The 56069-nt window shown below is 69.1% G+C and carries 57 protein-coding genes and 2 tRNA genes (2 of these 59 cut by a window edge); 37 read left to right on the forward strand and 22 right to left on the reverse strand.

What is annotated here, in order from left to right:
• A protein-coding gene (locus tag ACXJ3V_RS01095) for a tyrosine recombinase XerC (protein ID WP_457098410.1) crosses the window boundary here: on the forward strand, positions 1-460 show its 3' portion. 446 nt of this gene lie to the left of the window's left edge; the window shows 460 of its 906 coding nt (coding positions 447-906); its start codon lies beyond the left edge, outside the window; its stop codon occupies positions 458-460.
• Positions 461-475: 15 nt separating this feature from the next.
• Here ACXJ3V_RS01095 and ACXJ3V_RS01100 read toward each other — a convergent pair whose 3' ends face one another.
• Complete coding sequence (locus tag ACXJ3V_RS01100) at positions 476-1015, reverse strand: murein hydrolase activator EnvC family protein (protein WP_457098411.1); 540 nt, start codon at positions 1013-1015, stop codon at positions 476-478.
• A 328-nt stretch (positions 1016-1343) separates the two neighbouring features.
• Between ACXJ3V_RS01100 and rpsB the strand changes: the two genes are divergently transcribed.
• From rpsB to ACXJ3V_RS01145, 9 genes are all read left to right on the forward strand, one after another.
• The gene (gene rpsB / locus ACXJ3V_RS01105) at positions 1344-2312 is read left to right on the forward strand and encodes a 30S ribosomal protein S2 (protein ID WP_457098412.1); all 969 of its coding nucleotides are present in this window, start codon (positions 1344-1346) and stop codon (positions 2310-2312) included.
• A 114-nt stretch (positions 2313-2426) separates the two neighbouring features.
• Entirely contained in the window at positions 2427-3254 is an 828-nt protein-coding gene (gene tsf, locus ACXJ3V_RS01110) for a translation elongation factor Ts (protein ID WP_457098413.1), read from the forward strand.
• 85 nt (positions 3255-3339) lie between these two features.
• Positions 3340-4059, forward strand: coding sequence for a UMP kinase (gene pyrH / locus ACXJ3V_RS01115; protein ID WP_457098414.1), 720 nt, complete (start codon positions 3340-3342; stop codon positions 4057-4059).
• Positions 4060-4111: 52 nt separating this feature from the next.
• A complete protein-coding gene (gene frr, locus ACXJ3V_RS01120) occupies positions 4112-4666 on the forward strand; it encodes a ribosome recycling factor (RefSeq protein ID WP_457098415.1) in 555 nt (184 codons plus the stop codon).
• Between the two features lie 8 nt (positions 4667-4674).
• Positions 4675-5724 (forward strand): phosphatidate cytidylyltransferase, encoded by a 1050-nt coding sequence (locus tag ACXJ3V_RS01125; RefSeq protein WP_457098416.1) that lies wholly within the window; start codon positions 4675-4677, stop codon positions 5722-5724.
• A complete protein-coding gene (locus ACXJ3V_RS01130) occupies positions 5724-6308 on the forward strand; it encodes a DivIVA domain-containing protein (protein WP_457098417.1) in 585 nt (194 codons plus the stop codon). Before ACXJ3V_RS01125 ends, ACXJ3V_RS01130 begins: the two co-directional genes overlap by 1 nt.
• 206 nt (positions 6309-6514) lie before the next feature.
• The gene (locus tag ACXJ3V_RS01135) at positions 6515-7123 is read left to right on the forward strand and encodes an aggregation-promoting factor C-terminal-like domain-containing protein (protein ID WP_457098418.1); all 609 of its coding nucleotides are present in this window, start codon (positions 6515-6517) and stop codon (positions 7121-7123) included.
• Between the two features lie 4 nt (positions 7124-7127).
• Positions 7128-7412 carry a hypothetical protein gene (locus tag ACXJ3V_RS01140; protein WP_457098419.1) on the forward strand — a complete coding sequence of 95 codons (285 nt, stop codon included), beginning with the start codon at positions 7128-7130 and terminating at the stop codon, positions 7410-7412.
• Between the two features lies 1 nt (position 7413).
• Positions 7414-8139, forward strand: a complete 726-nt coding sequence (locus ACXJ3V_RS01145) for an alpha/beta hydrolase (RefSeq protein ID WP_457098420.1) — start codon at positions 7414-7416, stop codon at positions 8137-8139.
• Positions 8140-8175: 36 nt separating this feature from the next.
• On the opposite strand, the gene ACXJ3V_RS01150 is transcribed toward ACXJ3V_RS01145, so the two are convergent.
• Positions 8176-9222 (reverse strand): AI-2E family transporter, encoded by a 1047-nt coding sequence (locus ACXJ3V_RS01150; RefSeq protein WP_457098421.1) that lies wholly within the window; start codon positions 9220-9222, stop codon positions 8176-8178.
• Between the two features lie 166 nt (positions 9223-9388).
• On the opposite strand from ACXJ3V_RS01150, the gene ACXJ3V_RS01155 reads away from it, so the two are divergent.
• Entirely contained in the window at positions 9389-11227 is a 1839-nt protein-coding gene (locus tag ACXJ3V_RS01155) for a glycosyl transferase (protein WP_457098422.1), read from the forward strand.
• The gene (locus tag ACXJ3V_RS01160) at positions 11224-12168 is read left to right on the forward strand and encodes a tetratricopeptide repeat protein (protein ID WP_457098423.1); all 945 of its coding nucleotides are present in this window, start codon (positions 11224-11226) and stop codon (positions 12166-12168) included. Before ACXJ3V_RS01155 ends, ACXJ3V_RS01160 begins: the two co-directional genes overlap by 4 nt.
• A gap of 56 nt (positions 12169-12224) precedes the next feature.
• Here ACXJ3V_RS01160 and glgB read toward each other — a convergent pair whose 3' ends face one another.
• From glgB to glgX, 3 genes are read right to left on the reverse strand one after another with little or no spacing between them, the layout of a single operon-like run.
• Positions 12225-14405 carry a 1,4-alpha-glucan branching protein GlgB gene (glgB, locus tag ACXJ3V_RS01165; RefSeq protein ID WP_457098424.1) on the reverse strand — a complete coding sequence of 727 codons (2181 nt, stop codon included), beginning with the start codon at positions 14403-14405 and terminating at the stop codon, positions 12225-12227.
• Positions 14402-16486 (reverse strand): alpha-1,4-glucan--maltose-1-phosphate maltosyltransferase, encoded by a 2085-nt coding sequence (locus tag ACXJ3V_RS01170; protein ID WP_457098425.1) that lies wholly within the window; start codon positions 16484-16486, stop codon positions 14402-14404. Before ACXJ3V_RS01170 ends, glgB begins: the two co-directional genes overlap by 4 nt.
• A gap of 56 nt (positions 16487-16542) precedes the next feature.
• Positions 16543-18627: a glycogen debranching protein GlgX gene (gene glgX / locus ACXJ3V_RS01175; protein WP_457098426.1), complete on the reverse strand. Its 2085-nt coding sequence runs from the start codon at positions 18625-18627 to the stop codon at positions 16543-16545.
• A 108-nt stretch (positions 18628-18735) separates the two neighbouring features.
• Between glgX and ACXJ3V_RS01180 the strand changes: the two genes are divergently transcribed.
• Genes ACXJ3V_RS01180 through ligA form a run of 3 tightly spaced genes read left to right on the forward strand, consistent with a single transcriptional unit; the run spans position 18736 to position 23380 of the window.
• On the forward strand, positions 18736-19926 hold the full coding sequence (locus ACXJ3V_RS01180; protein ID WP_457098427.1) for a cysteine desulfurase family protein: 1191 nt from the start codon (positions 18736-18738) through the stop codon (positions 19924-19926).
• A gap of 9 nt (positions 19927-19935) precedes the next feature.
• Complete coding sequence (mnmA, locus tag ACXJ3V_RS01185) at positions 19936-21033, forward strand: tRNA 2-thiouridine(34) synthase MnmA (RefSeq protein WP_457098428.1); 1098 nt, start codon at positions 19936-19938, stop codon at positions 21031-21033.
• 49 nt (positions 21034-21082) lie between these two features.
• Positions 21083-23380, forward strand: coding sequence for an NAD-dependent DNA ligase LigA (gene ligA, locus ACXJ3V_RS01190; RefSeq protein ID WP_457098429.1), 2298 nt, complete (start codon positions 21083-21085; stop codon positions 23378-23380).
• Between the two features lie 31 nt (positions 23381-23411).
• Here ligA and ACXJ3V_RS01195 read toward each other — a convergent pair whose 3' ends face one another.
• Positions 23412-23663 carry a hypothetical protein gene (locus tag ACXJ3V_RS01195; protein ID WP_457098430.1) on the reverse strand — a complete coding sequence of 84 codons (252 nt, stop codon included), beginning with the start codon at positions 23661-23663 and terminating at the stop codon, positions 23412-23414.
• A 142-nt stretch (positions 23664-23805) separates the two neighbouring features.
• On the opposite strand from ACXJ3V_RS01195, the gene ACXJ3V_RS01200 reads away from it, so the two are divergent.
• From ACXJ3V_RS01200 to ACXJ3V_RS01220, 5 genes are all read left to right on the forward strand, one after another.
• Complete coding sequence (locus ACXJ3V_RS01200) at positions 23806-26700, forward strand: helix-turn-helix transcriptional regulator (RefSeq protein ID WP_457098431.1); 2895 nt, start codon at positions 23806-23808, stop codon at positions 26698-26700.
• A 114-nt stretch (positions 26701-26814) separates the two neighbouring features.
• Positions 26815-27186 (forward strand): DUF4262 domain-containing protein, encoded by a 372-nt coding sequence (locus tag ACXJ3V_RS01205; RefSeq protein WP_457098432.1) that lies wholly within the window; start codon positions 26815-26817, stop codon positions 27184-27186.
• Positions 27149-27307, forward strand: a complete 159-nt coding sequence (locus ACXJ3V_RS01210) for a DUF4262 domain-containing protein (RefSeq protein ID WP_457098433.1) — start codon at positions 27149-27151, stop codon at positions 27305-27307. Before ACXJ3V_RS01205 ends, ACXJ3V_RS01210 begins: the two co-directional genes overlap by 38 nt.
• Positions 27308-27345: 38 nt before the next feature.
• Entirely contained in the window at positions 27346-27606 is a 261-nt protein-coding gene (locus tag ACXJ3V_RS01215; RefSeq protein ID WP_457098434.1) for a type II toxin-antitoxin system Phd/YefM family antitoxin, read from the forward strand.
• Positions 27603-28007, forward strand: coding sequence for a PIN domain-containing protein (locus ACXJ3V_RS01220; RefSeq protein WP_457098435.1), 405 nt, complete (start codon positions 27603-27605; stop codon positions 28005-28007). Before ACXJ3V_RS01215 ends, ACXJ3V_RS01220 begins: the two co-directional genes overlap by 4 nt.
• Here ACXJ3V_RS01220 and ACXJ3V_RS01225 read toward each other — a convergent pair.
• Positions 28004-29710: a long-chain-fatty-acid--CoA ligase gene (locus tag ACXJ3V_RS01225; RefSeq protein ID WP_457098436.1), complete on the reverse strand. Its 1707-nt coding sequence runs from the start codon at positions 29708-29710 to the stop codon at positions 28004-28006. The two genes, ACXJ3V_RS01220 and ACXJ3V_RS01225, sit on opposite strands and share 4 nt — an antisense overlap.
• A gap of 68 nt (positions 29711-29778) precedes the next feature.
• Between ACXJ3V_RS01225 and gatC the strand changes: the two genes are divergently transcribed.
• From gatC to gatB, 3 genes are read left to right on the forward strand one after another with little or no spacing between them, the layout of a single operon-like run.
• A complete protein-coding gene (gatC, locus tag ACXJ3V_RS01230; protein ID WP_457098437.1) occupies positions 29779-30078 on the forward strand; it encodes an Asp-tRNA(Asn)/Glu-tRNA(Gln) amidotransferase subunit GatC in 300 nt (99 codons plus the stop codon).
• Positions 30075-31625 (forward strand): Asp-tRNA(Asn)/Glu-tRNA(Gln) amidotransferase subunit GatA, encoded by a 1551-nt coding sequence (gene gatA / locus ACXJ3V_RS01235; RefSeq protein WP_457098438.1) that lies wholly within the window; start codon positions 30075-30077, stop codon positions 31623-31625. The genes gatC and gatA overlap by 4 nt, the downstream gene beginning before the upstream one ends.
• Complete coding sequence (gene gatB / locus ACXJ3V_RS01240; protein ID WP_457098439.1) at positions 31625-33157, forward strand: Asp-tRNA(Asn)/Glu-tRNA(Gln) amidotransferase subunit GatB; 1533 nt, start codon at positions 31625-31627, stop codon at positions 33155-33157. The genes gatA and gatB overlap by 1 nt, the downstream gene beginning before the upstream one ends.
• Positions 33158-33178: 21 nt before the next feature.
• Here the strand turns inward: gatB and ACXJ3V_RS01245 are convergent, their stop codons facing one another.
• Positions 33179-33568, reverse strand: a complete 390-nt coding sequence (locus ACXJ3V_RS01245) for a RidA family protein (RefSeq protein WP_457098440.1) — start codon at positions 33566-33568, stop codon at positions 33179-33181.
• A 94-nt stretch (positions 33569-33662) separates the two neighbouring features.
• Between ACXJ3V_RS01245 and dinB the strand changes: the two genes are divergently transcribed.
• The 3 genes from dinB to ACXJ3V_RS01260 are packed head-to-tail and all read left to right on the forward strand — an operon-like array spanning position 33663 to position 35856.
• Positions 33663-34922, forward strand: a complete 1260-nt coding sequence (dinB, locus tag ACXJ3V_RS01250) for a DNA polymerase IV (RefSeq protein WP_457098441.1) — start codon at positions 33663-33665, stop codon at positions 34920-34922.
• Positions 34923-34967: 45 nt separating this feature from the next.
• Positions 34968-35288, forward strand: a complete 321-nt coding sequence (locus ACXJ3V_RS01255; protein WP_457098442.1) for a hypothetical protein — start codon at positions 34968-34970, stop codon at positions 35286-35288.
• Entirely contained in the window at positions 35263-35856 is a 594-nt protein-coding gene (locus tag ACXJ3V_RS01260; RefSeq protein WP_457098443.1) for a hypothetical protein, read from the forward strand. The genes ACXJ3V_RS01255 and ACXJ3V_RS01260 overlap by 26 nt, the downstream gene beginning before the upstream one ends.
• Before the next feature lie 2 nt (positions 35857-35858).
• Here the strand turns inward: ACXJ3V_RS01260 and ACXJ3V_RS01265 are convergent, their stop codons facing one another.
• The 5 genes from ACXJ3V_RS01265 to orn all read right to left on the reverse strand — a co-directional run bounded on the left by ACXJ3V_RS01265 (position 35859) and on the right by orn (position 37786).
• On the reverse strand, positions 35859-36374 hold the full coding sequence (locus ACXJ3V_RS01265; RefSeq protein WP_457098444.1) for a DUF2017 family protein: 516 nt from the start codon (positions 36372-36374) through the stop codon (positions 35859-35861).
• Positions 36371-36661: an ATP-dependent Clp protease adapter ClpS gene (gene clpS / locus ACXJ3V_RS01270; RefSeq protein WP_457098445.1), complete on the reverse strand. Its 291-nt coding sequence runs from the start codon at positions 36659-36661 to the stop codon at positions 36371-36373. The genes ACXJ3V_RS01265 and clpS overlap by 4 nt, the downstream gene beginning before the upstream one ends.
• 8 nt (positions 36662-36669) lie before the next feature.
• On the reverse strand, positions 36670-37017 hold the full coding sequence (locus tag ACXJ3V_RS01275) for a metallopeptidase family protein (RefSeq protein WP_457098446.1): 348 nt from the start codon (positions 37015-37017) through the stop codon (positions 36670-36672).
• A 28-nt stretch (positions 37018-37045) separates the two neighbouring features.
• Positions 37046-37121 (reverse strand) — tRNA-His (locus tag ACXJ3V_RS01280).
• Positions 37122-37159: 38 nt separating this feature from the next.
• Positions 37160-37786, reverse strand: a complete 627-nt coding sequence (gene orn / locus ACXJ3V_RS01285; protein ID WP_457098447.1) for an oligoribonuclease — start codon at positions 37784-37786, stop codon at positions 37160-37162.
• Positions 37787-37852: 66 nt separating this feature from the next.
• On the opposite strand from orn, the gene ACXJ3V_RS01290 reads away from it, so the two are divergent.
• Together ACXJ3V_RS01290 and ACXJ3V_RS01295 are read left to right on the forward strand one after the other, a co-directional pair.
• Positions 37853-37925, forward strand: a tRNA-Arg gene (locus ACXJ3V_RS01290).
• A 111-nt stretch (positions 37926-38036) separates the two neighbouring features.
• Entirely contained in the window at positions 38037-38249 is a 213-nt protein-coding gene (locus ACXJ3V_RS01295) for a methyltransferase (protein ID WP_457098448.1), read from the forward strand.
• Between the two features lie 21 nt (positions 38250-38270).
• On the opposite strand, the gene yczE is transcribed toward ACXJ3V_RS01295, so the two are convergent.
• On the reverse strand, positions 38271-38873 hold the full coding sequence (gene yczE / locus ACXJ3V_RS01300) for a membrane protein YczE (protein WP_457098449.1): 603 nt from the start codon (positions 38871-38873) through the stop codon (positions 38271-38273).
• Positions 38874-38935: 62 nt separating this feature from the next.
• Here yczE and yczR point away from each other — a divergent pair, with 62 nt between their 5' ends.
• Complete coding sequence (yczR, locus tag ACXJ3V_RS01305; RefSeq protein ID WP_457098450.1) at positions 38936-40360, forward strand: MocR-like transcription factor YczR; 1425 nt, start codon at positions 38936-38938, stop codon at positions 40358-40360.
• 1 nt (position 40361) lies between these two features.
• On the opposite strand, the gene ACXJ3V_RS01310 is transcribed toward yczR, so the two are convergent.
• Entirely contained in the window at positions 40362-40625 is a 264-nt protein-coding gene (locus ACXJ3V_RS01310; RefSeq protein WP_457098451.1) for a hypothetical protein, read from the reverse strand.
• 217 nt (positions 40626-40842) lie between these two features.
• Between ACXJ3V_RS01310 and ACXJ3V_RS01315 the strand changes: the two genes are divergently transcribed.
• The 4 genes from ACXJ3V_RS01315 to ACXJ3V_RS01330 are packed head-to-tail and all read left to right on the forward strand — an operon-like array spanning position 40843 to position 44212.
• Positions 40843-41367, forward strand: a complete 525-nt coding sequence (locus tag ACXJ3V_RS01315) for a single-stranded DNA-binding protein (RefSeq protein WP_457098452.1) — start codon at positions 40843-40845, stop codon at positions 41365-41367.
• Positions 41368-41411: 44 nt separating this feature from the next.
• Positions 41412-41963, forward strand: coding sequence for a DUF6993 domain-containing protein (locus ACXJ3V_RS01320; RefSeq protein WP_457098453.1), 552 nt, complete (start codon positions 41412-41414; stop codon positions 41961-41963).
• A gap of 52 nt (positions 41964-42015) precedes the next feature.
• Positions 42016-43695, forward strand: a complete 1680-nt coding sequence (gene ettA / locus ACXJ3V_RS01325) for an energy-dependent translational throttle protein EttA (RefSeq protein WP_457098454.1) — start codon at positions 42016-42018, stop codon at positions 43693-43695.
• The gene (locus ACXJ3V_RS01330; protein WP_457098455.1) at positions 43688-44212 is read left to right on the forward strand and encodes an acyl-CoA thioesterase; all 525 of its coding nucleotides are present in this window, start codon (positions 43688-43690) and stop codon (positions 44210-44212) included. Before ettA ends, ACXJ3V_RS01330 begins: the two co-directional genes overlap by 8 nt.
• A 22-nt stretch (positions 44213-44234) precedes the next feature.
• Here the strand turns inward: ACXJ3V_RS01330 and ACXJ3V_RS01335 are convergent, their stop codons facing one another.
• A complete protein-coding gene (locus tag ACXJ3V_RS01335) occupies positions 44235-45140 on the reverse strand; it encodes an acyl-CoA thioesterase (RefSeq protein ID WP_457098456.1) in 906 nt (301 codons plus the stop codon).
• Between the two features lie 56 nt (positions 45141-45196).
• On the opposite strand from ACXJ3V_RS01335, the gene ACXJ3V_RS01340 reads away from it, so the two are divergent.
• A complete protein-coding gene (locus ACXJ3V_RS01340; protein WP_457098457.1) occupies positions 45197-45874 on the forward strand; it encodes a hypothetical protein in 678 nt (225 codons plus the stop codon).
• A 10-nt stretch (positions 45875-45884) separates the two neighbouring features.
• Here ACXJ3V_RS01340 and ACXJ3V_RS01345 read toward each other — a convergent pair whose 3' ends face one another.
• The 6 genes from ACXJ3V_RS01345 to ACXJ3V_RS01370 form a co-directional block, all read right to left on the reverse strand.
• Positions 45885-47549 carry an FAD-binding dehydrogenase gene (locus tag ACXJ3V_RS01345; protein WP_457098458.1) on the reverse strand — a complete coding sequence of 555 codons (1665 nt, stop codon included), beginning with the start codon at positions 47547-47549 and terminating at the stop codon, positions 45885-45887.
• 84 nt (positions 47550-47633) lie between these two features.
• Positions 47634-48122, reverse strand: a complete 489-nt coding sequence (locus tag ACXJ3V_RS01350; protein ID WP_457098459.1) for a globin — start codon at positions 48120-48122, stop codon at positions 47634-47636.
• Positions 48119-49216, reverse strand: coding sequence for a mechanosensitive ion channel family protein (locus tag ACXJ3V_RS01355; protein ID WP_457098460.1), 1098 nt, complete (start codon positions 49214-49216; stop codon positions 48119-48121). Before ACXJ3V_RS01355 ends, ACXJ3V_RS01350 begins: the two co-directional genes overlap by 4 nt.
• Positions 49217-49284: 68 nt before the next feature.
• Entirely contained in the window at positions 49285-51828 is a 2544-nt protein-coding gene (gene pepN, locus ACXJ3V_RS01360) for an aminopeptidase N (protein WP_457098461.1), read from the reverse strand.
• Between the two features lie 74 nt (positions 51829-51902).
• Positions 51903-53594: a SulP family inorganic anion transporter gene (locus ACXJ3V_RS01365; RefSeq protein WP_457098462.1), complete on the reverse strand. Its 1692-nt coding sequence runs from the start codon at positions 53592-53594 to the stop codon at positions 51903-51905.
• The gene (locus tag ACXJ3V_RS01370) at positions 53591-53959 is read right to left on the reverse strand and encodes an ArsR/SmtB family transcription factor (RefSeq protein ID WP_457098463.1); all 369 of its coding nucleotides are present in this window, start codon (positions 53957-53959) and stop codon (positions 53591-53593) included. Before ACXJ3V_RS01370 ends, ACXJ3V_RS01365 begins: the two co-directional genes overlap by 4 nt.
• 58 nt (positions 53960-54017) lie before the next feature.
• On the opposite strand from ACXJ3V_RS01370, the gene ACXJ3V_RS01375 reads away from it, so the two are divergent.
• The 3 genes in view from ACXJ3V_RS01375 to ACXJ3V_RS01385 are tightly spaced (at most 21 nt apart) and all read left to right on the forward strand, a layout consistent with a single transcriptional unit that may run on beyond the window.
• Positions 54018-55232, forward strand: a complete 1215-nt coding sequence (locus tag ACXJ3V_RS01375; protein WP_457098464.1) for a ferrochelatase — start codon at positions 54018-54020, stop codon at positions 55230-55232.
• Between the two features lie 21 nt (positions 55233-55253).
• Complete coding sequence (locus ACXJ3V_RS01380; RefSeq protein WP_457098465.1) at positions 55254-55799, forward strand: ribose-5-phosphate isomerase; 546 nt, start codon at positions 55254-55256, stop codon at positions 55797-55799.
• A 7-nt stretch (positions 55800-55806) separates the two neighbouring features.
• Positions 55807-56069, forward strand: the 5' portion of a protein-coding gene (locus tag ACXJ3V_RS01385) for an Fpg/Nei family DNA glycosylase (RefSeq protein ID WP_457098466.1). Its footprint extends 739 nt past the window's final position; the window shows 263 of its 1002 coding nt (coding positions 1-263); the start codon lies at positions 55807-55809; its stop codon lies off the right edge, out of view.

The following is a 56069-nucleotide window of genomic DNA, read 5'->3' on the forward strand; positions in this document are numbered from 1 at the left end:
TGTCTCGGAGCTGTGCGGCCTCGACATAGACGACCTCGATCCCGATCGCCGCACGGCACGCGTGACCGGAAAGGGAGACAAGGAGCGCGTGGTGCCGTACGGTCTGCCGGCGTCGAAGGCGCTGGAGGCCTATCTCGTGCGCGGCCGGCCTGCGCTCACCGCCCGTCGCGCATCGTCCACGGCCGATCGTCCGCTGTTCCTCGGCGCCCGCGGAGGTCGGCTCGGATCCCGCGCGGTCTACGATCTCGTCGCCCGCACCCTCGGCCCGATCGTCGGCGGTGCCGCAGGGCCGCACGCCCTCCGCCACTCCGCCGCGACCCATCTTCTGGACGGGGGCGCTGACCTGCGCACGGTTCAGGAACTGCTCGGCCACGCGAGTCTCGGCACCACCCAGATCTACACCCACGTGTCCAGCGAACGTCTCGCCGCGGTATACCGGCTGGCTCACCCGCGGGCGTAGTCGCGGCATCCGGAGTCAGTCGCAGCAGGGCAGCAGCACCGCGCGCGGCAGTGCCCCGAACAGCAGCAGCGGGTTGACGTACTCGCCGCCCAGTCGCACGCCGAAGTGAATCGTCCCAGGCGGCGCATGCCCGCCGACCGAAGTCACGCCGACCCTCTGGCCCCTGTCCACCCGCTGGCCGACGACCACCGCACCGTCGACCGGTTCGAGGGTGGTGACGAGCCCACCGTAGTGGTCGATCGTGACGACCCCGCGGCCGGCGATGCTCCCCGTGAAAGCGATCACTCCGTCGGCGGGGGCGCGGACTTCGGCACCCGCGGCGGCCGCCAGATCGATGCCGCGATGCCCCGGACCGAAGCGATGCGCGGGGGCGACGTACGCCACCACGATCCGCACCGGATGCACCGGCCACACCCAGCGCAGCGCAGAGGTGCCGAGCTCGAGCCCGACCGCGGGGCGAGCGAGACCTGCCGCGGCATCGGCGGGTGGCGATGCCGCGGAGACGCTGAAGGCGAGCAGCACGACGACGAGCGGGAGCGTGAGAAGACGGGCCACAGCTCAGGGTCGCCCGCTTCCGACGTGCACAGGCGGCCGTTGACGAAGGCCGGGGGGAGCGGCTCACCCTGGATGCGGGGGAGGAGACGGCGGCTGATACACTGGAAAGGCATCCCGCTGTGCGGGGTGACTCCGCGTGCCCAATGCGCGACTAACCGGTTCGCCGGTCCCTGAGCTTGTCGAAGGGCGTCGCGCGGCATCACACCCATCGGTCTCCAGAGCGAAAGCGCTGCGAGTGGGCGTGTGTCCGGGCACCAGGCTCGCCGGCCGAACGGTCCGGCGCAATCAACCGCAAGAGGCGCGCAAGCGCCAGGACAGGAGAACGGCCATGGCCGTCGTCACCATTCGCCAGCTGCTCGACAGCGGCGTCCACTTCGGACACCAGACCCGCCGGTGGAACCCGAAAGTCAAGCGCTTCATCCTCACCGAGCGCAGCGGCATCCACATCATCGACCTGCAGCAGTCGCTGACGTACATCGACAAGGCGTACGAGTTCGTCAAGGAGACGGTCGCCCACGGCGGCACGATTCTCTTCGTCGGCACCAAGAAGCAGGCACAGGAAGTCCTCGCGGAGCAGGCCACGCGCGTCGGTCAGCCCTACGTGAACCAGCGCTGGCTCGGTGGTCTGCTGACCAACTTCCAGACGATCTCCAAGCGCCTCGCGCGCATGAAGGAGCTCGAGGAGCTCGACTACGAGGTTCCCGCGAACAGCGGCTTCACCAAGAAGGAGCTCCTGCTCAAGAAGCGCGAGCTCGACAAGCTCCACAAGTCGCTCGGCGGCATCCGCAACATGACCAAGACGCCTTCGGCGATCTGGGTCGTCGACGCGAAGCGCGAGCACCTCGCGATCAACGAGGCCACGAAGCTGGGCATCCCGGTCATCGGCATCCTCGACACGAACGCCGACCCGGACGAGTTCCAGTACCCGATCCCCGGCAACGACGACGCGATCCGTTCGGTGAGCCTGCTCACCCGCATCATCGCCGACGCCGCCGCCGAGGGCCTCATCCAGCGCCACAACCCGGCCGACGAGTCGGCTGAAGCTGCCGAGCCCCTGGCCGACTGGGAGCGCGAGCTGCTCGAGCAGGGCGCGGCTGAAGAGGTCGCTGACGCGGTCGTCGAAGCCGTCGTCGAGGCTGAGGCCGCCTCGGGCATCGATGTGGTCGAGGTCGACGTGGTCGAGGTCGTCACCGAGACCGCCGATGGCGTCGAGGTCGAGGTCGTCGAGGTCGACATCGTCGAGGCTGACGCAGCCGAGGCCGAGGTCGCCGAGGCCCCCGAGGCCGACGCCAAGTAGTCACGCGCAGGCACTCCGCCTGCAGGATTCCGTCTCGGCGGTGCCGACCGTCATGCGCGCGTCGGCCCCGCCGAGACATCCCCAGAACTCACACAAACCAAGGAGCCGCCACCCATGGCAAACTTCACGATCGCCGACATCAAGGCGCTGCGCGAGCAGCTCGGAACCGGCATGGTCGACACCAAGAAGGCTCTCGAAGAGGCTGACGGCGACGTCGAGAAGGCCGTCGAGATCCTGCGCCTGAAGGGCGCGAAGGGCAACGCCAAGCGCGCCGACCGCTCGACGAGCGAAGGCCTCATCGCCTCCCGCGAGGTCGATGGCAAGGTCACGATCCTCGAGCTCGCGTGCGAGACCGACTTCGTCGCGAAGAACGTCCGCTTCATCGCGCTGGCCGACAAGGTCGCGGATGCCGCGGCCGCCGTCGCCGCCGACTCCGTGGAGGCTGCCCTCGCGGCTCCGGCCGGCAGCCAGTCCGTCGCTCAGCTGATCGACGACGAGGCCGCCATCATCGGCGAGAAGGTCGAACTGCGTCGCGTGCGCACGCTGTCCGGCGACAAGTTCGAGATCTACCTGCACAAGACGAACAAGGACCTGCCCCCGCAGGTCGGCGTCGTGCTGGCGTACACGGGTGACGACGCCGAGACCGCCCGCAGCCTGGCGCAGCACATCTCGTTCGCGAACCCGTCCTACCTCAGCCGCGACGAGGTCCCCGCGGCCGACGTCGACAAGGAGCGCGAGATCGTCACCGAGATCTCGCGTCAGGAGGGCAAGCCGGAGGCTGCCCTTCCGAAGATCGTCGAGGGTCGCGTGAACGCGTTCTTCAAGCAGGTCTCGCTGCTCGACCAGGACTATGCGAAGGACAACAAGCTGTCCGTCGCGCAGGTGGCCAAGAACGCTGGGCTCACGCTCACCGGCTTCGCCCGCTTCAAGGTCGGCGCGTAGCACTTCAGGAAGGCCCGCATCGCAAAGCCGATGCGGGCCTTTCGCCTGCGTTCGATAGTCTGCAAACGCCACGAGAGGATCCCACGTGATCGATGAAGCGACCGGACGCCGCCGCGTCCTCCTGAAATTGTCCGGTGAGGCGTTCGGGGCGGGCCAGCTCGGCGTGAATCCCGATGTCGTCAGCCAGATCGCTCGCGAGATCGCCGCCGCGGTCGGACAGGTCGAGATCGCCATCGTGGTCGGTGGCGGCAACTTCTTCCGCGGCGCTGAGCTCAGCCAGCGCGGCATGGACCGCGGTCGTGCCGATTACATGGGCATGCTCGGCACCGTGATGAACGCGCTCGCGCTGCAGGACTTCCTGGAGCAGGCCGGCGCGGCCACCCGCGTGCAGTCCGCCATCTCGATGACGCAGGTCGCCGAGCCCTACATTCCGCGCCGCGCCGAGCGGCACATGGAGAAGGGCCGCGTCGTGATCTTCGGCGCCGGGGCGGGTCTTCCCTACTTCTCGACCGACACGGTCGCCGCCCAGCGCGCGCTCGAGATCGGCGCGATCGAGGTGCTCGTCGCCAAGAACGGCGTCGATGGTGTGTACACCGCCGATCCGAAGAAGGATGCCTCGGCCACCCGCATCGACCGCATCACCTACCAGGACGCGCTGCAGCGCGGCCTGAAGGTCGTCGACTCGACCGCGTTCAGCCTCTGCATGGACAACGGCATGGACATGCGCGTGTTCGGCATGGAGCCCGCGGGCAACGTCACCCGCGCCCTCCTGGGGGAACCGATCGGCACGCGCGTCACGGTCTGAGCCCGCCTCCCCGGCTAGACTGATGCTCTTGTAAGCCACGAGGGGAGTCGCTGTGATCGCCGACGTTCTGTCCGATGCCGGGGTGCGCATGGATCGCGCCGTGGAGGCAGCGAAGGAGGACTTCGCGACCGTCCGGACGGGTCGGGCGAACCCCCAGCTCTTCCAGAAGATCCTGGTCGACTACTACGGGACTCCGACGCCGTTGGCTCAGCTCGCCTCGCTCAACAACCCCGAGGCGCGCACGATCGTCGTGACGCCCTACGACAAGTCGGCGCTCAAGGCCATCGAGCAGGCGATCCGCGACACGCCCAACCTCGGCGCCAACCCGACCAACGACGGCAACCTCGTGCGGGTCACCCTTCCCGAGCTCACCGAGGAGCGCCGTCGTGAGTTCGTCAAGATCGTGCGGACCAAGGGCGAAGACGCGAAGGTGCACGTGCGCGGCATCCGTCGCAAGTCCAAGGACGATCTCGACGACCTCAAGAGCGAGTTCGGCGAGGACGAGCTGGCACGTGCCGAGAAGGAACTCGACGCTCTGACGCGCTCGCACGTCGACGCCATCGACGAGGCCCTCAAGCGCAAAGAGACCGAGCTTCTCGAGGTCTGAGACAGACGATGACCGACCCATCCGGTGATGCACCGGGCGATCCGTCCGCGGATCCCGGACCCGCCCTGACTCGGCGCGAAGCCGCGCAGGCGCGCAAGGCGCCAGAAGAGTCGGCATCGACCGGCGCCTTCCCCGCGCAGGTGCGCTCCGCGCGCAACGAGTTCGAGAGCCAGGTCGCCCATGCGCGCGCCGAGTTCGAAGAGGCCAATGAACGGATCAAGCAGCGGACCGGCCGCGATCTGATCTTGGCGATCCTCATCGGCGTGAGCCTCGCGATCGTGCTGATCGGCTCGCTCGTGTTCGTGAAGTGGGGATTCCTCGCGCTCGCGCTCGCGGCGCTGGTATCCGGACTGTTCGAGTTCTGCCGCGCGCTTCGCACCGCGGGGCGCCGGGTCGATGTCATCCCGCACATCGTCGTCGGGGTCTGCGTGCTCCTCGCCGGGTACTTCCTCAGCCCCTGGCTGCACTGGGTGACGACCATCGTCGCGGTGGCCGTCGTCATCGTGTGGCGGCTGATCGCCCAGATGGCGGTGCGCGACGGACGCAGCTACGGCGATGTGCTCTCCGACGTCATGGCGGCGGGCTTCGTCCAGCTCTATGTGCCGTTCCTGGCCAGCCTGTGCGTGGTGCTGCTGCGCCAGGACGGCGGCGAATGGTGGGTGCTCGCCTTCATCGCGATCGTCATCGCCGCCGACACCGGCGCCTACGCATCCGGCCTCACCTTCGGCAAGCACCCCATGGCGCCGCTCATCAGCCCGAAGAAGACCTGGGAGGGCTTCGCCGGCGCTGGCCTGGCCGCGCTGATCGCGGGACTTCTGCTCGGCCTGTTCATGCTCGGCATCCCCTGGTGGGCGGGGCTCATCACCGGCTTCGTGATCCTGCTGGCTGCCACGACCGGCGACCTCGCGGAGTCGATGATCAAGCGCGACCTCGGCATCAAGGACATGAGCTCCTGGATTCCAGGGCACGGCGGTGTGCTCGACCGCCTGGACTCCGTCCTTCCTTCGGGTCTCGCGGCCTTGATCCTCTACTACCTTCTCTCCCCGCTGGCGGCCTGATGTCTGAATCCGATCTCGAGAACCCCTCCGCCCCACCGGCGCCGGCCTTCCCGGATGCACCGCACCGCGGCCGCGGTTATGAGAAGCGTGCGGTCGAGGCGTTCCTCGCGCACGCGCGCACCGCGTTCGAACTCGGGGACGAGTCGACCTCCATGACCTCTGCCGACATCCGGCACGTCGCCTTCCCGATCGTGAAGCACGGCTATTCGATCGCCGCGGTGGATGCCGCGCTCGGCCGGATCGAAGACGCCTTCGCCGCCCGCGAGCGCCGGCTCGCGCTCACTGAGAGCGGCGTCGGCGCCTGGGTGGGCCAGACCAAGGAGACCGCGCAGGTCGTGCTGGATCGTCTCTCCCGTCCGCGCGGGCACCGCTTCACGCGCGTGAACGCGCTGCGCTACGGATACCGCATCGACGAGGTGGATCTCGTCGCCGACAAGATCTCCCGCTACCTGGAGACGGGCGATTCGGTGAGTGTCGAGCAGGTTCGGGCGGTCGCCTTCCGCATGCAGCGCGGCGGGTACCGCGAGACTCAGGTCGATGCCGTGCTGGACGCGGTCGTCGAGGTGATGCTCGCCGTCGCATGAGCATTGCATGAGGGTCCGAGTCCGTCGGATGGCATGCTCCGGCTTCGCCGGGTACACTCAGGGACACTGTGACTTCCGGCAACGAGATGATTCCCGTGGCGCCCCGACGGATGCGTCGTCACGAACCGGCCCCCGCAGCGACGATCACCGTCGCTCCGGTCGGAGTGCCTGCCGCGACACCACGGTGGTCCCGCAGGCGCGGAGTGGTGAGCGTCTTCGCCGCGCTGGCCGCGATCGGATTCGTCGCGGCGTATGTCGGACCCATGGGCTCGGTGCTGGGCGAGGCCAACGCCGCCGAGACCACGCCGGTCACGCTCTACGCGAGTGGACTGGGTGACACGCAGACTCTGGCCCTGGATGCCGCGGTCTCGGAGGAGGCTGTCTCGTTCGACCGAGGCGGCTACACGGTGTACGTCAAGCCGAAGCCCCCGCCCCCGCCTGCGCCCGTCGTCGGCAAAACCACGGGGTCCTCTGGAGCCGCCAAGTGGTCGCCGCCATTCGTCTCACCCGACCCCGGTACGGCGCAGTCCATCGCCTACGGCATGGTGCAGGCGCGTGGTTGGGGCGACTCCGAATTCGCCTGCCTCGTGGCGCTGTGGAACCGGGAATCCGGCTGGCGGGTCAACGCGTACAACGCGGGCAGCGGCGCATACGGCATCCCGCAGGCTCTGCCCGGCAGCAAGATGGGCTCGGTTGCGCCCGACTGGGAGTCCAACCCGGCCACGCAGATCACCTGGGGCCTGAACTACATCGGCGGCCGCTACGGCTCGCCGTGCGGTGCCTGGAACCATTCGCAGAGCACCGGCTGGTATTGAGCCCATGCCGCGGTCGAACCGTCGGCGTCCTGGCGCGGCGGGCAACGAGTCCTTCGAGCGCATGGTCGCGGGGTGGAAGCGCACCGAGACGCGCCGTGGCGCGGAGTGGACGGTTCAGCCGGTGAGCGGAGCCCAGGCCGTCAAGGCGTACACCTGCCCGGGGTGCGGGCGGCAGATCGACCCCGGTGTGGCACACCTCGTGGCCTGGCGGGCAGACGGGGTGCTCGGCGAGGAGGCCGACCTGGCCGCGCGCCGACACTGGCACACGCACTGCTGGAGGATCGGCTGACGTGGAAATCCGTGGACCCGTGCTCCTGCCCGCCCGGCGCGAGGACATCGAACTCGAGACGCTCGACGGGCTGACGCTCGTCGGAGAGCTCGCCATGCCGGCAGAGCATGCGCCGGTCGCGACGCTCGTGACGCTGCATCCGCTCCCGACGGCGGGCGGGTTCATGGACTCGCACATCCTTCGCAAGGCCGCCGCTCGTCTGCCTGCGCTGGCCGACCTCGCCGTGCTGCGGTTCAACACGCGCGGCACGACGTCGCCCCGCGGGACGAGCGACGGCGCGTTCGACGGCGGACAGGCGGAGGCCTTCGATCTGGCGGCGGCGATGGACTTCGTCCGGGACCGCGCGCTGCCGCATCCCTGGCTCGTCGGGTGGTCATTCGGCACCGAGATCGCGCTGAAGTACGGCCGCGACCACGAGGTCGAGGGGGTGATCCTCCTGTCGCCTCCGCTGCACCGCGCCGGACCGGACGAGGTGGCCGCGTGGGAGGGCGACCGGCGCCGGATGATCGCGCTGATCCCCGAGTTCGACGATTACCTGCGACCGGATGCCGCGGCCGAAGGCTTCGCGTCGGTCCCGCACGCCGTGCTCATTCCGGTCGAGGGCGGCAAGCACCTGTGGGTCGGCGAGACGCAGACCCGGCGCGTCCTCACGGAGATCGTCGCGGCCGTCAACCCCGGTGCCCTGCCACTCCCGGAGGAGTGGCATGGGTCGTCCGAGTCATCCTGAGCGAAAGCCCGCGGCGAGAAGGCGAGCGCCGTCCGGTCAGCGCTCGTTCTGCCGCGGGATGACCACCTGCCGGTAGATGATCAGGATGCTCGCGGCCACCGGGATCGCGATCAGCGCACCGAGCAGGCCCAGCAGGGAGCCGCCGGCGAGTGCCGCGATGACGACGACCGCTCCGGGGACCGAGACGGCGCGGTTCATGATGCGCGGCGAGATCACGTACGCCTCGATCTGCATGTAGATCAGGTAATAGATCCCCGCGATCAGCGCGGTCGTGGGGGAGCCGGGCGGGATGAAGCAGGCCAGCACGATGAGCGTCGAGCCGGTGAGCGTGCCGACGAGCGGGATCAGCGAGAAGAAGAACGCGACCACGGCGAGCACCGCAGGGAAGGGCGCGCCGATGATCGTGAGGAAGATGGCGCTGAGGATGCCGTTGATGACGCCGAGGCTCAGCTGCCCGATGACGTAGTAGCCGACAGAGTCGGTGATCTGCTCGCCCAGGTCGATGAAGCGGGGTCGCTTCGAGGCGGGCACGAGCTGGTACACCGACCTCTTCAGGGCGGGCGTTGCCGCGGTGAAGTAGATGGTGAGGATCAGGACGATGAAAGCGCCCGTGAGCCCCGCGAACAGGGCGATCCCCGCGCCCAGCACGCTGCCGGTGATCGTCCCGGCGTTCTCGAGCGCCCATTGCTGCACCTGCTGCAGGACAAGATCGAGCTGGAGGTTGGGGAAGGTGCTCGTGACCCAGTTCTCGACGTCCGTCCAGAATCCCTCCCGGTCGACGAGGTCGGTGACTGCCTTGATGAGCTGGCCGACCTGCGTGACGAGGATCGGCAGGATCATGAGCACGATCCCGGCGAACGCGAGGAGCACCGCGAGGATCGTGACCAGCACAGCGGCCCACCGGGGGAATCTGCGCTTCTCGAGCCACGAGATGATCGGGTCGAGACCCAGCGAGAGGAACAGCGCCGTCCCGACATAGAGGAGGATCGTGGAAAGCGTCTGAATGCTGGTGATCAGCAGCAGACCGAGGCCGACCCCCAGAGTCGCGACGAACGCGACCCGGAACGGGTTGTGCACCTTCATGGGGCTCCTGACGTCGGACGGACTCTGTCCCGTCAGGATACGCAGAGGGAGCACTCGACAGCCGGAATGACCCCTCCCGGTCGCCTTTCAGGTGAGTTTCGCTAGTCTGAAATGTCTAGTGAGTGGTCTGCGCCGTCGATCGCGGACCCGAGGAAGGTGTTCTTTCGTGCGTTTCGTGTGGGCCGTTGCAGCATTCGTGCTCGCGGCCGTGATGATCGGAGCGGGGATCGCGCAGCGCACGGTCTTCCAGGGGCCGAAGACGCAGACGACCTCGATTTCGATTCAGGACGAAGCGCCCTACGTGCTCATCGAGGGTGAAGTGCTCACCTCGATGCCCGGTGCGCAGACGCTTCGCGCGTCCGGTGAGGGGCAGATCTTCGCCGCGTACGGACGGACTGCCGACCTGGAGGCGTGGCTCAGCGACTCCACCTACAACGTGGTCAGCGTCGACAAGCACGGGAAGGTCAGTGCGACCATCGTCGAGCCAGGCGCCGCCGACGGTGACGACGCGACGTCCACTCCCGCTGCCGAGACCCCCACGCCTTCGGAGACGCCCGCGGCCGCCGTGCCTGGACGCAATCCCGCCGGGTCCGACCTGTGGCTCGACGAGTTCACCCAGGAAGATCTGCTGATCGCCCCGCTGCAGCTTCCCGACACGATGAGCGTCCTGCTCGCTGCGGACGGCACGGAGCCTGCGCCTTCGACGATCTCCGTCTCCTGGCCGATCGCGAGCTCCACACCGTGGTCCGGTCCGCTCATCGTCGCGGGCGGCATCCTCATGGCCATCGGCATCACCCTGTACATTCTCGGCATCCGCCACGCACGTCGCTCGCGGGGCCCACGCAGAAAGGGGCTTCCGTTGCCCGTCACCGAGCCGATCGACCTTTCCGTCGAGGGGCAGGACAAGGGAGTGATCAGCGCTAGCAAACCGACGCGCAAGGCACTCTCGGGCGGTCGCCGGTCGCTCATCGTGATCCCCGCCGTCGCGGTCTCCGCCCTGCTGTTCACCGGGTGTTCTGCGGACGCCTGGCCGGATCTGGCTGGCAGCCCCACGCCGACTCCCACGGCATCCGTCATCGTCTCCGAAGGCCAGCAGGCGCCCGCGGTGACCAAAGTGCAGGCCGAGCGGATTCTCGCGAGCATCTCGAGCACCGTCGCCGATGCCGATGAAGCCAAGGACCCCGCGCTCGCCGCGACCCGTCTCGATGGAGCGATGCTCTCCGAGCGGGAGACCAACTACAAGCTCCGCACGGCGATCGCGGACTACGCGCCGCCGTCGGCCATCCCGTCCAAGCCGCTGTCGATCCTGCTGCCGCAGGCCGTCGACGGCTGGCCGCGGACCGTGATGGCCGTTGTCACTGATGACGAGAACAAGACCGCGAGCATCATGCTGATGTCGCAGGAAGATGCGTGGGCGCCGTACAAGCTCACGTATCAGTCCAGCCTCGAGGCTGCCACCGAGATGCCCAAACTCGCGCCCGACTACATCGGGTCGACCCAGGTGCCGCCGGACTCGTCCTTCCTCGCCATCGCACCCCAGGATCTGGCTGCTGCGTACGCCGATGTGCTCAACCATGGCGACGACAGCGAGTACGCGGCGCTGTTCACCTCCGACGGCGACCAGTTCCGGGCCGGAGTGGCTGCCGACCGTCAGAAGCGCCTCGACGCGTTCAACGCCACCGGTGCGCAGACCGGCAGCCTGACCTTCGAGTCCACGCCGGGCGCGCACCTGCCGCTCGCACTCGCCACCCTCGAGAGCGGTGCGATCGTCGCCGTCAACATCGACGAGACCGACACGGTGAAGCCGACGAATTCGGATGCCGTCATCAAGGTCGGCGACAACCCCACGGTCAAGACCCTGGCCGGCGCCGATCAGTCGGCGACGGGGTTCTCCACGACCTTCAGCGACCAGCTGTTCTTCTATGTGCCCAGCCAGGGCTCGACCGAGAAGGTGCGCCTGCTCGGCTACGCTTCCGAGATCCTCAACGCAAAGGTGATCACGTGACCGAACCCGCCCCCGGAGCCGTTCTTCGCGGAGCTGTCGACCTGTCCAGCCTGCGCAATCGTCCCGCGGCTCCGCCGCAGGGCGCTGAGCTCCCGGCACCGGATGCGGCCCTCGCGTCGCTGGTGATGGATGTCACGGACGAGACGTTCGGCACGATCCTCGAGCTGTCCAAGACGGTCCCGGTCGTGGTCGATCTCTGGGCCGAGTGGTGCGGGCCGTGCAAGCAGCTCAGCCCGATCCTGGAGCGGGTGGTCGCCGAGCTGGATGGGCGCGTCGTGCTCGCCAAGGTCGATGTCGATGCCAACCCGCAGCTCTCCCAGGCCTTCCGCGCGCAATCGATCCCGCTGGTCGTCGCCCTGATCGCGGGACAGCCGGTGCCGATGTTCACCGGGGCCGTGCCCGAGGCCCAGGTGCGCGAGGTGTTCGCACAGCTGCTGCAGGTCGCCGCGCAGAACGGTGTCGCCGGTCGCGTCCAGGTCGACGAGCCGGACGACGCCGCAGCCACGGACGAACCCGAAGAGCCCGCGCTTCCGCCGCTGCACCTCGAGGCCTTCGAGGCGATCGAGGCAGGGGACTACCCCCGCGCGATCGCGGCCTACGAGAAGGCGCTCGCCGAGGATCCGCGCGACGCCGAGGCCAAGGCCGGACTCGGGCAGGTCCGCCTGCTCGAGCGCATCCAGGGCGCTGATCTGGGCGAGGCCCGGGCCGCAGCGGCCGCGGCGCCGAACGACCTCGGGGCGCAGTTCGCCGTCGCAGACCTCGATCTCGCCGGTGGGCACGTGGACGACGCGTTCGGACGCCTCCTCGACCTGTTCGCCGTGCTGCCGTCGGAAGAGCGCGCACCCGTGCGCGAGCGCCTGCTCGAGCTGTTCGCCCTGGTCGGCGACGCGGACCCGCGCGTGCTCAAGGCACGCGGCCGCCTCGCCAGCCTGCTCTTCTAGGAGCCCGGCCGCTCGACGTCGGCCGTTCCGATGCCGGCCGACGTGCCGCTGGGCGGTCAGCCGTGGGTCGGCGACGGGATGTGCGCCTGCGGGTCGTGCCGCAGCCACAGCACTCCCAGGGGTGGGAGCACCATCGATGCGCGCTTCCCCGCGTCGGTCGCGACGAGGCCCATGTTGCCCACGCCGGATCCGCCGTAGACCTGCGCGTCGGAGTTGAGGACTTCGTGCCAGACCCCTGCTTCGGGCAGGTCCAGTTCGTACCCGTACACCGGCACTCCGGAGAAGTTCGACACGACGACGATCGTGTTCCCGTGCCAATCGCGGCGGGCGAACGCCACGACGTTCGGATTCCAGGTGGGTCCGCCCAGCCGGGTGAACGCGGCGCCGTCGCTGTCCCTCGCCCAGAGGGCGGAGTGGGCGCGATAGGCGCGGTTCAGCTCCGCGACGAAGCCGTGCAGCTGGGCGTGCGACGGCTGATCGAGCAGCCACCAGTCCAGCGACCGACCCTCGGACCATTCGGACATCTGCCCGAACTCCTGCCCCATGAACAGGAGCTGCTTGCCCGGGTGACCCCACATGTACGCGAGGAAGGCGCGCATGTTCGCCAGCTTCTGCCAGTGGTCGCCCGGCATGCGGGCGAACAGGCTGCCCTTGCCGTGGACGACTTCGTCGTGGCTGATCGGGAGCATGTAGTTCTCGCTGAAGGCGTAGACGAAGGCGAAGGACAGCTCGCCTTCGTGATGCGACCGGTACATGGGATCGCGCTTGATGTACTGGAGCGAGTCGTTCATCCAGCCCATGTTCCACTTGAAGCCGAATCCGAGTCCCGCGTGGTCGGTCGGGGCGGTGACGCCGGGGAAGCTGGTGGACTCCTCCGCGATCATCACGACGCCGGGGTAGCGCTTGTAGGCGGTGGCGTTGACCTCCTGCAGAAACCCGATCGCCTCGAGGTTCTCGCGCCCGCCGTGGACGTTCGGCACCCACTCGCCAGGCTCGCGCGAGTAGTCGAGGTAGAGCATCGAGGCCACGGCATCCACGCGCAGACCGTCGACGTGGAATTCCTCGAACCAGTACAGCGCGTTCGCGACGAGGAAGTTTCGCACCTCGCTGCGGCCATAGTCGAAGATGAGGGTGCCCCAGTCCTTGTGCTCGCCGCGTCGCGGGTCGGCGTGCTCGTACAGGGGTTCGCCGTCGAAGCGTGCCAGTGCGAAGGCATCCTTCGGGAAGTGGCCAGGAACCCAGTCCATGATCACGCCGATGCCCGCCTGGTGCAGGCGGTCGATCAGGAGACGGAGCTCATCGGGGCGCCCGAACCGGCTGGTCGGTGCGAAGTAGCCGGTCACCTGGTAGCCCCAGGAGCCGCCGAACGGGTGCTCGGCGAGCGGCATGAACTCGACGTGGGTGAAGCCCTGCGCGGTGACGTATTCGATGAGCTGCTCGGCCGCGTCGCGGTAGGACAGGCCGGGTCGCCACGATCCGAGATGCAGCTCGTAGACAGACATCGGCCCGGACAGCGGCTGCGCAGAGGCCCGCGTGGTCATCCACCCGCCGTCGTTCCAGCGGTAGGCGGATTCCGTGACGACCGAGGCGGTCGCCGGCGGCACTTCCGCGAACCGCGCCATCGGATCGGCCTTGACGACCCACCCGCCGTGGCGCGCGAGCATCTCGAACTTGTAGGTCGTGCCGGCGCCCAGCCCGGGCACGAACAGCTCCCAGATGCCGCTCGCTCCCATTGAGCGCATGGAGTGGCCTTGGCCGTCCCAGCTGTTGAAATCGCCCACGACGCGCGCGGCGCGAGCGTTGGGCGCCCAGACCGTGAAGGACGTGCCGCGGACGCCGCCGTGATCGCGGACGTGCGCGCCGAGGACGTTCCACAGCTGCTCGTGCCTGCCCTCCCGGATGAGGTGGAGGTCGAGCTCGCCGAGCGTCGGGGTGTGCCGGTACGGGTCGTCGGCGATGAAGTCCGGCCCGTCCTGGTAGGTCGTGACGAGGTTGTACGCGCCGGCCTCGCCCGCACGCGTGCCCTCCCAGATGCCGGAGCGCACGTGCTCGAGCGGCACCTCGGTGCCGTCGGCGAAGACGGCGGTCACGCTCTGCGCCAGTGGCCGGCGTGCCCGGACGGTCCACTCGGCGGCGCCCTGCGCGTCCGATCCGGGATGGATGCCGAGCACAGCGTGCGGATCGTGGTGGGAACCGGCGGCGACCGCGTCGATCAGATGGTCATCGAGCGGGGTCATCGTGGCTCCTTGACGTGGAGGATGTGCACCGGCTCGGCGAAGGCGTCGAGCCGGACGAAGTTGTGATCCGACCAGGTCCACTGCTCTCCGGTGAGCAGCTCTTCCACTTCGAACGGCTCGCCGGGGGCGACGCCCCAGATCCGGGTATCCAGGTGGACCATCGTCTGGCGCACCGAGTGCGGGTCGACGTTCGCGACGACGATGATGGTGTCGGCCTTGCCGGTCGGCGAGAGCGCGGCGTCGATGTGCTTGGAGTAGACGAGCACGGCATCGTCGTCGCTCCAGTGCGCGGTGAAGGTGCGCAGCTGGCCGAGCGCGGGATGCGCGCGGCGGATCTCGTTGAGCCGGGTGAGGAAAGGAGCGAGCGAGTTGCCGCGGGCTTCGGCGCCGGCCCAGTCGCGGACCTTGTACTCGTACTTCTCGTTGTCGATGTTCTCCTCGGCGCCCGGACGTGCGACGTTCTCGAAGAGCTCGTAACCCGCGTAGACGCCGTAGAGCGGCGCGCCGGTCGCCGCGATCGCCGCACGGATCCGATACGCGGGCTTCCCGCCGAATTGCAGGTACTCGGTGAGGATGTCCGGGGTGTTCACGAAGAGGTTCGGCCGCAGGTAGTCCGCTGTCTCGTGTGCGATCGATCCGAGGAACTCCTCGAGCTCTTCCTTGGTGTTGCGCCACGTGAAGTAGGAGTAGCTCTGCTGGAATCCGGCTGCGGCGAGACCGCGCATGGGTGCAGGGCGGGTGAAGGCCTCGGCGAGGAACACGGCATCCGGCTGCTCCGCCGTCACGGTGCCGATCAGCCATTCCCAGAACTGCAGCGGCTTGGTGTGCGGATTGTCGACGCGGAAGATCTTCACGCCCTGTGCGATCCAGTGGCGGACGACGCGCAGCACCTCGGCGCGGATCCCCTCGGGGTCGTTGTCGAAGTTGATCGGATAGATGTCCTGGTACTTCTTGGGCGGGTTCTCGGCGTACGCGATCGAGCCGTCGGGCAGCGTCGTGAACCACTCAGGGTGCGCCGCCACCCAGGGGTGATCCGGGGCCGCCTGCAGCGCGAGGTCGAGCGCCACTTCCAGCCCCTCGGCTCGGGCCGCCCGCACGAAGGCGCGGAAGTCCGCGAGCGTGCCGAGGTCGGGGTGCACCGTGTCGTGACCGCCCTCGGCAGCCCCGATCGCCCACGGCGAGCCCGGGTCACCGGGCTGCGGGTCGAGCGTGTTGTTCGGGCCCTTGCGGTTGAGGCGCCCGATCGGGTGGATCGGCGGCAGGTAGAGCACGTCGAAGCCCATCGCGGCCACCGCGGGGAGCCGCTTGATGGCGGACCGGAAGGTGCCGCTCTTGGTCGAGCCGTCCTTCAGGCGGCGCGCGCCCTCGGAGCGGGGAAAGAATTCGTACCAGGCTCCGACGCCCGCGCGCTCGCGCTCCACCAGCAACTCGAGGCGAGGGCCGATCGTCGTCAGGGAGGCCATCGGACGGTCGGCGAACAGACGGGCGATCGCCGGGTCGCGCACGATCACGAGGGCCTCGGCGTCATCGACGCCGTCGTCGCGCAGGCGCGCCGCGGCATCCTTCAGCGCCCGTCGCTCGGCGAGGGGGCGGGCCTTCTCGGCGGCAGCGCGGTCGAAGAGGAGGGCACCGGACTCGCGCATGAGCGCGACGTCCACGCCCGCCTCGATCTTGAGATCGGCGGCGTGCTCCCACGTGGCGAAGTCGTCGTTGAAAGTCTCGAACCGGAAGGACCAAACCCCCTGTTCGAGGGGTGCGATCGCGGTCTCCCAACGGTCGAAGCCATCGTGCAGCGCCGTGAGCCGATGCAGGGATTCTTCGCCGGAGGGGGAGAAGAGGCGCACGTGCACGCCGATGACATCGTGACCCTCGCGGAACGCGGTCACCCGGAATGGAATGACCTCGCCGACGTATCCCTTCGGCCGGAAGCCACCGCCGGGCACCGAGGGAGCGGGCAGCAGCTGCGGTACGCGTCCGGTGTACGTGCCGACTTCAGCCCGCTCGGCAATCGCAGGTCGGACGGGGATGGCGGAGATGCTCCGCCAGGACGGGGCGTGCGCGCCGCGCGAAGTCGTGACCACTCCTTGAACCTACCGTGCGGCGAATGACGATGACAGTGACGGCAGGCGCGACGTCATCAGTCGGCGCGGAAGAGGTGCATCGAGGTGCCGGGGAGGCGCACGACATCGCCGGGCAGGTGCAGCGGGCGCTCATCTGCAGGCCGTTCGTCCGCGCTCGACCAGAGCGACACGTAGGAGGTGACTCCGTCGATCTCCGGGAGGGTCACCGCGGTGGCGCGCTCGGTCCCGTGGACCATGAGCAGGATGCGGTTGAAGTCCTCATGCTGGGGAGTGGATGTCGCGACATACTGCAGCGTGCGGTGCTGCGGGTTCGTCCAGCGCTCGATCGACATCGTCTCGCCGTTCTCGTCGTACCAGTCCATGTCCGATGCCGACGGGGTGGGTTCGTCGAGGCGTGCGAATCGGCTCGGTCGGAGGGCGGGGTTGTCGCGGCGCAGGGCGATGAGCCGCTGGACGTGGGCCGCCAGATCGTCCTGCCACGGGGCGTGGTCCCAGGACAGCCAGGTGAGTGCCGAATCGTGGCAGTACGCGTTGTTGTTGCCCCGCTGCGTGCGGGCGAACTCGTCACCCGCGGTGAGCATCGGAATCCCGGCGGAAAGCAGGAGCGTGCCGAGCAGATTGCGCATCGCCCTGCGGCGCGTCGCCAGAACCCCCTCGTCCTGGGTCGGTCCCTCGGTGCCGTGGTTGAAGGAGCGGTTCGTGTCCGCTCCGTCGCGGTTGTGCTCGCCGTTGCCGAGGTTGTGCTTGACGTCGTACGAGACCAGATCGTGGAGGGTGAAGCCGTCGTGCGCGGTGATGAAGTTGACGCCCGCGAGGGGGCCGCGTTCGGCGCTGAAGGTGTTCGCCGAGCCCGCGAGGCGGTTCGCGAAGCCGCCGACGCCGACCGGAGAGACGGAGGCGCGTCGGGCGTAATCGACGTCGCTGAGCCAGAAGTTGCGGACGCGATCGCGGTACCGGTCGTTCCATTCGATCCAGCCGTCGGGAAAGTTCCCCGTCTGCCAGCCGCCCATGCCGACGTCCCATGGCTCGGCGATCATCTTCACTCCGGCAAGCGTGGGATCCTCGACGATGGCCCGCAGCAGTGGATGCTCCCTCGTGTAGGAGTGCGTTTCGTCCCGGCCGAGCGTCGCGGCCAGGTCGAAGCGGAAGCCGTCGATCTGCAGGTCGTTCGCCCAGTACCGCAGGGAGTCCAGCACGAGCCGTGCCGCGGCATCCGTCGCCGTATTGATGGAGTTGCCGCAGCCGGTGAGATCGATGTACGCGCCGTCGTCGTGCTGGCGGTAGTACGACTGATTGTCGATGCCGCGGAAGCTCGAGCGGGGCTCGCCGATCTGCAGTTCGGCCGTGTGGTTGTACACGACGTCGAGGATGACCTCGAGTCCCGCCTCGTGCAGGAGCTTGACCATGCCCTTGAATTCGCGGAGCACCGCCTCGGGACCGCGGAGGCGGTTCTCGAGCGTGGCGTACGGGGCATGCGGTGAGAAGAAATTGAGGGTGTTGTATCCCCAGTAGTTCACGAGACCGTGCTGCAGCAGCCGCGGCTCGGTCGCGAAGGTGTGCACCGGCAGGAGCTCGATGCTCGTGATCCCCAGGGTGTGGAAATGCTCGATCATCGCCGGGTGGGCGAGGCCGGCATACGTGCCGCGGAGCGCGGCGGGCACCTGCGGGTGCCGCTTCGACAGGCCCTTCACATGTCCCTCGTAGAGCACCGTGCGGTCCAGCGGGACCGCGGGCTTGCCCACTCCGCCCCAGTCGAACCCCTCATCGATCACGAGCGATCTGCGCTCCTCAGTGCCGCCGCGGACGACGCCCTTCGAGTAGGGCTCGATGAGGATGGTTTCGGGGTTGAAGAGGTTGCCGGCGCCGAGGGGACCGTCGACGCGCACTCCGTAGGGAGTGCCCGGGCGAAGGAGCGGCGTTGTGACAGTCCAGACGTCGCCTTCCGCGCGTTCCAGCGGCAGGACGACCGTGATCCAATCGAGGTCGCTTTCGTCGAAGATGACGAGCTCCACCGCGGACGCGTTCGCGGACCACACACGCAGTCTGCCCCCGTCGGCCGTGAGTGTGACGCCCAGATCGTCGAGGTCTGGGCTGAGCAGATCGTCGAGTGCGCGCTGGGCGAGGGGGTCGGCACTGGCCATGCGGACTACCATAACTGTGCTGTGAGTCGCAGACGTTACGAGACCCGATGCCGGAGTTCCTGGGACTCGGGCCGGGAGCGATGAGCGTGGGGAAGGGCGGAGAAGCGGATGCCGGTCTATCTCGATCACGCCGCCACGACGCCCATGCGCGCCGAGGTTCGCGAGGCGTGGCTGAAGGCGGCCGAGACCGTCGGGAACCCCTCATCCATTCACGGGGATGGACAATCGGCGCGCCGCCTGCTCGAAGAGTCGCGGGAGAGGCTGGCCGAGACCCTCGGCTGTGATGCCATCGAGGTCGTCTTCACCTCCGGGGGCACCGAGTCGGTGAACCTCGCGCTGAAGGGGCTGTGGTGGTCGCGGCAGCCCGGTCGCGCCGCCTTCGTCCTCCCGGACGGCGAGCACCACGCCACCCTCGACACCGCCGAGTGGCTGGCCGCCCACGAGGGGGCAGACGTCCGCGCGGTCGGCCTCGATCGGCAGGGCCGCATTCCCGTTGATGCGTTCGCGGCGGCGCTCGACGGCGCGGCGGCCGCCACCGCTCTCGTGGCGAACAACGAGGTGGGCACCGTGAACGATGCGGCCGCGCTGGCGGCGGCATCCGCTGCGGCTGATGTTCCCCTGCATCTGGATGCGATCGCCGCGTTCGGCCACCTCCCTCTGAACTTCTCCGCGTGGCGTGGCGCGGCTCCGAGCGGATCTGGCTTGGTCGCGTTGAGCGTGGCCGCGCACAAGCTCGGCGGTCCGGTGGGTGTCGGAGCGCTGGTCGCGGCGCGCTCCGCGGGGCTGGCGCCGCTGCTGCACGGCGGTGGTCAGCAGCGCGGACTGCGCGCGGGCACCCAGGACGTCGCGGGCGCCGCCGCCTTCGCCGTCGCCGCCGAACTCGCGATCGCCGACCTCGCGCAGGAGACCGCACGCCTCACGCAGCTCCGCGACCGCCTGGTGCAGGGGGTACGCGACCGGATCCCCGACGCCGAGCTGCTGGGCGACCCGGTCGACCGGCTGGCCGGGAATGTGCACCTGCACTTTCCCGGTGCACCGGGGGAGTCCATCCTGTTCCTCCTGGATCACGCCGGGATCTCGGCCTCCACAGGATCGGCGTGCCAGGCGGGCGTCGCGGAGCCGTCGCACGTTGTCCGGGCGCTGGGGCGAACCGACGCCGAGGCACGGCAGGTGCTGCGCCTCACCCTCGGCCGCACCTCCACCGTGGACGATGTGGATGCCGTGCTCGCCGCGCTGCCCGGAGCCGTCGAGCGGGCTCGTGCCGCGGCATCCGGCACCCGCTCAGCAGCGGGTTCGTAGACTGGGTTCATGCGGATCCTTGCGGCGATGAGCGGCGGTGTCGATTCCGCCGTTGCGGCGGCGCGTGCCGTCGACGCCGGCCACGATGTCGTCGGCGTGCATCTGGCACTGTCGCGTGCGGGCGGCACGCTGCGCACGGGCAGTCGCGGGTGCTGCACGATCGAGGATGCGATGGATGCCCGTCGTGCCGCGGACCGCCTCGGGATCCCGTTCTACGTCTGGGATTTCTCGGAGCGCTTCCGCGACGACGTGATCGACGACTTCGTTGCGGAGTACCGCGCCGGCCGCACCCCGAACCCCTGCATGCGCTGCAACGAGAAGATCAAGTTCGCAGCGCTGCTGGAGCGCGCGATCGAGCTCGGCTTCGACGCGGTGTGCACGGGCCACTACGCGGCGCTCGTCGATGGCGTCGAAGGTCGGGAACTGCACCGGGCATCGGATGCCGCGAAGGACCAGTCCTACGTGCTCGGCGTGCTGACGGCCGAGCAGCTCGCCCACACCTACTTCCCCCTCGGTGCGACGCCGTCCAAGGCCCTCGTGCGCGCCGAGGCCGAGGCACGCGGACTGACGGTGGCGCAGAAGCCGGACAGCCACGACATCTGCTTCATCCCCGACGGGGACACCCGCGGCTGGCTCGCCGACAAGGTGGGCGCCGAGCGCGGCGAGATCCTCGATCGCTCCGGCGCGGTCGTGGGGACACACGAGGGTGCGCACGCGTTCACGGTCGGGCAGCGGCGCGGACTCTCGCTCGGCGTGCCCGCCGCGGACGGCAAACCGCGTTTCGTGCTCGAGGTGCGTCCGATCTCCAACACCGTCGTGGTGGGTCCGAAGGAGGCGCTCGCGTGCGCCGAGATCGCGGGGGAGCGATTCACCTGGGCGGGGCGCGCTCCGGCAGCCTCGGAGTTCTCGTGCCATGTGCAGATCCGCGCGCACGCCGACCCGGTGCCGGCGCACGCCTCGCTCGCCGGGGGCATGGTCACCGTCGTCCCCGAGACGCCGTTCGACGGGGTCGCCCCTGGGCAGACGGCGGTGCTCTACGACGGGACCCGCGTCATCGGCCAGTTCACCATCGACCGCACGGTCTCGGCGGTTCCCGCGGCGGTGTGAGCGCGCTTCGCCCCGCGTGAACGTCGGAGGCCCTGCCTAAACTGGCCGAGTGGCAGCAGGAGACACGACCGATCTCGCCGAGCTCGAGGCGCTGAGCCTCGAGGAGGCCAGAACCCAGGTTCAAGGGCTCATCGAGCGCATCATCGACGCGCGCGACGCGTATTACGGGCGGGATGCCGAGCTCGTCGACGATGCGACCTACGACGGCTGGATGCACCGGCTCGAAGCCCTCGAACGGCTGCACCCGGAGCTGCAGGGGCAGGACTCGCCGACACTGAGCGTCGGGGCGGCCTCCGGCACCCTCTTCGCCCCGGTCGAGCACGCCGAGCGCATGCTGAGCCTCGACAACGTCTTCAGCGACGAGGAGCTGCTGGCCTGGGCCGCGAAGGTGCAGCGCGACGCCGGTCGGCCGGTGCACTTCCTGTGCGAGCTCAAGATCGACGGGCTGGCGCTGTCGCTCCGCTACGAGCGCGGGCGACTGGTGTCCGCGGCCACCCGCGGTGACGGCCGCGTCGGCGAAGACGTCACCGAGAACGTCCGGCGGCTGAACGGCATCCCGCACGTGCTCGCGGGTGATGGCCATCCCGACCTGGTGGAAGTGCGCGGCGAGGTGTTCTTCAACGTCGCCGACTTCGAGTCGCTCAACGCCTACCAGGAGAAGGCGGGTGATCGGCTCTTCGCGAACCCGCGGAACGCGGCATCCGGGTCCCTGCGGCAGAAGTCCGAGGGCAAGAACGAGCGCCAGCTGCAGGCCATGCACGAACGGCTCTCGCGGCTGCGCCTGACCGTGCATGGGATCGGCGCCTGGCCCGACCCGCCGGTGTCGACGCAGAGCGAGGTCTACGCCCTGCTCGCCTCGTGGGGGCTGCCGACGAGCGCCTACTTCCGGGTCGCGGACTCACCCGCCGGCGCCGATGAGTTCATCCGGCATTACGGCGAGCATCGGCACGACGTCGAGCACGAGATCGACGGCGTCGTCGTCAAGGTCGACGAGCTCGCGCTGCACGACGAGCTGGGCGCCACGAGCCGCGCGCCGCGCTGGGCGATCGCCTACAAGTACCCGCCCGAGCAGGTCAACACCAAGCTGCTCGACATCGTCGTCTCGGTCGGCCGCACCGGCAGGGCGACGCCGTTCGCCGTGATGGAGCCGGCGCGCGTGGCGGGCAGCGTCGTCCGGCAGGCGACGCTCCACAATCAGGACGTCGTCAAGGCGAAGGGCGTTCTGATCGGCGACACGATCGTCATCCGCAAGGCGGGAGACGTCATTCCCGAAGTGCTCGGGCCGGTCGTCGAGCTCCGCGACGGCACCGAGCGGGCCTTCGTCATGCCCGCCGCATGCCCGGAGTGCGGCTCGCCGCTGGCGCCGTCGAAGGAAGGCGACATCGATCTGCGGTGTCCGAACGCACGCTCGTGCCCGGCCCAGGTGCGTGGCCGGGTGGAGCACATCGGCTCGCGCGGGGGCCTCGACATCGAGGGTCTGGGCGAGGTCTCGGCGGCGGCGCTCACTCAGCCCGTCCGCCCCGAGGTGCCGCCGCTGCCGACCGAAGCCGGCCTCTTCGACCTTCGCCCAGAAGACCTCTTTGGGATCGATGTCGTCGTGCGGGACGCCGAGACCGGGCTGCCGCGGCTGCTCGAGGATGGTGAGCCCGATACGCGCTCGCCGTTCCGTCGGCAGCGCAAGAAGTCAGACACTCCGTTCGACCCCGATGGCGCGTTCGACGGTGACGCGACCCACATCCTCTCCGCTTCGGCGACGCAGCTGCTCGCGAACCTCGAGATCGCCAAGACGAAGGACCTGTGGCGCTTCCTGGTCGCGCTGAACATCCGTCACGTCGGTCCCGTGGCCGCCCGGGCGCTTGCGCAGTGGTTCGGCTCGGTCGCGGCGATCCGGGCGGCCTCACGTGACGAGCTGGCCGCGGTCGAGGGCGTGGGCGGGATCATCGCCGACTCGCTGATCGACTGGTTCGCGGTCGACTGGCATCGCGACATCGTCGAGCGCTGGGCCACGGCGGGCGCGCAGCTCGCCACCCCCGGTCACCCTGGACCCGGCGCATCCGTGGTCGAGGGCGGACTGCTCGATGGACTCACCATCGTTGCGACCGGCGCGCTCGAGGGCTATTCCCGCGAGGGCGCGCAGGAGGCGATCATCACGGCAGGCGGCAAGGCCGCCTCGAGCGTGTCGAAGAAGACCGACTTCGTCGCCGCCGGCCCTGGTGCCGGGTCGAAGCTCGCGAAGGCCGAGGAGCTCGGCATCCGGATTCTGGATGCCGCGCAGTTCCACCTGCTTGTCACTCAAGGGCCGGCCGCGCTCGACGCACAGCCCGCGCCCTCTTCCGACGGCGGCTGAGGACTGAGGGTAGGACCCAGCTGCGCGAGCGTCACTGCGGTGTGGGAGCGTAGTGGCCGCCGCGGTGTGTGATGGTCGTTGTGCTCCGTGGCGGCACCTGGCGGGACTCGGATTCGTCGACCGACGGATCATTCGTGCACTCCGACTGGTCCGCGACGGCGACGGTGCTGCGCGGTTCCGGCGCGGCGATCGCGCTCGTCGAGGCGAAGCCGATCGTCGCACCGATCGCACTGGCCACGACGATGGCGAGGAACGATCGGCGGCTGCTCGATGTCTTGTCCATGGAATTGCCTTCCTCTGAGGGGTTCGATGCACTCACGGTCGTCCCCATCGCCGATCACCACATCGGGCGCGCACCCTCAGATCGGCGGGGCGCGACCCTCAGATCCCGTGCGGAGGCGCAGTGTCGCTGGCAGACTGACGACGTGAGCGCAACGGTCCGCTCAACTCATCAGCTCGTCGGGCGCGATGACGTCCGCCGACGTATCGCGGTCGCCCTCGCGGAGGCGGGCGGTCAGGGATCGCGAACGGTCGTGATCGTGGGAGAGGCCGGTATCGGCAAGACCTGGCTCGCACGCGACGCGGCTGAGCACGTGCCCGATGCGATCGTGTTCGCCGGCGCGTGCTTGCCGCTGGCCACGATCTCCGTCCCTTTCCTTGCGCTGCGGACGTTGTTTCGGAACCCGCAAGTCGCGTCGGCAGCACCAGTCGTGGACTTCGATGCCCCAGCCGCTCAGGTGCTGGTCGAGCTGGACCGCTGGGTCGATGCGACTGCGGTCGGGTCTCGAATCGTGCTGCTGATCGATGACCTGCAGTGGGCAGATCCGGCGACGCTCGATGTCCTCCTCTACCTGATGTCGCGGCCGGGGGATGCTCGCCTGACCATCATCGTGACGGTCCGCGACGGACGCGTCGGCGCGTCTCGGGATGTCGATCGTTGGCTCGCGAACGTGCGCCGAATGCCAGGGTGCGACATCGTGCTGCTCGGCCCGCTCGACCGGGCCGGGACGACCGATCAGCTCACGCAGCTTCTCGGAGTCCCTCCGCATCAGTCCCTCGTCGAGGACGTGTGGCGGCATGCCGGCGGATCGCCGTACCTCACCGCACTCGCTGCCGCCGGGGTCGATCCGCAGGCCCGGCGGCTGCCGACCCCGCTGCCGAGGGGCCTCGAGGCCACCGTGCGTGACGCGGTCCACGCCCTTGGTGAGGACGTCGTCGCGCTCCTGCGCGTGCTGGCCGTGTCGGGCCGGCCGTTGGCCCCAGGCGAGCTCGCCGCCGTGATCGCGGCAGGGAGCCTCTCCGTCGCGTCGGACGGCGCGGCGATGGATAGTGCTCTGGCGACGGCGAGGGCACAGGGGACGATCGTGCGGGCGCCCGACGGGAGGGACTGGTTCCGGCATCCACTCACCGCCGAAGTTCTCGAAGGTGGCCTCTCGCTCGAGGACCGACGCTCGTGGCACGCTGCATTCGTCCGGGTCGGTGGGTCACTCCCCGCGGAAGGACTGACTTTCGAAGAGGTTGCACGACTCGCCGACCACTCCGCCGAATCGGGCGTCGACAGAGACGCCTTCGAGTGGGCGCGCACGGCATGCCGCCGTGCGATGACCGCGGGGGCCTATGAGCAGGCGCTCCGCTTCGCGATGCGCGCCTGGAACCTGCGACCCGACCTCGACGACTCGCCCGAGACGGAGCGCGAGCTTCTCGCGCTCCGGCGAACCGCCGCGTTCCACGCCGGCGCGGTCGACGCCGAGTTGGAGGTCATCGACCGACTGCTCGAAGATGTCGGTGCCGACGACGACCTTGCCCGCGCCGAACTGGTCCTCCGAGGCATCCTGCTGCGCGCCGCCGGGCAGCACGGCGACCCCACGGCGGAGGAGCTCGCGCGGGCGATGGCGATGACGGCAGGGCACCCGGCGAGCTGGCAGCGCGCGCAGGCTCTCGCCTTCGTGGTGTTCTGGACTGCAGAGGAGCGCCCGGGTGTGTCGACGGTCGAGATCGTCGATCTCGCGCGCCGAACTGGCAGCGACCTCGCGCTGACGTGGGCGCTCGTCGGGGGTCTCCTGCTCGCGATTCGCGCCGGCGACCTCGATACTGCGCGGCGGATGGGTGACGAGGCCGTCATAGCCGCCATCCGTGCTGGCGACGGGCTCGCGCACAACACCGCGGCCGACGCGGTCGCCAGGGCGACGCATGGTGCGGGGACGCAGGGCTTCGCGGAGGAGATGCGATCGCGCCGACGAGCTGCCGCGGGGCGGCTGCCACATGGATCTTGGCTCGCGATGCTCGAAGCAGAGGCATGGTTCGATGTCGGGCGATGGGACGACTGCGCTGCCGCCCTGCGATTCATCATCGGAGAGTTACCCAAACGCCCCGTGGATGTCGCGGGCCGCGTGGTCGCCGGACGACTCGCCGTGCGCCAGGGTCGGTTCTCCGATGCCGCGGGACACTTCGCCCGTGTCGAGGAGCTGGTTCAGGAGGGCGGGCTGACGTCTCCTGTCGAAATGAAGCTGGGGCGCGCCGAGCTGCGACTCGAGGCCGGCGACCCAGTAGGCGCGGCGGTGCTCCTGGCAACCCTGGCCCCCACCGCATTCCCCGAAGGGCGTGGCGGTCACGAGCAGCTCCGGCGGCTCGTCGCACGAGCACTTGCTGACGCGGCCGAGGCGGGTGGCTCTCTTTCCTCGGCAGCACGCGTGGAAGATCTGATCGGTCGATTCCTGCGCGGTCCGCGCACAGCGGCGCACGACCGGTGGGAGTGCGAGGTCCCACCCACGCTGGTGGCGGCCGACCAGGCCCTCCTGATGGCGGAGGCGGCACGAGCGGGTCACCAAGAAGCTGCCGAACACCTGTGGCTCGAAGCGATCGATCTGTGCGCCGCGGCGGACTGGCCGTGGGAGACGGCGTACGCGTGCCGTCGTGCCGCCGAGTCGGTGCTCCTCTCCGATCGCGCCGACCGCGCCGCGGCGGCGCCCTTGATCCGTCGAGGGCTCGATGTCGCAGACCACCTCGGCGCGGCCCCGCTCGCACGCGCCCTGCGGGATCTCGCCCGGTACGCACGGATTCCGGTTCCTGATGGGGACGTGGACCCCACGCCCGAACCGACGCCCGACATCCCCGGCATCGCCGGACTGACCCCGCGCGAGTCCGAGATCGTCGGGCTGCTGGTGGCCGGCAGGACCTATCGCGAGATCGCGTCGGAGCTGTTCCTGAGCGAGAAGACGGTGAGCTCGCACATCTCCAACATCCTGCGCAAGACCGGAGCGTCGAATCGGATTGACCTCGCCCGGCGCGCCAGCGGGATCAGCCACCGCAGTTCAGTCTGAGCTCGACTGCAGCGGGAGTGCGACGCATGAGCGCCTCCAGGCAGTGGCATGGGCCAAACCGAGTGTCGTAGGTATGTTCTACTCTTTGGGGTCTACCGCCACGAAGGGGGCACCATGCCGCGACACATCGATATGCGCACTCGCGCCTGGCTCGACCAGGAGGATCGCCGCACCGTAGAGATCATCCGTCAGCACCGGGTTTTCATCCAGAGCGTCTTGGGAGGTCCGGCCGCTCGGCCACCGTTCGCCTACACGGTCGGGCTGTTCGGCGTGGGCCACCCCGAGATGCTTCTCGTCGGGCTGTGCCACCACGAGTCCGGGCCGATCCTCAACGCGATCGCCGATCGAGTCATGAGCGGGTACGACTTCAGTCCTAACGAGCCGGTGACCCTGGACGGATTGGGAACACCACTTCGTGGTGGAGGCGATCCCGAACCCCGCAGAGATCGTGTTCGCGGCGAATCGGTTCTACCAGCGACCAGATGAGGCGTCGGTGCCCGCCCTGCAGTTGACATATCCCGACAAGGAGGGGCGCTTCCCGTGGGATGCGGGGTGCTCCCTCCCGGCATGGCGGCAGCCGCGCCCCGGCGAGTTCCGGGCCGATTGAATGTGCTACGCAGACCTATGCAGCGCTACACTGCCGATATGGCAGAGATTCCGGTGCGGGAACTGCGAAACGATACGGCAGCCGTGATCCGACGTGTCGAGGCAGGTGAGGACGTCACGATCACGGTCCACGGGCACCCGGTCGCTCGCCTCATCCCTGTCGACTCGAGGCGACGGCGCCCGGTTCCATGGCGAGAGTTCGTCACTCGTATGCAGAAGAACCAAGCTGATCCGGGCCTGCGCGAAGAGCTGCGGGAACTGGCGGGCGAGATGACCGATGAGGCGGGCATCGACTGGTGAGCGGATCGAAGGTCGGAGTGGCGGACACATCGGTTTTGGTCGCGCAGGAGGTGGGTCGCCGGCTCGATGAGTCAGCCGACATCGACCGTATCGTGACCACGGTCGTCACCCTCGCCGAGCTGGAACTCGGCGTGCTGGCGGCAGTCGATGTCGAGACACGCGCGCGCCGCCTCGCCACGCTCGACCGCATCGCCGACATCGAGGTTCTCGAGGCGACCTCCGAGGCCGCCCATGAATGGGCGCGACTCCGACTCTTCCTGCGTGAGCACGACAGACGGATGGAGGTGAACGATCTCTGGATCGCGGCGATCGCCGCCGCGAACAACCTGCCCGTTGTCACGCAGGATTCCGACTTCGATGCGCTCGATGGCGCACCGGGGGTTGCCGTGATGCGCGTCTAGGTCCCGGAGTTGAGGCGCAGCAGCGACTCGCGCACCTGGCGGCGCAGCACCTTGCCGATGAGCGACTTCGGCAGCTCGTCGACGACGAAGATGCGCCGCGGCACCTTGTACGGGGTGAGGATGCCGCGGGAGAACTCGCGGATCGCCTCGACATCCAGCTCGCCCGCGCCGGGCGACAGGACGATCGCCGCGACGACCTCTTCACCGGACTTTGCGTTGGGGAGCCCGACGACAGCCGCATCCTCGACGTCCGGGTGCTGGCGCAGCGCGTTCTCGACCTCGGTGGGGGCGACGTTGAAGCCGCCGGTGATGATGAGCTCCTTGATGCGATCGACGATGCGCACGAAGCCCGCCTCGTCGATCGTGACGATGTCGCCGGTGCGGAACCAGTCGTCGACGAAGACCTCAGCGGTCTCCTCGGGCTTGCCGTAGTAGCCCTTGAACACCTGGGGTCCGCGCACCAGCAGCTCACCCCGCTCGCCCGGCGCGACATCCGTCGTCGGATCGTCGGGATCGACGACCCGGCACTCCGTGGCGGGCAGCGGGAGACCGACCGTGCCTGGCACGCGACTGGTGGCGACCGGGTTCGCCATGAGCACCGGCGAGCACTCGCTCAGTCCGTACCCTTCGACGAGGAACCCGCCGGAATTGGCCTCGAACGGGACGACCAGTTCGTGCGGCAGAGCCATCGCGCCGGAGATGGCGACTTCGGTCCCCGCGAGCGAGATTCCCTTCTCGTTGGCCGCGCGCAGGAGTCGGTCGGCGATCGGGGGGACGAGGGGAAGGAACGTCGCGGGGTGCTTCTTGGTGACTGCGAGCACGAGGTCGGGGTCGAACTTCGGGAACAGCACGAGCCGGGCGCCCATCGACATCGCGAAGGTCAGGCACAGCGTGAGTCCATAGGCATGGAACATCGGCAGGACGGCGTAGACGACGCAGCCTTCGCCGCGGCGGATGGAGGGCACCCACGCGCGAGCCTGCTCGACGTTCGAGAGCAGGTTGCGATGCGTGAGTGCTGCACCCTTCGGCGTGCCCGTGGTGCCGCTCGTGTACTGGATGATCGCGAGATCGTCGGTGCCCGGCTTGGGGTGGGTGGCCGGAAGCGGCGTCGATCCGGTCATCTCCTCCCAGGAGATCGCACCGCTGACATGCGTGGTGAGAGCCTCCCGAGACTCCCGCGCCTTGGCGATCGGCAGCCGCAAGGCGAGCCGCGTCAGGAGGGGCATGGCCTTGGTGACGTCGACGGAGATGAGGCTCGAGACCTGCAGATCGGTCGGGAATTCCTGCACGGTCGCGACGACCTTGCTCCACACGATGGCGTGCTTGGCGCCGTGGTCTTCGAACTGCTTGCGCAATTCACGCGGGGTGTAGAGCGGGTTGTGCTCGACGACGACAGCCCCGAGCCGCAGGATCGCGTAGAAGGCGATGATGTGCTGCGGACAGTTCGGGAGGACGATCGCGACCGGGTCGCCGGGACCGACCCCACGCGCCTTGAGGCCGGCGGCGACGCGGTCGATCGCCTCCTGCATCGCGCGGTAACTGGTCTCACGGCCGAAGAACTGCAGTGCGGGCGCGTCCGGGTAGTCGCGCACGGATGCGGCGACCACGTCGAGGAGCGATCCCGTCACCGGTTCGAGGTCGGCCGGGACGCCTTCGGCATAGCTGGCAATCCAAGGGCGAGGAGGCTCATATGTCGTCGTCACGGCCACAGCCTAGCCTCGCGGGTGGCGGCCCCACAGGGCGCCCAGCGGTGACCGCCTAGACTTGTCTGGTGTCTGAAATCACCCCTGATCTCGTGCGCCATCTCGGTGTGCTCGCCCGGATCCAGCTGGACGACGAGGAGGTCGAGCGCCTCACGGGGCAGCTCGACGTAATCGTCGACAACATCGCGAAGGTCTCCCAGGTGGCGACCCCCGATGTGCCGGCGACGAGCCACCCGATCGCCCTGCAGAACATCTTCCGCCCCGATGAGGTGGGCGAAATGCTCACCCTCGCGCAGACGCTGCAGAATGCGCCGGATGCCGCGGATGGCCGTTTCCGCGTGACCGCGATCCTGGGGGAGGAGCAGTGAGCGATCTGATCAGGCTCACCGCCGCGGACCTCGCGGCGAAGCTCAGTTCTGGCGAGGTCTCGAGTGTCGAGGCCACGCAGGCGCACCTTGACCGGATCGCAGCCGTGGACGGCGACATCCATGCGTTCCTGCACGTGAGCGACCACGCGCTCGACGTCGCAGCAGACATCGACCGCCGGCGCGCCGCGGGCGAGGACGTCGGGCCGCTGGCCGGCGTGCCGCTCGCGATCAAGGACGTGCTGGTCACGACCGACATGCCCTCGACGAGCGGTTCGAGGATCCTCGAGGGCTACCTTTCGCCGTTCGATGCGACCGTCGTCGCGCGCGCTCGTGCCGCGGGGCTCGTGCCGCTCGGCAAGACCAACATGGACGAGTTCGCGATGGGCTCGTCGACCGAGCACTCCGCATACGGTCCGACGCACAACCCCTGGGATCTCGATCGGATTCCCGGTGGCTCCGGCGGTGGTTCCGCCGCGGCTGTGGCGGCCTTCGAAGCTCCCCTCGCCTTGGGCTCGGATACCGGTGGCTCGATCCGCCAGCCGGCCCACGTCACCGGCACCGTCGGCATCAAGCCGACCTATGGCGGCGTGAGCCGCTACGGTGCGATCGCACTCGCGTCGAGCCTCGATCAGGTCGGGCCGGTCACACGCACGGTGCTCGACGCCGGGCTCCTCCACGACGTCATCGGCGGCCACGACCCGCACGACTCGACCTCGCTCACCGACGTGTGGCCCTCGTTCGCCGAGGCCGCCCGCGAAGGAGCGCGCGGCGATGTGCTGCGCGGCCTGAAGGTCGGCGTCATCCGCGAACTGCCCGACAGCGGCTTCCAGTCAGGCGTCTCCGCGTCGTTCCGGGCCGCGCTCGCCACGATGGAGGCGCAGGGCGCCGAGATCGTCGAGATCAGTGCTCCGCACTTCGAATACGGAGTCGCTGCGTACTACCTGATCCTCCCCGCCGAGGCATCCAGCAATCTGGCCAAGTTCGATTCGGTGCGCTTCGGCATGCGGGTCACGCCGCACGCCAACGCGACGGTCGAAGAGGTCATGGCGGCGACCCGCGACGCCGGGTTCGGCGACGAGGTCAAGCGCCGCATCATCCTCGGCACCTACGCACTGTCGGCCGGCTACTACGACGCCTACTACGGCTCCGCGCAGAAGGTCCGCACGCTCATCCAGCGGGACTTCGATGAAGCCTTCGCGCAGGTCGACGTGATCGCGACGCCGTCCGCGCCCACCACCGCGTTCAAACTCGGCGAGAAGATCGACGACCCGCTGCAGATGTACCTCAACGACGTCACCACGATTCCAGCCAACCTCGCCGGCGTCCCCGGGATCTCCATTCCGTCCGGGCTCGCCGAGGAGGACGGCCTGCCGGTCGGCATCCAGTTCCTCGCGCCCGCTCGTCAGGACGCCCGCCTGTACCGTGTCGGGGCGGCCCTCGAGGCGCTGCTCGTCGAAAAGTGGGGCGGGCCGCTGCTGGATCGGGCGCCCGTGCTTCGACAGGCTCAGCAAACGGTCGAGGCGCACGCGACAGAAGGGGGACGCTGATGGCCAAGGCCGCACTCATGGACTTCGACGAGGCGCTCTCGCGCTTCGAGCCCGTGCTCGGGTTCGAGGTGCACGTCGAGTTGAACACCGAGACCAAGATGTTCTCCGCCGCTGCGAACCCGGCGAACTCCCGCAACCACGGCGCGCAGCCCAACACGCTCGTCGCCCCGGTCGACCTCGGTCTGCCGGGCTCACTGCCCGTGGTCAACGAGGAGGCCGTGCGCTACTCGATCAGCCTGGGCCTCGCGCTCGGCTGCTCGATCGCGCCCTCCAGCCGGTTCGCCCGGAAGAACTACTTCTACCCGGACCTCGGCAAGAACTATCAGATCTCGCAGTACGACGAGCCCATCGCCTTCGAGGGATCCGTCGACGTGGAACTCGCCGACGGCAGCACCGTCACGGTTCCGATCGAGCGGGCGCACATGGAGGAGGATGCCGGCAAACTCACGCACGTCGGAGGCTCGACCGGCCGCATCCAGGGTGCCGAATACTCGCTCGTCGACTACAACCGCGCGGGCGTGCCGCTCGTCGAGATCGTCACCAAGGTGATCTACGGTGCGGAGCACCGCGCGCCCGAGATCGCCAAGGCGTACGTCCAGACGATCCGCGACATCGTGATCGGCCTCGGCATCTCCGACGCCCGCCTGGAGCGCGGCAACCTGCGCTGCGACGCGAACGTGTCGCTGCGTCCGCGCACCGCCGAGGGTGAGCCGGCTGCACCGCTCGGCACTCGCACCGAGACGAAGAACGTCAACTCGATGCGCTCCGTCGAGCGTGCCGTCCGCTACGAGATCCAGCGTCAGGCGGCGATTCTCGCCGCCGGCGGCACGATCACCCAGGAGACGCGGCACTGGCATGAAGACACCGGCACGACCTCACCGGGGCGTCCGAAGTCGGATGCCGACGACTACCGCTACTTCCCCGAGCCCGACCTGCTCCCGGTCGCGCCTTCGCTCGAGCTGATCGAAGAGCTGCGCGCCGCGCTCCCCGAGCCGCCGGCGGTGCGGCGACGTCGGCTGAAGACGGACTGGGGCTTCACCGACCTCGACTTCCAGGGTGTGGTCAACAGCGGGCTGCTTGTGGAGGTCGAGGCCACCGTGGCCGCGGGCGCCACGCCTGCCGCCGCGCGCAAGTGGTGGACGGGCGAGATCACCCGCATTGCGAACGCGACCGACCGCGAGCCGGCCGAGCTCATATCGGTGGCTGACATCGTCGCGCTGCAGTCGCTCGTCGATTCGGGCGCGCTCAACGACAAGCTGGCCCGTCAGGTGCTCGAGGGCGTCATCGCAGGGGAGGGGACCCCGCAGGAGGTCGTCGACGCTCGCGGTCTCGCTGTGGTCTCGGACGATGGCGCGCTCATCGCGGCCATCGACCAGGCGCTCATCTCTCAGCCTGACGTGCTCGAGAAGATCCGCGACGGCAAGGTTCAGGCCGCCGGAGCGGTCATCGGCGCTGTGATGAAGGCGATGAAGGGCCAGGCGGATGCCGCGCGCGTGCGCGAACTGGTCCTCGAGCGCGCCGCGACGCTGTGATCCGCACCGGAACGGCCTGAATCAGGTCGTGAACGCCATGGCACTGATCTCGACCAGGGCACCGTCCGGGCCGAGATCAGCGACCTGAAGCACGGTGACGGCTGCGGGATGCGGTCCCCATACCTCGCCGACCACGGGAAATGCCTCCGCGATGTCGGCCGGAGCGACGAGGTTGACGTTCATCGTCACCACGTCGGCCGGCGTCGCGCCGGCCGCCTCGAGGACGGCGATGAGGTTCAGCAGCGCCTGACGGGTCTGGGTCGGGAGGTCGTCTGCGACGATCGCGCCTTCGCCGTCGACGCCGTTCTGCCCGCCGACGAAGACGAATCGACCTGGTCCTTCGACGATGACCCCCTGGCTGAATGCCGGGTTCTTGTGAAGTGAGTCCGGGTTCACGTGAGTGACGGTCATGCCTGCTCTCCTTCGATCGGTGTGCGACCAGGCTCCCACCGGCCACCGACACAGGGAAGCGGTGCATGTCACCGGGGAGGGGCAGAATCGAACCATGGGACGCGGCGATGGATCAGGCCGGATCGTCTCGCTGGAGGGCGCCGACGACACCGGAGCCGGCATCCTGCACGTGGACATGGACGCGTTCTATGCCTCCGTCGAGGTGCTCGATTACCCGTCGCTCCGCGGCAAGCCCATCATCATCGGGGCGCCCGAGAGCCGCTCCGTGGTGTCGAGCGCCTCGTATGAGGCGCGTCGCTTCGGGGTGCGGTCCGCGATGCCGGTCAGTCAGGCGCTGCGCCTGTGCCCGACGGCGATCGTGGTGCTCCCGCACTTCGACCGCTACCTCGAGATGTCCGCCCAGGTCATGAAGATCTTCCGCGACGTGACGCCCCTCGTCGAGCCGCTGTCGATCGACGAGGCGTTCCTCGACGTGCGCGGCGCCCGACGATTGTGGGGGAGTCCGGGCGAGATCGCCCTGACGCTGCGGCGCCGCGTGAAGGACGACACCGGACTCACCTGCAGCATCGGCGTCGCGGCCACCAAGCACGTCGCGAAGATCGCCTCCACCGTCAGCAAGCCCGACGGTCTGCTGATCGTGGCCGAAGCCGACACCGAGGCGTTCCTGCGTCCGCTGTCGGTCCGCGCGCTGTGGGGGATCGGACCGAAGGCCGCCGAGGCGCTGGACGGTCGCGGCATCCACACCGTCGCCGATGTGCTCGACACCCCGCGTCCGGTGCTCGAACGTGCGCTCGGCCCGGCGATGGGCGCCCGGATCTGGCATCTCGCGCGCGGCGAGGACCCGCGCCGGGTCGACACCCATCACGTCGACAAGAGTGTCGGCCACGAGGAGACGTTCCATGAGGACATCTCCGATGACGCCGTCCTGCGCTCGGAACTGCGCCGACTCGCCGACAAGGTGGGCGCACGCCTGCGCGCACAGGGGTGGGAAGCCGGCACGATCGCGATCAAGGTGCGCTTCGCGGACTGGACCACGATCTCACGCTCGCAGACGCTGCCGGAGCCGACGGCCGTCGGCCAGCGGATCGGGGATGCCGCGCACGAGCTGTTCGCGTCGATCGAGCTGGCGCTGCCGGTGCGCCTCATCGGCATCCGCGCCGAGAAGCTGCGTCCGGGCGGCTCGGCCGCGCTCACCCTGTGGGACGACGACGAGGACTGGCGTCGCATCGAAGGCGCGCTCGACGGCGCAGCGGCCCGATTCGGGCGCGGCGCGGTCACCCGCGCGACCCTCCTCGGCAAGGGTCGAGGCGGAGGCACGCTGCCCTCCAACCCGCGACCGCCCGCGGGAGAGTGACACGCGCCTCTGGGCAGGTGCGGGCTCGCCCGGTAGCGTGGTGGCATGCCCAACATCGCACTCGAGCTCGGCAAGCAGTCCGCGTCCTTCGGCGTCAGCAGCGCCTATGGCGAGGCGAGAGAACTAGACGGCGTCACGCTCATCCCCGTCGCCCTGACCTGGTCGGGGTTCGGCGGCGGCTCCGACGAAGTCGGGAACGGCGGGGGCGGTGGCGGCGGCTGGTCTGTTCCCCTCGGCGGATACGTGCGCAAGGGAGACGACCTGCGGTTCGAGCCGAACATCGTGTCGCTCGTCGCCGTCGCGATCCCGTTCGTGTGGGTCGTGGGTCGCACCCTCAGCCGTGTCATCCGCGCACTCAAGAGGTAATCCCGACCCGCTCGCCGCCGCATTGGATGCGGCGGCGACGCGCATCCTCGACGCGGTGCGCGGGCTGGGCGCTTCCAATCCGGTGGTGCTCATCGACGGCCGCAGCGGCGCGGGCAAGACGACGCTCGCGCGCGAGCTCGTCGCACGCTGGCCCATGCACGGCCGTGTGCAGCTCGTCGCACTCGACCAGGTCTACCCCGGCTGGGACGGGCTGCAGGACGGCGTGGAGGCCGCACGGGAGCTCATCCTGACGCCCCATGGCCGTGGCATCCTCGGGGTCTGGCAGCGGTGGGACTGGGAAGGCTCCGCTTATGCCGAAGCGCACGCGGTCGACCCGTCGCTGCCTCTGATCGTCGAAGGGTCCGGTCTGCTCACTCCGACGACGGCGCGACTGGGGGACGTCCGAGTCTGGCTCGAAGCTCCGGCGGACGCGCGCAAGCGGCGCGCGCTCGCGCGCGACGGCGAGACGTATCGACCGCACTGGAACCAGTGGGCCGAGCAGGAGGAGCGCCACCTCTCACGTGACGATCCCCAGCGTCACGCGACGCACGTGTTCGCGATCCCCTGAAGTCAGAACATCTCGTCGGCTGCGCGCACAAGACCGTCGAGGCGGAATCCGAGCCAGTCATAGATCCCGAAGCGCGGATCGTCGCCATCGTGATCCTCCTCGGTCGTGATGCCGAGACGGGAGGCGAGGACGAGACGCAGAGCGGCCAGCGTGCGCAGCCACGCCTGCAGGTCTTCGGGATCCAGCCGGAGCTGCATCACTTCGAGCAGCGTTGCGTCGGAGGGGTCGGTGATGGACCCTTCCGCCGGAAGGCCCGGGGTCTCGTGCAGACTCGCGAGCACCCGAGCGGCATCCGACTCTCGCCGGTCGAGCAGGTCGCGCTGCGTCAGCCCGCGGAACTCCTGTGCAGCTTCCCGATCGTCCGTGTAGCCGTCGGGGACGAGCCTCGCGATCGCGGGATCGTCGGGCGCGCCGTCGTCGGCACCCTGAATGAGCTCTTCGAACTGCGTGACCAGGCCGGCCAGGTGGGCGGCTTCCATCCGGGTCAGTTCGAGGACGGTCGTGCGCTCGCCGGTCATTCAGGCGCCTTTCGAACGGTGGCCCACAGGCCGTAGTCGTGCATCGCGTGCACGTGGAGTTCCATCTGCTCGCGCGGGCCCTCCGCGACGACGGCGTGGCCTGCGTTGTGCACGGCCAGCATGAGGCGCTCGGCCTCGGGGCGGGAGTAACCGAAGTACTCGCGGAAGACGTGCACCACGTAGCTCATGAGGTTCACGGGGTCGTTCCACACCACCGCCTGCCATGGGCGGGCGGCGGCGGGCTGCGAGTCGACGTGCACCCGCTCGGACGTCTCCGATTCGAGCATTGCGGAAATCATGCCCAGCCCAACTCGTGGAGGCGATCATCATCGATCCCGTAGAAGTGGGCGATCTCGTGGACGAGGGTCGTGTGGATCTCGTCGCGCAGCTCGTCCTCCGAGTCGCACTCGGCAAGGTGCGGTTCCCGGAAGATGATGATGCGATCGGGGAGCTCGCCGATGCCGTAGCGCTCCCGCTCGGTGAGCGCCCAGCCGTCATACAGCCCGAGGAGGTCGAGGCTGCCGTCTTCCGGCCGATCCTCGACTACGAAGACGATGTTGTCGAGACCGTCCACCATGTCATCCGGCAGCTGATCGAGTTCGTCGATGACGAGCTGCTCGAACGCCGCGGCATCCATGATCATCGTTCGCCTGCCGGTTCAACGGTGAAATTGGGGTGAGTAACGGGGCTCGAACCCGCGACATCGGCCACCACAAGGCCGCGCTCTACCAACTGAGCTATACCCACCATGTCTTCCCACCTGCGCGGGCGACCAAACGATTCTCTCACACCCGCGCGGCGAACGCGGACACCACGGATGCCGCGGCCGCACGGGCGCCGTCGCTCGTCGGGCCCGGCTGCGGCACGAAGACCGCCTGGCGGTAGTACGCGAGCTCGCGGATCGATTCACGGATGTCGGCGAGCGCGCGGTGGCCACCGTCCTTGCCAGGGGCGTGGATGTAGGCGCGGGGATACCACCGGCGCGAGAGCTCTTTGATGCTCGAGACATCGATGTTGCGGTAGTGCAGCCAGCGATCCACCCGCGGCATGTACTTCGCGAGGAACATGCGATCGGTGCCGATCGTGTTGCCCGCGAGGGGGGCCTTGCCCTGCAGGGGAACGAATCGCTGGATGTACTCCAGCACCTGGAATTCGGCGTCGGCGGTGCTGACGCCATCGGGGATCTCATCGAGGAGTCCTGAGCTGGCGTGCATGTCCCGGACGAACTCGCTCATATGGGTGAGCGCGGAGTCGTCGGGACGGATGACGATCTGGAAACCGGCATCCACGGCGTTGAGCTCGAAGTCTGTGATGACGACGGCGATCTCGACGAGTTCGTCGACTTCGAGATCGAGTCCCGTCATCTCGCAGTCGATCCAGACGAGACGATCGTTCTCGGAAGCGCCCACCATGGTACCCATCCTAATGATGCGCTCCGACAGGGGCGGCGCGGGGCATCGTCTACCCTGGAGATGTCAGCCCCCGTAGCTCAGTGGATAGAGCAGCGGCCTTCTAATCCGCTGGTCGCAGGTTCGAATCCTGCCGGGGGCACAGTGCAGGGATTCTCGGTCGGTTCCTCCCGGAATCCTGAGACCTTCGCGCGGCGCATGGCGGTCTCGGGTTGCGAGGCATACCGTCGAGTCATCCGAAGGGAGTTCGACGATGAGCACGACCGAGTCGCACCATTCGCTCTGGGTCGCCTATGGCGAATCCGGAGTCGTCGGCAGCATTCGCAAGGAAGACGACGGGTACCGGGTGACGATGGCCGGGGCATCCGAGCCGTCGGGAACCTACCCCACCATGGAGATCGCGAAGAGCGCGCTGCACAGCCATCTGACGCCGGGAAGCGACTGGCCGCAGTTCCGCGAGCACTGACCTCGACCTGAGGTCGGACGATCATGTCCGCGCGGGCACCCGCTGCGGTGCGCGTTGCGTGTCCAGGAGCGGAAGTGCGACGTGGACCAGCGGCCCGATCGCGGCCGCGAAGAGCACGGTGCCGATCCCGACGTTTCCGCCGAGCAGCCAGCCCGCGATGAGAACCGTCACCTCGACGAGCCCTCGGCACGCCCAGATCGGCCAGCCGAGGCGGGCGTGCATGCCGGTCATCAGCCCGTCGCGCGGACCGGGTCCGAAGCGCGCGCCGATGTAGAGGCCGGATGCCAGCGCCACGAGCAGGATTCCGCCGACCAGCGTCGCGATCTGAGCGGGCAGACCGTGGACCGGGGGGATGACCCAGAGGGCCACCTGCATGCTGGTTCCCACCAGCAGGATGTTCGCGATCGTCCCGACGCCCGGCTTCTGGCGCAGGGGGATCCACAGCAGCAGCACGAGGAACCCGATGATGTTGGTCACCCAGCCGATGCCGATTCCGGTGTGCAGCGAAACGCCCTGGGCGAAGACCGTCCAGGGATCCACGCCGAGCCCTGCCTCGATGGTCAGGGCGCAGCCCGTCCCGTAGAGGGCGAGCCCGATCAGCAGTTGGAGTACTCGGCGCGTCATAGCCACCATCCAATCGCACTATTGGCATGGGCATAGCAGGCCAATTCGACTAATGTGGCCGCATGGATTCCCGCATCTCCGCTCGTGCGCTCGCGGTCGCTCTCGGCGGGTGGCGCACGCGCGAGCCCGCCTATGAGGCGCTGGCCGACGGCATCCGTCTCCTCTGTCTCGACAATCGGCTTGCTCCGCGCACGGTGCTCCCTGCGGAGCGTGAGCTGGCGGCAGCTCTGCGTCTCAGCCGCAGCACGGTGACCGCGGCATACCGCAGCCTGCGCGACACCGGACATATCGCGAGCCTGCGCGGATCGGGCAGTGTCACCCTCGCGCTTCAGCGGCGGGACCCGGGCAGCCACGCCGGCGGCGAGGGAGCGATCGATCTGCAGCAGGCGAGCCCCCCAGCATGGCCTGGTTTGGCCGGTGTCATGGCGGAGGTGGCGCTCGATGCGGCATCGCTCGTCGCCCGCTCCGGCTACGACGTGCTCGGGAGCCTCGAGCTGCGCTCGGCGATCGCCGCCCACTACGAGAGCCGGGGGCTTCCGACCGACCCCGGTGATGTCATGGTGACCACGGGGGCGCAGTCCGCCATCCATCTGCTGGCGTCCGTCGTGCTCGGCCGGGGTGATCGCCTGGTCATGGAGACACCGACCTACCCGCACGCGGCCGACACCTTCCGCCGCGCGGGGGCTCGGCTGGTCGGGGTGCCGGTGACGACCGGGCACGGCTGGGACCTCGATCGTGCGGGGCAGGCTTTCGCCCGCACGCTTCCCGCTGCGGCATACCTGATGCCCGACTTCCAAAACCCCACGGGCCGTTCCATGACGGCCACGGAGCGAGCGGCGTTCCTGCATGCGGCCGAGCGAGCCGGAACGGTACTGATCTTGGACGAGACGACGGGCGACCTCGACATCGACCGCGGGCCGGTCGAACGGGGATTCAGCGACGGCGATCCGGCGCTCGTCGTGCGGATCGGCTCCTTGGGCAAGACAGTCTGGGGCGGACTGCGGGTCGGCTGGATCCGCGGGCAGAGCGAACTCATCCGCCGGCTCGTGGCAGCGCGTTCGGCGCACGACCTCGGCACCCCCGAGTTCGAACAGGCCGTTGCCGCCAGGGTGCTGCCTCGATTCACCGAGATCGCGGCGCAGCGTTCCCACCTGCTGCGCGCCGGTCGCGACGCAGCGGCGGCAGCACTGGCGCGCCGTCTGCCGGAGTGGAGCGTTCCGGACACCGGCGGGGGAGTGTCGCTGTGGATCGAGCTCGACGCACCGCTGAGTCCCGCCCTGGTCATGGACGTCCGCCCCCGTGGGCTGCTGCTGTCGGCGGGCCCGCGATTCGCGGTCGACGGCGGGCACGATCGCCATCTGCGGCTGCCATTCACCGCGTCCCCCGAGGACCTCGAGAAAGCGGTCGACATCCTCGCCAACGCGTGGCCCCACGTTCGAGCGGGTGCGCCGGTCGTGGCCAGCCATCACCTGGAATCCGTGGTCTGATTCAGCGCGCGAATCGCAGACACTCGATCGCATCGTCGGCCGACCAGAACTCGCCGAGTTCGCGGAACGTCCGCGACGCGGTGTGGAACCGTCGTGCCCGGTATCGCACGCCCTGTCGCTGCGCGCTTGCCTGCAGGTGCCCGATGACGCGCCCACTCGCATCGACGACACGCCAGAGCGCGGGCGCCGCGGAAGTGAGGCGCACCGGCGTGTCCGCAGCGAGCGGCGGCTGACTCTCCAGCTTCGGGTCGGAGGACTCCCACATGATTTCCTCTCCCTTCGATTCGAAGATATGTGCGACCTCCGACATCCGATCCGCTCCTCCCCACCGACCCACTCGCGCCGCCTGGTCCACATGAGCGCGGCTCGCCATTCGAGCCGCACCGCGGGCGTTCGATCCTGGTGCGAGCGCCGGCGTCCGAAGGGCACCCGGGCGCCGGCGCGACCGGGGACGTTCCCCGGCGCAAGAGAGAGGACGACTCATGAGCGACACGATCACGGTGACCGGCAACATCGCCACCGAGCCCGAGCACAAGCGCACCCCCGCGGGGGTCGCGATCACGACCTTCCGGCTGGCGAGCGGCCAGCGCCGCTACGACCGGGAGTCGGGAGCGTGGATCGACTCCGGGACGAACTGGTTCACGGTCTCGACGTTCCGAGGTCTCGCTGAACACACGTTCGCCTCGGTTCACAAGGGCGACCGGGTGATCCTGACCGGACGCCTGCGGCTCCGGGACTGGGACACCGGCAGCCGGAAGGGGACCACCGCTGAGATCGATGCGGAGGCGATCGGCCATGACCTGCTCTGGGGCACCACGCACTTCGAGAAGGACGGACCGTCCGCATCAGCCGCGATCCAGACCACGAACGGCTGGCCTGCCGCAGGAGAGGCGCGCCGAACGGATTCCGATGGGTGGGCGCTGCCGGGCTCCGGCGAGCTCGAGGCGCCCGAACTCGAGCTCGCCGGGTTGGCGGCGAGCGCGGCGGAGGGTGAGGCCCCCTTCTGATCGTTCTCGGCGAGCGCTCGGGATGACGGCCCTAGACTCTCCCCGTGTCCCGTCACCCCGAGCCTCGCCGACATCGTGATGCCCGCCGCGGCCGGGGCCTCATCGTCGGGGCGGTGCTGGCCACCGCGATCGGCCTCATGACCCTGGCGGGGTGCGCGAACTCCGGCGAGCCGGGGGCCGGCTCCGCTGCGCCGTCGCCGTCTGTCCCGTCCGGCTCGGCAACACCTGCGACCCCAACGCCCACCTCGACGGAGCCCGCGCTTCCTGCGCTCGATCTGCAGGGCGACGCGACCGCGAACCTGCCGTTCTTCTCCTCGATCGTCGCCGCAGTGTGGGCGACGCCGCAGAACGTCTCCGGCCGGGCCTACATCGATGCGCTCGTGGCAGCGGGCTTCGACAAGGGCGCCATGCAGGTCACCCAGGATCAGTCGACGGTCGGAAACGCGGCCGAGAGCATCCAGTTCTCGGTGGTGTGGAAAGGGGATTGCCTCGTGGGCCAGGTGGGACCGGCCACGGGGCAGCCCGTCGCCGTCGTGCTCCCGGTGCTCGCGGACGGGTCCTGCCTCGTCGGAGAGACCCGGACCATCGACTGGTAGCGGGCCACGGGCGCAAAGGACGACTGCCGTCGCCGCCTAGACTGGACAGGTTATGGCTGAGTACATCTACACGATGGTCCGTGCCCGCAAAGCGGTCGGCGAGAAGCTGATCCTCGATGACGTCACGATGTCGTTCCTGCCGGGGGCGAAGATCGGCATGGTCGGCCCCAACGGCGCCGGCAAGTCGACGATCATCAAGATCATGGCGGGTCTCGACCATCCGTCGAACGGCGAGGCCAAGCTGACCCCCGGCTTCACGGTCGGCATCCTCATGCAGGAGCCGGTCCTCGACGAGTCGAAGACCGTCCTCGAGAACATCGAGGATGGCGTCGCGATCAAGGCGAAGGTCGACCGGTTCAACGAGATCTCGGGCCTGATGTCCGACCCCGACGCCGACTTCGACGCTCTGCTGGCCGAGATGGGCACCCTGCAGGAGGAGATCGACGCCGCCGACGCGTGGGACCTCGACTCCCAGCTCGAGCAGGCGATGGACGCGCTGCGCACCCCGCCCGGAGACGCCGCCGTCGCCAATCTCTCGGGCGGTGAGAAGCGCCGCGTGGCGCTCGCCAAGCTCCTGCTCCAGAAGCCCGACCTGCTCCTCCTGGATGAGCCGACGAACCACCTGGACGCCGAGAGCGTGCAGTGGCTCGAGCAGCACCTCCAGAAGTACGCGGGCGCTGTGATCGCCATCACCCACGATCGGTACTTCCTCGACAACGTCGCGGAGTGGATCGCCGAGGTCGACCGCGGACGCCTCATCGGCTACGAAGGCAATTACTCCACCTACCTCGAGAAGAAGCGCGAGCGCCTCGAGGTGCAGGGCAAGAAGGATGTCAAGCTCGCCAAGCGCCTCGCCGACGAGCTCGAGTGGGTCCGCTCCAACGCGAAGGGGCGCCAGGCCAAGTCCAAGTCGCGTCTCGCCCGGTACGAGGAGATGGCGGCCGAAGCCGACCGCACCCGCAAGCTCGACTTCGACGAGATCGCGATCCCGCCGGGGCCGCGCCTCGGCGGCATCGTCATCGAGGCGAAGAAGCTCCAGAAGGGCTTCGACGGACGCTCGCTCATCGACGGGCTGAGCTTCAGCCTTCCGCCGAACGGCATCGTCGGCGTCATCGGGCCCAACGGCGTCGGCAAGACCACGCTGTTCAAGACGATCGTCGGTCTCGAGCCGCTCGACGGCGGCGACCTCAAGATCGGCGAGACGGTCAAGATCAGCTACGTCGACCAGACGCGCTCGAACATCGACCCGACCAAGTCCCTGTGGGAGGTCGTCTCCGACGGCCTCGACATCATCACGGTCGGCAAGATCGAGATCCCCTCCCGGGCCTACGTCTCGAAGTTCGGCTTCAAGGGGCCCGACCAGCAGAAGAAGGCCGGCGTCCTCTCCGGTGGCGAGCGCAACCGCCTCAACCTCGCGCTCACCCTCAAGGAGGGTGGCAACCTGCTGCTGCTCGATGAGCCGACGAACGACCTGGACGTCGAGACGCTCGGGTCCCTCGAGAACGCCCTGCTCGAGTTCCCCGGCTGCGCGGTGGTCATCACCCACGACCGGTGGTTCCTCGACCGCATCGCGACGCACATCCTCGCCTACGAAGGCACCGACGAGAACCCCGATCAGTGGTACTGGTTCGAGGGCAACTTCGCGTCGTACGAGGAGAACAAGATCCAGCGCCTCGGCGCCGACGCGGCCAAGCCGCATCGCTCGACCTATCGCAAGCTCACGCGTGACTGACGACCTCGCGGATCGTGCGGCTGACGCCCCTGGCGGGCGGCGGCTGCACGTGCCGATTCCGCTCCGATGGGGCGACCTCGACGCGTTCAACCACGTCAACAACACGGCGATGCTGAAGCTGCTCGAAGAGGCGCGCGTGCGCGCTTTCTGGATCCCGTTGCCCGGCGAAGTCGCACCCACCACGGCGGTGATCGACTCCAGCCTCTCGAGCGGCGTACTCACCCTCATCGCCCGGCAGGAGATCGAGTACCTCGCCCCGGTGCCCTATCAGCGGCATCCGCTCGATGTGCAGATGTGGTTCGGCAAGCTCGGCGGCTCGAGCATCGAGGTCTGCTACGAAGTGTGCAGCCCCATCGAGACGGCGGGCGAGGGCGGGCAGACCGTGTTCGCGCGTGCGACGACGGTGGTCGTGAAGGTGGATGCCGCGACTGGCCATCCGATCCGGCTCACGCCCGAAGAGCGCGGCGCGTGGGGCCCGTACTCCGGCCCGCCGATCGTCTACGCCCACCGGCGCTGAAGACACAGGGCGGAAGGCTCCCTCAGAGCGACGGCACCCGGACGGTGATCTCCTGGGCCACGCTGGCGACGAGCGCTCCGGCACGGGAGTAGATCCGTCCCGTTGCGAGACCGCGGCCGCCGCGCGCGCTGGGCGACTCCTGCACGTAGAGCAGCCAGTCGTCGATGCGGCCGGGGCGATGCCACCACATCGCGTGGTCGAGGCTCGCGACCTTGAGTCCCGGAGTGGTCCAGGACACGCCGTGGGCGCGCAGGATCGACTCCTGGATGGTCATGTCGCTCAGGTAGGCCAGCGCCGCCTGGTGCACGGCCGGATCGTCGGGCAGCGGGGTCCGTGCGCGCATCCAGACCGCCTGCCGGGGCACGTTGCCGCCCTCGACCGTGACGTAGATCGGCGAGGGGACGTGGCGCACGTCGACCGGGCGATCGGCGAAGTACCGCTTGGTCATCGGGTGAAGTCCGCTGAGATGATCCTCGGCATCGGGAAGGTCTTCCGGATCCGGGATGCCGGACGGCACCGGCTCCTGATGGTCGAGGCCCTCGTCCTCGTCCTGGAACGACGAGATCATCGAGAAGATCGGCACGCCGTCCTGAAAGGCCTGAGTGCGCCTCGTCGAGAACGAGCGGCCGTCGTGGATGCGATCCACCGAGAAGGTGATGCCGCGGGACGAGTCGCCGGGGCGGAGGAAATAGCCGTGCATCGAGTGCGCCGAGCGGCCGTCGGGCATCGTGCGCGACGCCGCGACGATGGACTGGGCGAGCACCTGACCGCCGTAGACCCGGCCGAGGGGCATCGGCTGCGAGACGCCGGTGAAGATGTCCTCGGTCGTGCGGGCGGAGGAGTCATGGAGGTCGAGCACCGCCAGCAGGGCGGCCACGGGATCGGCGTCGGGCGTCGCCGCGGCATCCGTCTGAGGGGCGTCGGTCAAGGGATCCTCCGTCTCATCGGCCGGCGGCAGGCGGGCCGCTTGGTAGTTTAGGCCGGATGCCGAATCACCTGCTCTTCCCGGATGCCCACGCCGCAGCCGACGCCTTGACGTTCGCGAGCCGCTCCGCACGGCTGGGAGATGGGGCCGTCCGCCTGCAGGCCCGCGCGGGCACGCTCGCGATGACCTCGGCGCCGCTGGCACCCCGCGGCCTCCTCGACTCGACCCCGACCGTGCTGGGTATGCGGACGCTTCCGGTCGACCCCGAGCTCATCTGCGACCTTGTCGTCGAGGCATCCTCCCTGGCGCCGTCTGCGCTGGATGCCAGCACCGTGACGCTTCCCGACACCGCGCAGTCACCCGCCTGGGCGGGGATCGCCCCGCCGCGCGGCGGGTGGGAGGCGCGGTCGTCGATCCCGGCATCCGTCCTCGCCGCCCGCGCGCAGTGGGGGATCGCGGCGGCCGCCGAGGCGCTGCCCCAGGAACCAGGCGAGGATGTCGTGCGGACTGTGCGCGCGGCCGTGTGGGGTCCGCCGGACGACGCGCTCGACGGCCTCCCGCTCGGCACGGCATTCGCCGCCTTCGCGCTCGGCTTCATCGTGGGCGAGGAGGATGCCCGGGTCCTCGTCAGCGGGGCGTGGACGCGGGTGTCGCTCATGCGGGGCCACATCATCGTCCGGGGCCCGGCACGGGTGGGGCTCACGCCGGTCCGGTCGACCGGACCGGCCGCGAGCTGAGCCCCCGAGACTAGACCGCGGCGGCCGCAGCCCGGCCGGCGGTGCGGCCCGAGAAGAGGCATCCGCCGACGAAGGTGCCCTCGAGCGCCCGGTAGCCGTGGATTCCGCCCCCGCCGAAGCCGCTGGCCTCGCCCGCGGCGTACAGCCCGGGAACCGGCTCGCCGCCGGGTGCCAGTGCGCGACCGGACAGATCGGTCTCGATGCCGCCGAGCGACTTGCGGGTCAGCACGTGCAGCTTCACCGCGATGAGCGGTCCGGATTTCGGGTCGAGGATGCGGTGCGGCGCGGCAGTGCGGATGAGCTGGTCGCCGCGGTAGGCGCGCGCGGAGCGCAGCATCGCGATCTGCGCGTCCTTGGTGAAGTCGTTGTCGATCTCGCGGTCGCGGGCCTCGACCTCCAGGCGCACGCGCTCGGCATCGAGGGCATCGCCGCCGGGGAGCGCCTGCATGCCGGCGATGAGCTCGTCGAGGGTGTCCCGCACGATGAAGTCCGCACCCTGGTCCATGAACGCCTGCACCGGCGCCCCCGCCCCCTTGCCAAGCCGCGTCTTGGCCAGCAGCCGCACGTCCTTGCCGGTGAGGTCGGGGTTCTGCTCGCTGCCGGAGAGCGTGAACTCCTTCTCGATGATCTTCTGCGACAGCACGAACCAGGAGTGGTCGTGCCCGGTCTGGCGCAGGTGCGCGAGGGTGCCGAGCGTGTCGAAGCCCGGGTAGAGCGGCACCGGGAGGCGCTTGCCGGTCGCGTCGAGCCAGATCGACGACGGGCCGGGGAGGATTCGGATGCCGTGATCCGGCCAGATCGGATCCCAGTTCTGGATGCCCTCGACGTAGTGCCACATGCGGTCGCCGTTGATCAGGCGCGCGCCGGCATCTTCGGAGACCGCCAGCATCGAGCCGTCGACGTAGGCGGGGACGCCGGTAATCATGGTTTCGGGCGCAGTGCCCAGCCGTGCCGGCCACGCCTTGCGCACGAGATCGTGGTTGCCGCCGATCCCGCCCGAGGAGACGATGGTCGCGGACGCGGTGATCTCGAACGATCCCACGACGTCGCGCGACGACGCGTAGCCGCGCGACGCGCCGGACGGTGAAAGGACATCTCCGGCAGCGCCCGTGACAGCGCCGGCGACGGTCGTGAGGGCCGTCACACGGTGGCGGGGGAGGATCGTGACCCGGCCCGTGGCCTCACCGGCCTCGACCTCGGCCTGGAACGGCGCCACGAGGCCGGGTCCGGTGCCCCACGTGATGTGGAAGCGCGGGACGGAGTTGCCCGGGCCGATGGCGCCGTAGCCGCCGCGCTCGGCCCAGCCCACGACCGGGAAGAAGCCGACGCCCTTCTCGCGGAGCCAGGCGCGCTTCTCGCCGTGCGCGAACTGCAGGTAGGCCTCGGCCCAGCGGCGCGGCCAGGCGTCCTCCTCGCGGTCGAACGCCGCGTTGCCGAACCAGTCCTGCCGTGCGAGGTCGAGCGAATCCTTGATGCCCATCCGGCGCTGCTCCGGCGAGTCCACGAAGAAGAGCCCGCCGAACGACCACCATGCCTGCCCGCCGAGGTTGGTGCGCGGCTCCTGATCGATGATCACGACGCTCTTGCCGGCGGCGGCGGCCTCGCTCGCGGCGACGAGCCCGGCCAGGCCCCACCCGATCACGAGGATGTCAGCGGTGTGGGTGGTGGTGGTCATGGGACGACTCCTTCGTCGTGAGGGGGGATGGTCGAGGGGGATTAACGTGCGGGGGATGGTCGAGCGGGGGAGAGAGCGGGAGCGTCAGGAGGCGGGTCGATCCGCGCCCTGGCCGAACGCGTCCGATTGCACGACCGGAAGGGATGCCGCGGCGCGGCCGTCTGCGGCCGGCCCGATGCCGGTCGGCTCGAAGGTGTTGACCATGGCGAACGCCGCTCGCTGCAGGTAGTCCCACAGCGTCGCATCGTGGAGCGGGGGGAGTTCGAGCGCGTCCACTGCGGTGCGCATGTGCGCGAGCCAGCGATCACGGGCGTCGGGGTTCACATGGAACGCGGCGTGGCGCATCCGTAGGCGCGGGTGCCCGCGCTCCTCGCCGTAGGTGGTCGGGCCGCCCCAGTACTGCTCGAGGAATGTCGTCAGACGGTGCTTGGCAGGACCGAGATCCTGCTCCGGGTACATCGGGCGCAGCACGTCGTCGTCGGCGACGCCGGCGTAGAACAGATCGACGAGGCGCACGAAGGTGTCATGCCCACCGATCTCGTCGTAGAAGGCCAGGGGAGCGGCATCCGTCATTTCGAGTCTCCGGACGTGGCAGGCGGGCCGGACGGGTCGGCATCGGGGGCGGGCTGAGCGCGCTTGCCGGTGCGCTTCGGCTTCCAGACCGGCCGCTCCGGCGGCGCCGCCACCGGGTTCGGCTTGGTCTTCGGCGGGTTCGCCCCGCGCACCCGCTGGGCTCCCTCGAGACCGCTGAGCGTGATGGAGTTGAGCTGCGGCAGGGTCAGTCCGAGTTCGTCGATGGCGTTCTTGAGCCGCATGCGAAGCTCGCGCGCGACGTCGTCCTTCGCGTTCGCGCGCGTCTTCATGACGAGCCGGATGACGAGGGCGTCGCCCGACACGGATTCGAGACCCCACACCTCGGGCTTCTCCAGCACGCGAGAGCGCCACTTCGGGTCGTGCGCGAGATCGCTGGCAGCCTGCATCATCGCGCCTTCGACCTCGCCGATGTCGGCGTCGGCACCGACGGCGAGGTCGATGATGACGCGCGCCCAGCCCTGCGACATGTTGCCGATGCGGGTGACCTCGCCGTTGCGGACGTACCAGAGCGTGCCGTTGACATCGCGCACGTGGGTGACGCGGACGCTCACATACTCCACCACACCGGTCGCCAGCCCCAGGTCGACCACGTCGCCGATGCCCACCTGGTCCTCGGCGACGATGAAGATGCCGTTCAGGACGTCCTTGACGATGTTCTGCGCGCCGAAGCCGAGGCCGGCGCCGATCGCCGCGGACAGCAGAGTGAGCGAGCCGAGGGCGGTCGGGGCGAGCGTGGAGACGATCAGGACGAGCGCGATGATCACGATCGTCACGTTGACGATGTTGCCGAGGATCGAGCCGAGGGTGCGCGTACGCTGCACGACGCGGACCGCCGCGAGCGGCGAGCGTTCGAGCGCCTGGGTGTCGTCGACCTTGGCCTTGCTCTTCGCGCCCGTCACGATGCGGTTCACAACGCGCCGGATCACGAGCTTGAAGATCCAGCTCAGGATGAACGCGCCGATGATGATGCCGGCGACGCTGAGGATGTTCAGCCCCACGTCGGCGAGCACATTCACGACCGACTCCCACCAGCTTGCTGGCTCGGGGAATACGACGCTCGGGGCGATGTTCATCTCGGCACGATCCTAAATGAGGGATGCCTTGGCCCGACCTGCGCGGTGGGCCAAGGCATCCGATCGAACTACTGCGCGTCGCGCTCCTGGACGGCGAGCGCGCGCTCGACGCCGGCGAGGTTCTCGGTGACGAGGCGACGCAGTGCGGGCGCGGCGTCCTTGTTGGCGGCGAGCCAGGCACGGGTGGCGTCCTGCAGCCCCTTGTTCGCGAGCGCCGAGGGATAGAGACCAACGATGAGGTACTGCGCGATCTGGTAGGTGCGCGAGTTCCAGATCGGGAGCAGGCTCTCGAAGAACTGCGGAACGAATGCGTCGAGGAACTCGACGCCGGCGGGGTGGCCGAACCCGGCGGCGGTCGCACGGACGATCGTGTTGGGCAGATCATCCTTGGTGATGAGCGAATCCCACGCAGCCTGCTTCGCGGCCGGCGACGGCAGGGCCGCCTTGGCCTGCGCGGCGAACTCCCCGCCCTTGGCGGTGTTGTCCGCCGCGAGCGACTCGTCGATCTGCTGCTCGGTGGCAAGCCCTCCGGCGGCAAGCGAGACGAGCAGCTGCCACGAGAGGTCGGTGTCGATCTCGAGGCCACCGAGCGTGCGGTCACCCGCGCGCAGGGCGCGCACCTGCTCCCACTGTGCGGAGGTCGAGGCCGCGCTCGCGAAGGCCGTGACGAGCTGCAACTGGCTGTCGCTGCCGGCTTCCGCGGCCTGAGCCAGCTCCCACAGCGCCGAGGCCACGCGCTCACGCGCGGCCGACCGCTTCTCCGGCGAGACATACGAGTTCGCGGCGAGCTGCAGCTGTCCGAGCGTCGTGCGGACCGTGGTCGACTCGGTCTCTGCGCCGATGTTGCGCAGCACGAGGTCGATGTAGTCGCTGGCGGATGCCTCGGCATCCCGCGTCTGATCCCACGCGGCACCCCACACCAGCGAGCGGGCGAGGGGATCGCTGATCTGCGCGAGGCGCTCGATCGCGGTGCGCAGCGAGACGGCGTCGAGGCGGATCTTCGCGTAGGCGAGGTCTTCGTCGTTGAGCAGCACCAGATCGGGGCGGGGGAGGCCCGCGAGCTGCGGGACGACGGTGAGGTCGCCGTCGACGTCGAGTTCGACGTCGTGCACGCGGACGAGGCGGTCGCCCTGGGTGCTGTAGAAGCCGACCCCGAGGCGGTGCGGCCGGATCGTCGGGTAGTCCGCCGGCGCGGTCTGGACGATCGCGAACCGGGTGATCTTCCCGTCCGCATCGGTCGTGATCTCCGGCGACAGGGTGTTGACGCCCGCCGTCTCGAGCCACTTCTTCGACCACGTGGACAGTTCGCGCCCGCTGGTCTTCTCGAGCTCGGTGAGAAGGTCGCTCAGCTCCGTGTTGCTCCACTCGTGCGTGCGGAAGTAGGCGCCGACTCCGGCGAAGAACTCGTCGATGCCCACCCACGCGGCGAGCTGCTTGAGCACCGAGCCGCCCTTGGCGTACGTGATGCCGTCGAAGTTCACCTGTACGTCTTCGAGATCGTTGATCTCAGCGACGACGGGGTGGGTGGAGGGGAGCTGATCCTGCCGGTAGGCCCAGGTCTTCTCCATCGCGTTGAACGTCGTCCACGCTTCGGTCCACTCGGTGGCCTCGGCCGTGGCGATCGTGGAGGCCCACTCGGCGAACGACTCGTTCAGCCAGAGCCCGTTCCACCACTTCATCGTGACGAGATCGCCGAACCACATGTGCGCGAGCTCGTGCAGGATCGTGACGACGCGACGCTCCTTGACGGCATCCGTCACCTTGCTGCGGAAGACGTACGTCTCGGTGAACGTGACGGCTCCGGCGTTCTCCATCGCCCCGGCGTTGAACTCGGGGACGAAGAGCTGGTCGTACTTCGCGAACGGGTAGGGGTATCCGAACTTCTCCTCGAAGTACGCGAAGCCCTTCCGCGTGATGTCGAAGACGTAGTCGGTGTCGAGGTGCAGCCAGAGGCTCTTGCGCGCGTAGACGCCGAGCGGGATGACCCGGCCGGAGGCGCTGGTCAGCTCCGAGGTGGTCGACTCGTACGGGCCGGCGACGATCGCCGTGATGTACGAGGAGATGCGGGGAGTCGGTTCGAACGTCCAGGTCGCCGATCCGTCGCCGTGCTTCTTGGGCGTAGGAGTGGGGGAGTTCGACACGACCTGCCACGGCTCGGGAGCCGTGACGGTGAACTGGAAGGTGGCCTTCAGGTCGGGCTGCTCGAACACGGCGAACACGCGGCGCGAGTCGGGCACCTCGAACTGCGAGTAGAGGTAGACCTCCCCATCGACGGGGTCGACGAAGCGGTGCAGACCCTCACCGGTGTTCGTGTAGAGGGCGTCGGCGTCGACGATCAGCTCGTTCTCGGCGGCCAGACCGGTCAGCGCGATGCGCGAGTCTGCGAACGCCGACGCATCGATGTCGTTGCCGTTCAGCGTGATCGAGCGGACGTCGCGGGCGATGAGGTCGATGAAGGTGTCGGCACCTTCGGTCGCGGTGAAGCGGACGACGGATCGTGATCCGAAGACTTCGGGGCCCCTGGTGAGGTCGAGCGCGACCTCGTAGGACTGGGTGTCGACGATCGCCCGGCGCTGCTGCGCTTCGACGCGGGTCAGGTTCTCTCCAGGCACTGCGTTGCTCCCGTGTGGGTGAGGGGTAATTGCCGCGGACAGGCGCTGCTGGCGCCGACGACAACCCTTCCAGCCTACGTGCTCGCCGCCGCATCCTCTCGTCTCACATGACTGCGAGCATGTTCGACCGCGGCGTCGAGATCCGTGAAGAGGTGCTTGTGATGCCGCAGCGCGTCGAGCACTCCGACGGTCCGGAAGAGCTCCTCGTGACCCGGCTGCACTCCCTTGATCAGGACTGTCACGCCGCGCCGCTCGAGCGTGCTGACGATCTCGCTGAGGATGCGGGCACCGGTGGCGTCGACGAGCTCGAGCTGCGACATCCGCAGGATCACCACCGAGACCCCCTGCACTCCGGTCACGGTCTCGAAGACGCGGTCGGCGGCGGCGAAGAACAGGGGACCGTCGAAGCGGATGATCGCGATCCGCTCGTCGCCCGGGAGGGTCGCTCCGGCCAGCGCCTCACGACGCACGCCGGTGGCGCGTGACAGGTTGCGCAGCGCGAAGACGCCGGCGCACACCACGCCGATCGCGACAGCGACGATCAGGTCGAACGACACGGTGATCACGGCCGTCAGGATGAACGCGACGGCGTCGGATCGTGTCGATCGGAGCACCGAGCGCATGGTGGCGAGGTGCACCATGCGCACGGCGGTGACCATGAGCACTCCGGCGAGTGCGGCGAGCGGAATTCTTCCAACCGGCCCCGCGGCGGCGAGCACGACGAGCAGCAGGACCGCCGAATGGAAGAGCGCGGCGATCCGGGTGCGCCCACCTGACCGCACGTTGACGGCCGTGCGCGCGATCGCTCCCGTGGCCGGCATTCCGCCGAACAGGCCAGACCCGATCGACGCGAGACCTTGACCGACGAGTTCGCGGTCGGGATCGTACGGACCGGTGTCGGCGAGGGACGCGGCGACCCGCGCCGACAGCAGCGACTCGATGGCCGCAAGGGCCGCCACAGTGAGGGCCGGGGCGACGAGCGCTCCGAGGGTCGCGATGTCGATGCCGGGCAGCCGTGGCGGCGGGATCGTCGACGGAAGCGCGCCGATGACGGCGAGTGGCGCCGATACCACCGATGCCAGCACGGTGACGATCACGATGCCGATGAGTGACCCAGGCAGAGCCGGGTGCAGCCGCGGCGCGAGCAGCATGCAGCCGGCGACGATCGCGACGGCGGCGACCGCCCAGGGAAGGTACGCCCAGTCGGCGCCCGCCAGCGATTGCACCGCTGCGACGACGGCGTTCGAACTGTGCTCGCCGGCGACGGGCACGGTGGGCGAGGTGAGCAGCGGCACCTGCTGCAGGAAGATGATGATCGCAATGCCGAGGGTGAAGCCCTCGATCACCGGCCAGGGGATGAAGGAGACGGCGCGCCCCAGCTTGAGTAATCCCGCGACCAGCACGAGGACCCCGGCGATGATGCTCACGATGACGACGGCACCCGCGCCGTGCACGGCGACGATGGGCACCAGCACCACGACCATGGCACCGGTCGGCCCCGACACCTGGACGTTGGACCCCCCGAAGACGGCCGCGATGACCCCGGCGACGATCGCGGTGACGAGACCCATCTCGGCCGTGAGGCCGGAGCTCACGCCGAAGCCGAGGGCGAGTGGAAGCGCGACGATCCCCACGGTGAGCCCGGCGAGGAGATCCCGCGGCCAGCTGCGGCGCGCGGGTGCGTAGTCGGACCACGACGGGAGCAGCGCGCGCACGTAGCGCCAGCCGCGGGCCGGGAGGTCGGGCGCGGCTCCGACCGCGTTCACGTCGCGGTTCCGGCGATCGGCGGGAGCGCGCGGGCGTCCGCGAGCAGATCGCGGTCCGCCTCGAGCACCGTCACCAGCAGCGCGCGCGCGACCGCGAGCAGGTCCGCCACCCGGGGATCGGCCAGCCGATAGTAGACATGGCTCGCCCGGCGCTCGGACTCGACGAGCCGGTGGCGTCGCAGCACCGCAAGGTGCTGGGACAGATGGGATGCCTCGAGGTCCGTCTCGGCCTGCAGGTCGGCGACGCTCACCTCGACCGCGGCCGAGAGCAGTTCGAGGATGCGGATGCGGAACGGGTGCGCGAGCCCCTTGAACAGGTTCGCCTTCACTTCATACAGCGGACGCTGGCGGTCGGTCATTGGCATGATGGAATGATCATATCGCCTAGTCGTCCCCGCTCCGTCGCGGTGTGAGGATGGAGGGGTGAGCGATGACAGCGCGAGTGAAACGACAGCCGGCTTCCAGACGGACGGCTCGGTCCTGTTCGCATCGGATGCCGCGGCATCCGGTGCTCCGCACGCCGAAGTCCCGGTCGCGTACGACGCGATCCTCCTGGCCGGGTTCGGCGGGCCTGAGGGGCAGGAGGACGTCATCCCCTTCCTGCGCAACGTCACGCGCGGCCGAGGCATCCCGGACGAGCGCCTGGAAGAGGTCGCGCACCACTACCGGCACTTCGGGGGAGTGAGCCCGATCAACGCGCAGAACCGCGCGCTGAAGGCTGCGCTCGAGGCCGAACTCGCGCGGCGCGGAATCGACCTGCCGGTGTACTGGGGCAACCGCAACTGGGCGCCGTTCCTCGACGACGCGATCACGGATGCCGCGGCCGCAAGCCACACGCGGCTGCTGGGTCTCGCAACGAGCGCCTACAGCTCGTTCTCCAGCTGCCGGCAGTACCGCGAGGACTTCGCCCGGGCGCTCACGGAGACGGGCCTCGCCGGCACCGTGACGATCGACAAGGTGCGGCAGTTCTTCGACCACCCCGGCTTCGTCCAGCCCTTCGTGGATGGCGTCCGCGATGCCGTCGCGGGGTTCATCGACGAGGGTGTGCGCCCGGAGCAGATCCGGGTGCTCTTCTCGACCCACAGTGTTCCCACCGACGACGCAGTCCGCTCCGGCCCTCGAGATGTCGACTTCGGCGATGGCGGCGCCTACGCCGCGCAGCATCGGGCGGTCGCGGCCTACGTGATGAGCGAGGTCGCCAGGGAGCGGCCGGAAGCGATCGGCATCGGGTGGGACCTCGTCTTCCAGTCCCGGTCTGGTCCGCCCACGCAGCCGTGGCTCGAACCCGACATCAACGACGTCATCGCCGAGCTGCCCGCCGCCGCCATCGAGGCGATCGCGATCGTGCCGCTCGGCTTCATGAGCGACCACATGGAGGTGCTCTGGGATCTCGATACCGAGGCGATGGAAGCGGCGGGCGAAGCGGGGATCCGCGCCGTCCGCACCCCGACCCCCGGCATCGATCCCGCCTTCGTGGCCGGGCTCATCGATCTCGTCGAGGAGCGACTCGCGGGCACGCCGGTCGCCGAGCGCCCGCACGTCACCGAGCTCGGCCCCTGGTTCGACGTCTGCCGACCCGGCTGCTGCGAGAACCTGCGCGCCGGGTTCAAGCCGGCCGCCGCCGGTATCGCTCCCTGACGGATCTCTAGGATTGAACCCATGCGCATCCATCTGGCCACCGACCACGCAGGGCTGGAGTTCTCGACGCAGCTCCAGCACCACCTCGCCGGAAACGGACACGAGGTGGTCGATCACGGGCCGATCGAGTACGACCCCCTGGACGATTATCCGGCGTTCTGCATCCGGGCTGCCCAGGCGGTCGTGCGGGATCAGGATGCCGGCATCCCCGTGCTCGGGATCGTCTTCGGCGGCTCGGGCAACGGCGAGCAGATCGCGGCGAACAAGGTCGTCGGCATCCGCTCCGCTCTGGTGTGGAGCATCGCGACGGCGGAGCTCGCCCGCGAGCACAACGATGCGAATGTGATCGCCATCGGCGCCCGTCAGCACACGTTCGAGCAGGTGACTGAATTCATCGACACGTTCATCGCGACGCCCTTCTCCGGTGAGGAGCGGCACGTGCGCCGCATCCGTCAGCTCGCCGCGTTCGAGGCCGACGGCACGCTCGAGCCGGATCCGCGCGCGACCATCGGCAAGCCCGAGGTCCTCGCCGCAACCGACAGCTCGTTCGACCCTGAGGCAGGCTGAGCCCTCGATGCCCGAGGGCCATTCCGTCCATCGCATCGCCCGGCAGTTCGACCGCAACTTCACTGGGCGCGTCGTGAGCGCGTCCAGCCCGCAGGGCCGCTTCGCCGAGGGTGCCGCGCTTCTCCAAGGACGAGTCGCGGAGAGCGTGCGCGCGGTGGGCAAGCAGATGTTCCTCGAGTTCGAGGACGACCTGTGGCTGCGCGTGCACCTCGGCATGTACGGGGCGTGGGACTTCGCCGGCGAGATCGTCGTCGATCCCACGATCGCGTC

It is taken from the genome of Microbacterium sp. P5_E9 (assembly GCF_054049175.1).

Excerpts from the sequence above, each read along its gene's own strand:
- rpsB (WP_457098412.1), top strand. The coding sequence starts at position 1,344 with ATGGCCGTCGTCACCATTCGCCAGCTGCTCGACAGCGGCGTCCACTTC.
- tsf (WP_457098413.1), top strand. The coding sequence starts at position 2,427 with ATGGCAAACTTCACGATCGCCGACATCAAGGCGCTGCGCGAGCAGCTC.
- ACXJ3V_RS01125 (WP_457098416.1), top strand. The coding sequence starts at position 4,675 with ATGACCGACCCATCCGGTGATGCACCGGGCGATCCGTCCGCGGATCCC.
- ACXJ3V_RS01130 (WP_457098417.1), top strand. The coding sequence starts at position 5,724 with ATGTCTGAATCCGATCTCGAGAACCCCTCCGCCCCACCGGCGCCGGCC.
- ACXJ3V_RS01140 (WP_457098419.1), top strand. The coding sequence starts at position 7,128 with ATGCCGCGGTCGAACCGTCGGCGTCCTGGCGCGGCGGGCAACGAGTCC.
- ACXJ3V_RS01150 (WP_457098421.1), bottom strand. The coding sequence starts at position 9,222 with ATGAAGGTGCACAACCCGTTCCGGGTCGCGTTCGTCGCGACTCTGGGG.
- glgB (WP_457098424.1), bottom strand. The coding sequence starts at position 14,405 with ATGACCCCGCTCGATGACCATCTGATCGACGCGGTCGCCGCCGGTTCC.
- glgX (WP_457098426.1), bottom strand. The coding sequence starts at position 18,627 with ATGGCCAGTGCCGACCCCCTCGCCCAGCGCGCACTCGACGATCTGCTC.
- ACXJ3V_RS01180 (WP_457098427.1), top strand. The coding sequence starts at position 18,736 with ATGCCGGTCTATCTCGATCACGCCGCCACGACGCCCATGCGCGCCGAG.
- mnmA (WP_457098428.1), top strand. The coding sequence starts at position 19,936 with ATGCGGATCCTTGCGGCGATGAGCGGCGGTGTCGATTCCGCCGTTGCG.
- ACXJ3V_RS01195 (WP_457098430.1), bottom strand. The coding sequence starts at position 23,663 with ATGGACAAGACATCGAGCAGCCGCCGATCGTTCCTCGCCATCGTCGTG.
- ACXJ3V_RS01205 (WP_457098432.1), top strand. The coding sequence starts at position 26,815 with ATGCCGCGACACATCGATATGCGCACTCGCGCCTGGCTCGACCAGGAG.
- ACXJ3V_RS01215 (WP_457098434.1), top strand. The coding sequence starts at position 27,346 with ATGGCAGAGATTCCGGTGCGGGAACTGCGAAACGATACGGCAGCCGTG.
- gatB (WP_457098439.1), top strand. The coding sequence starts at position 31,625 with ATGGCCAAGGCCGCACTCATGGACTTCGACGAGGCGCTCTCGCGCTTC.
- ACXJ3V_RS01245 (WP_457098440.1), bottom strand. The coding sequence starts at position 33,568 with ATGACCGTCACTCACGTGAACCCGGACTCACTTCACAAGAACCCGGCA.
- dinB (WP_457098441.1), top strand. The coding sequence starts at position 33,663 with ATGGGACGCGGCGATGGATCAGGCCGGATCGTCTCGCTGGAGGGCGCC.
- ACXJ3V_RS01255 (WP_457098442.1), top strand. The coding sequence starts at position 34,968 with ATGCCCAACATCGCACTCGAGCTCGGCAAGCAGTCCGCGTCCTTCGGC.
- ACXJ3V_RS01265 (WP_457098444.1), bottom strand. The coding sequence starts at position 36,374 with ATGACCGGCGAGCGCACGACCGTCCTCGAACTGACCCGGATGGAAGCC.
- clpS (WP_457098445.1), bottom strand. The coding sequence starts at position 36,661 with ATGCTCGAATCGGAGACGTCCGAGCGGGTGCACGTCGACTCGCAGCCC.
- ACXJ3V_RS01275 (WP_457098446.1), bottom strand. The coding sequence starts at position 37,017 with ATGATCATGGATGCCGCGGCGTTCGAGCAGCTCGTCATCGACGAACTC.
- orn (WP_457098447.1), bottom strand. The coding sequence starts at position 37,786 with ATGGTGGGCGCTTCCGAGAACGATCGTCTCGTCTGGATCGACTGCGAG.
- ACXJ3V_RS01295 (WP_457098448.1), top strand. The coding sequence starts at position 38,037 with ATGAGCACGACCGAGTCGCACCATTCGCTCTGGGTCGCCTATGGCGAA.
- yczE (WP_457098449.1), bottom strand. The coding sequence starts at position 38,873 with ATGACGCGCCGAGTACTCCAACTGCTGATCGGGCTCGCCCTCTACGGG.
- yczR (WP_457098450.1), top strand. The coding sequence starts at position 38,936 with ATGGATTCCCGCATCTCCGCTCGTGCGCTCGCGGTCGCTCTCGGCGGG.
- ACXJ3V_RS01310 (WP_457098451.1), bottom strand. The coding sequence starts at position 40,625 with ATGTGGGAGTCCTCCGACCCGAAGCTGGAGAGTCAGCCGCCGCTCGCT.
- ACXJ3V_RS01315 (WP_457098452.1), top strand. The coding sequence starts at position 40,843 with ATGAGCGACACGATCACGGTGACCGGCAACATCGCCACCGAGCCCGAG.
- ettA (WP_457098454.1), top strand. The coding sequence starts at position 42,016 with ATGGCTGAGTACATCTACACGATGGTCCGTGCCCGCAAAGCGGTCGGC.
- ACXJ3V_RS01340 (WP_457098457.1), top strand. The coding sequence starts at position 45,197 with ATGCCGAATCACCTGCTCTTCCCGGATGCCCACGCCGCAGCCGACGCC.
- ACXJ3V_RS01345 (WP_457098458.1), bottom strand. The coding sequence starts at position 47,549 with ATGACCACCACCACCCACACCGCTGACATCCTCGTGATCGGGTGGGGC.
- ACXJ3V_RS01350 (WP_457098459.1), bottom strand. The coding sequence starts at position 48,122 with ATGACGGATGCCGCTCCCCTGGCCTTCTACGACGAGATCGGTGGGCAT.
- ACXJ3V_RS01355 (WP_457098460.1), bottom strand. The coding sequence starts at position 49,216 with ATGAACATCGCCCCGAGCGTCGTATTCCCCGAGCCAGCAAGCTGGTGG.
- ACXJ3V_RS01370 (WP_457098463.1), bottom strand. The coding sequence starts at position 53,959 with ATGCCAATGACCGACCGCCAGCGTCCGCTGTATGAAGTGAAGGCGAAC.
- ACXJ3V_RS01380 (WP_457098465.1), top strand. The coding sequence starts at position 55,254 with ATGCGCATCCATCTGGCCACCGACCACGCAGGGCTGGAGTTCTCGACG.